The 57,671-nt window shown below is 38.6% G+C and carries 50 protein-coding genes, 2 pseudogenes and 1 other annotated feature; of the genes and pseudogenes, 14 read left to right on the top strand and 38 right to left on the bottom strand.

Annotation, left to right across the window (positions count from 1 at the left end):
• The first annotated feature begins 68 nt into the window (after window positions 1–68).
• The 14 genes from I2F76_RS07915 (at window position 69) to xerS (ending at window position 16,939) form a co-directional block, all read left to right on the top strand.
• Complete coding sequence (locus I2F76_RS07915; RefSeq protein ID WP_009664098.1) at window positions 69–779, top strand: ABC transporter ATP-binding protein; 711 nt, start codon at window positions 69–71, stop codon at window positions 777–779.
• Window positions 772–2,331 (top strand): hypothetical protein, encoded by a 1,560-nt coding sequence (locus I2F76_RS07910; RefSeq protein ID WP_009664211.1) that lies wholly within the window; start codon window positions 772–774, stop codon window positions 2,329–2,331. Before I2F76_RS07915 ends, I2F76_RS07910 begins: the two co-directional genes overlap by 8 nt.
• Window positions 2,332–2,349: 18 nt before the next feature.
• Window positions 2,350–2,571 carry a DUF1648 domain-containing protein gene (locus I2F76_RS07905; protein ID WP_009664127.1) on the top strand — a complete coding sequence of 74 codons (222 nt, stop codon included), beginning with the start codon at window positions 2,350–2,352 and terminating at the stop codon, window positions 2,569–2,571.
• Window positions 2,568–2,897, top strand: a complete 330-nt coding sequence (locus I2F76_RS07900) for a GntR family transcriptional regulator (RefSeq protein ID WP_035620602.1) — start codon at window positions 2,568–2,570, stop codon at window positions 2,895–2,897. The genes I2F76_RS07905 and I2F76_RS07900 overlap by 4 nt, the downstream gene beginning before the upstream one ends.
• A 170-nt stretch (window positions 2,898–3,067) precedes the next feature.
• A complete protein-coding gene (locus I2F76_RS07895) occupies window positions 3,068–3,697 on the top strand; it encodes a TetR/AcrR family transcriptional regulator (protein WP_009664054.1) in 630 nt (209 codons plus the stop codon).
• Window positions 3,698–3,974: 277 nt separating this feature from the next.
• Entirely contained in the window at window positions 3,975–4,715 is a 741-nt protein-coding gene (locus I2F76_RS07890) for an ABC transporter permease (RefSeq protein ID WP_009664163.1), read from the top strand.
• A 135-nt stretch (window positions 4,716–4,850) separates the two neighbouring features.
• Window positions 4,851–5,564, top strand: coding sequence for an ABC transporter ATP-binding protein (locus I2F76_RS07885; RefSeq protein WP_009664206.1), 714 nt, complete (start codon window positions 4,851–4,853; stop codon window positions 5,562–5,564).
• A 26-nt stretch (window positions 5,565–5,590) separates the two neighbouring features.
• Window positions 5,591–7,273, top strand: a complete 1,683-nt coding sequence (locus I2F76_RS07880; protein ID WP_046165602.1) for an ABC transporter ATP-binding protein — start codon at window positions 5,591–5,593, stop codon at window positions 7,271–7,273.
• 488 nt (window positions 7,274–7,761) lie between these two features.
• A complete protein-coding gene (locus I2F76_RS07875; RefSeq protein WP_037600646.1) occupies window positions 7,762–9,021 on the top strand; it encodes a site-specific integrase in 1,260 nt (419 codons plus the stop codon).
• A 12-nt stretch (window positions 9,022–9,033) separates the two neighbouring features.
• A complete protein-coding gene (locus I2F76_RS07870; protein WP_037600649.1) occupies window positions 9,034–10,887 on the top strand; it encodes a hypothetical protein in 1,854 nt (617 codons plus the stop codon).
• Entirely contained in the window at window positions 10,884–12,560 is a 1,677-nt protein-coding gene (locus tag I2F76_RS07865; RefSeq protein WP_046165600.1) for a hypothetical protein, read from the top strand. Before I2F76_RS07870 ends, I2F76_RS07865 begins: the two co-directional genes overlap by 4 nt.
• Window positions 12,538–13,263, top strand: coding sequence for a hypothetical protein (locus tag I2F76_RS07860; RefSeq protein WP_037603289.1), 726 nt, complete (start codon window positions 12,538–12,540; stop codon window positions 13,261–13,263). Before I2F76_RS07865 ends, I2F76_RS07860 begins: the two co-directional genes overlap by 23 nt.
• 9 nt (window positions 13,264–13,272) lie before the next feature.
• Complete coding sequence (locus I2F76_RS07855; protein WP_037603287.1) at window positions 13,273–15,549, top strand: zinc-ribbon domain-containing protein; 2,277 nt, start codon at window positions 13,273–13,275, stop codon at window positions 15,547–15,549.
• 319 nt (window positions 15,550–15,868) lie between these two features.
• A complete protein-coding gene (gene xerS / locus I2F76_RS07850) occupies window positions 15,869–16,939 on the top strand; it encodes a tyrosine recombinase XerS (protein ID WP_195487603.1) in 1,071 nt (356 codons plus the stop codon).
• Window positions 16,940–17,023: 84 nt separating this feature from the next.
• Here the strand turns inward: xerS and I2F76_RS07845 are convergent, their stop codons facing one another.
• The 38 genes and pseudogenes from I2F76_RS07845 to I2F76_RS10585 form a co-directional block, all read right to left on the bottom strand.
• Window positions 17,024–17,614 carry a hypothetical protein gene (locus I2F76_RS07845; RefSeq protein ID WP_227223747.1) on the bottom strand — a complete coding sequence of 197 codons (591 nt, stop codon included), beginning with the start codon at window positions 17,612–17,614 and terminating at the stop codon, window positions 17,024–17,026.
• A 159-nt stretch (window positions 17,615–17,773) separates the two neighbouring features.
• Entirely contained in the window at window positions 17,774–18,763 is a 990-nt protein-coding gene (locus I2F76_RS07840; protein WP_195487602.1) for a lipoate--protein ligase, read from the bottom strand.
• Between the two features lie 58 nt (window positions 18,764–18,821).
• Entirely contained in the window at window positions 18,822–20,528 is a 1,707-nt protein-coding gene (lpdA, locus tag I2F76_RS07835) for a dihydrolipoyl dehydrogenase (protein ID WP_195487601.1), read from the bottom strand.
• A 39-nt stretch (window positions 20,529–20,567) separates the two neighbouring features.
• Window positions 20,568–21,611, bottom strand: a complete 1,044-nt coding sequence (locus I2F76_RS07830; protein ID WP_003007379.1) for a dihydrolipoamide acetyltransferase — start codon at window positions 21,609–21,611, stop codon at window positions 20,568–20,570.
• 270 nt (window positions 21,612–21,881) lie between these two features.
• Window positions 21,882–22,874: an alpha-ketoacid dehydrogenase subunit beta gene (locus I2F76_RS07825; RefSeq protein ID WP_195487600.1), complete on the bottom strand. Its 993-nt coding sequence runs from the start codon at window positions 22,872–22,874 to the stop codon at window positions 21,882–21,884.
• 16 nt (window positions 22,875–22,890) lie between these two features.
• Complete coding sequence (locus I2F76_RS07820) at window positions 22,891–23,859, bottom strand: thiamine pyrophosphate-dependent dehydrogenase E1 component subunit alpha (protein WP_118095608.1); 969 nt, start codon at window positions 23,857–23,859, stop codon at window positions 22,891–22,893.
• A 219-nt stretch (window positions 23,860–24,078) separates the two neighbouring features.
• Window positions 24,079–25,245, bottom strand: a complete 1,167-nt coding sequence (locus I2F76_RS07815) for an ATP-grasp domain-containing protein (RefSeq protein ID WP_195487599.1) — start codon at window positions 25,243–25,245, stop codon at window positions 24,079–24,081.
• A gap of 21 nt (window positions 25,246–25,266) precedes the next feature.
• Window positions 25,267–26,007, bottom strand: coding sequence for an esterase family protein (locus tag I2F76_RS07810; protein WP_003001389.1), 741 nt, complete (start codon window positions 26,005–26,007; stop codon window positions 25,267–25,269).
• A gap of 38 nt (window positions 26,008–26,045) precedes the next feature.
• Window positions 26,046–26,873, bottom strand: coding sequence for an alpha/beta hydrolase (locus I2F76_RS07805; protein WP_003007390.1), 828 nt, complete (start codon window positions 26,871–26,873; stop codon window positions 26,046–26,048).
• A gap of 93 nt (window positions 26,874–26,966) precedes the next feature.
• Complete coding sequence (gene trmFO / locus I2F76_RS07800; RefSeq protein WP_031573201.1) at window positions 26,967–28,301, bottom strand: methylenetetrahydrofolate--tRNA-(uracil(54)-C(5))-methyltransferase (FADH(2)-oxidizing) TrmFO; 1,335 nt, start codon at window positions 28,299–28,301, stop codon at window positions 26,967–26,969.
• 154 nt (window positions 28,302–28,455) lie between these two features.
• A complete protein-coding gene (locus tag I2F76_RS07795; protein WP_195190007.1) occupies window positions 28,456–29,160 on the bottom strand; it encodes a DUF3307 domain-containing protein in 705 nt (234 codons plus the stop codon).
• A complete protein-coding gene (locus I2F76_RS07790; protein WP_195487598.1) occupies window positions 29,144–29,821 on the bottom strand; it encodes a SatD family protein in 678 nt (225 codons plus the stop codon). The genes I2F76_RS07795 and I2F76_RS07790 overlap by 17 nt, the downstream gene beginning before the upstream one ends.
• 106 nt (window positions 29,822–29,927) lie before the next feature.
• Window positions 29,928–32,009, bottom strand: a complete 2,082-nt coding sequence (gene topA, locus I2F76_RS07785) for a type I DNA topoisomerase (RefSeq protein ID WP_031573190.1) — start codon at window positions 32,007–32,009, stop codon at window positions 29,928–29,930.
• Window positions 32,010–32,095: 86 nt separating this feature from the next.
• On the bottom strand, window positions 32,096–32,944 hold the full coding sequence (dprA, locus tag I2F76_RS07780; RefSeq protein WP_023918173.1) for a DNA-processing protein DprA: 849 nt from the start codon (window positions 32,942–32,944) through the stop codon (window positions 32,096–32,098).
• Window positions 32,945–33,005: 61 nt separating this feature from the next.
• Window positions 33,006–33,935 (bottom strand): ROK family protein, encoded by a 930-nt coding sequence (locus I2F76_RS07775; RefSeq protein WP_118095171.1) that lies wholly within the window; start codon window positions 33,933–33,935, stop codon window positions 33,006–33,008.
• A gap of 3 nt (window positions 33,936–33,938) precedes the next feature.
• Window positions 33,939–34,706, bottom strand: a complete 768-nt coding sequence (locus tag I2F76_RS07770; RefSeq protein ID WP_195487597.1) for a ribonuclease HII — start codon at window positions 34,704–34,706, stop codon at window positions 33,939–33,941.
• Window positions 34,693–35,544 (bottom strand): ribosome biogenesis GTPase YlqF, encoded by an 852-nt coding sequence (gene ylqF / locus I2F76_RS07765; RefSeq protein ID WP_023918177.1) that lies wholly within the window; start codon window positions 35,542–35,544, stop codon window positions 34,693–34,695. The genes I2F76_RS07770 and ylqF overlap by 14 nt, the downstream gene beginning before the upstream one ends.
• Window positions 35,545–35,659: 115 nt before the next feature.
• A complete protein-coding gene (locus I2F76_RS07760) occupies window positions 35,660–35,998 on the bottom strand; it encodes an ATP cone domain-containing protein (protein WP_003001449.1) in 339 nt (112 codons plus the stop codon).
• A gap of 143 nt (window positions 35,999–36,141) precedes the next feature.
• Window positions 36,142–36,756: a hypothetical protein gene (locus I2F76_RS07755; protein WP_195487596.1), complete on the bottom strand. Its 615-nt coding sequence runs from the start codon at window positions 36,754–36,756 to the stop codon at window positions 36,142–36,144.
• A 21-nt stretch (window positions 36,757–36,777) separates the two neighbouring features.
• Window positions 36,778–37,713, bottom strand: coding sequence for a 4-hydroxy-tetrahydrodipicolinate synthase (gene dapA / locus I2F76_RS07750; protein ID WP_155199622.1), 936 nt, complete (start codon window positions 37,711–37,713; stop codon window positions 36,778–36,780).
• Window positions 37,714–37,965: 252 nt separating this feature from the next.
• Window positions 37,966–39,042 (bottom strand): aspartate-semialdehyde dehydrogenase, encoded by a 1,077-nt coding sequence (locus I2F76_RS07745; protein WP_036757608.1) that lies wholly within the window; start codon window positions 39,040–39,042, stop codon window positions 37,966–37,968.
• 145 nt (window positions 39,043–39,187) lie between these two features.
• A complete protein-coding gene (locus I2F76_RS07740) occupies window positions 39,188–39,742 on the bottom strand; it encodes a LemA family protein (protein WP_150906131.1) in 555 nt (184 codons plus the stop codon).
• Entirely contained in the window at window positions 39,739–40,740 is a 1,002-nt protein-coding gene (locus tag I2F76_RS07735) for a DUF3137 domain-containing protein (RefSeq protein ID WP_195487595.1), read from the bottom strand. Before I2F76_RS07735 ends, I2F76_RS07740 begins: the two co-directional genes overlap by 4 nt.
• A 285-nt stretch (window positions 40,741–41,025) precedes the next feature.
• Window positions 41,026–41,685: pseudogene (locus tag I2F76_RS07730) on the bottom strand (DNA alkylation repair protein).
• Window positions 41,686–41,700: 15 nt separating this feature from the next.
• A pseudogene (cls, locus tag I2F76_RS07725) lies at window positions 41,701–43,275 on the bottom strand (cardiolipin synthase).
• Between the two features lie 130 nt (window positions 43,276–43,405).
• Window positions 43,406–43,915, bottom strand: coding sequence for a GNAT family N-acetyltransferase (locus tag I2F76_RS07720; protein WP_195487594.1), 510 nt, complete (start codon window positions 43,913–43,915; stop codon window positions 43,406–43,408).
• Window positions 43,916–44,060: 145 nt separating this feature from the next.
• A complete protein-coding gene (locus I2F76_RS07715; protein ID WP_195487593.1) occupies window positions 44,061–45,839 on the bottom strand; it encodes an ABC transporter ATP-binding protein in 1,779 nt (592 codons plus the stop codon).
• A gap of 13 nt (window positions 45,840–45,852) precedes the next feature.
• Entirely contained in the window at window positions 45,853–47,589 is a 1,737-nt protein-coding gene (locus tag I2F76_RS07710) for an ABC transporter ATP-binding protein (protein ID WP_195487592.1), read from the bottom strand.
• Between the two features lie 177 nt (window positions 47,590–47,766).
• Window positions 47,767–48,219 carry a lipoprotein gene (locus tag I2F76_RS07705; protein WP_031573157.1) on the bottom strand — a complete coding sequence of 151 codons (453 nt, stop codon included), beginning with the start codon at window positions 48,217–48,219 and terminating at the stop codon, window positions 47,767–47,769.
• A 196-nt stretch (window positions 48,220–48,415) separates the two neighbouring features.
• Complete coding sequence (locus I2F76_RS07700; protein ID WP_155169738.1) at window positions 48,416–48,859, bottom strand: hypothetical protein; 444 nt, start codon at window positions 48,857–48,859, stop codon at window positions 48,416–48,418.
• Window positions 48,860–49,108: 249 nt separating this feature from the next.
• Window positions 49,109–49,477: a 50S ribosomal protein L7/L12 gene (gene rplL, locus I2F76_RS07695; protein ID WP_003016256.1), complete on the bottom strand. Its 369-nt coding sequence runs from the start codon at window positions 49,475–49,477 to the stop codon at window positions 49,109–49,111.
• 73 nt (window positions 49,478–49,550) lie between these two features.
• Complete coding sequence (gene rplJ / locus I2F76_RS07690) at window positions 49,551–50,051, bottom strand: 50S ribosomal protein L10 (protein WP_003001722.1); 501 nt, start codon at window positions 50,049–50,051, stop codon at window positions 49,551–49,553.
• A gap of 38 nt (window positions 50,052–50,089) precedes the next feature.
• Window positions 50,090–50,224 (bottom strand) — a sequence feature (ribosomal protein L10 leader region).
• A 60-nt stretch (window positions 50,225–50,284) separates the two neighbouring features.
• Complete coding sequence (locus I2F76_RS07685) at window positions 50,285–51,082, bottom strand: formate/nitrite transporter family protein (protein WP_118397761.1); 798 nt, start codon at window positions 51,080–51,082, stop codon at window positions 50,285–50,287.
• Window positions 51,083–51,238: 156 nt separating this feature from the next.
• Window positions 51,239–51,943, bottom strand: coding sequence for a glucosaminidase domain-containing protein (locus I2F76_RS07680; RefSeq protein ID WP_024055610.1), 705 nt, complete (start codon window positions 51,941–51,943; stop codon window positions 51,239–51,241).
• Window positions 51,944–52,092: 149 nt separating this feature from the next.
• Window positions 52,093–52,695, bottom strand: coding sequence for a ribosome biogenesis GTP-binding protein YihA/YsxC (gene yihA, locus I2F76_RS07675; protein ID WP_003016353.1), 603 nt, complete (start codon window positions 52,693–52,695; stop codon window positions 52,093–52,095).
• A gap of 11 nt (window positions 52,696–52,706) precedes the next feature.
• Window positions 52,707–53,939: an ATP-dependent Clp protease ATP-binding subunit ClpX gene (clpX, locus tag I2F76_RS07670; protein ID WP_003001797.1), complete on the bottom strand. Its 1,233-nt coding sequence runs from the start codon at window positions 53,937–53,939 to the stop codon at window positions 52,707–52,709.
• 208 nt (window positions 53,940–54,147) lie between these two features.
• On the bottom strand, window positions 54,148–54,657 hold the full coding sequence (locus I2F76_RS07665) for a dihydrofolate reductase (protein WP_195487591.1): 510 nt from the start codon (window positions 54,655–54,657) through the stop codon (window positions 54,148–54,150).
• A 146-nt stretch (window positions 54,658–54,803) separates the two neighbouring features.
• A partial coding sequence (locus I2F76_RS10585; protein ID WP_229099251.1) for an LPXTG cell wall anchor domain-containing protein occupies window positions 54,804–57,671 on the bottom strand: 2,868 nt, incomplete at its 5' end.

Genomic DNA, 57,671 nt, shown 5'->3' with positions numbered 1-57,671 from the left:
CTGAATCAAAACAAGCTATCGGTATTATTTCAAAATATGACTGACAAATTGTCAATAGAGGTGAAAATATGTTAGAGATAAAGAATTTTAGTAAAAGTTATGGGGATAAGAAGGTTGTGGATAACCTATCTATTTCAGTACAGCCTGGAGATATTTATGGTTTTATTGGAGCAAATGGTGCGGGAAAAACGACAACGATAAAGGCAGTTGTCGGTATCCATGATTTTGAAGACGGAAGTATAATTATCAACGGTCATTCTATTAAAGAAGAACCTGTTATTTGTAAAAAAATGATGGCGTATATCCCAGATAATCCAGATTTGTATGAACATATGACAGGACTTCAATATATTAATTTCATTGCTGACCTGTTTGAAATTCCTACAAAAATACGCAGGGAGAGAATCCAAAATTACGGTGATTTATTTGATATGACTGAGCATCTTTCGGGGATAATTTCTTCATATTCACATGGTATGAAGCAACGAACAGCCATTATTTCTGCACTTGTACATTCTCCCAAACTATTGATTTTAGATGAACCTTTTGTTGGGCTAGATCCCAAAGCAACTTTCCTACTAAAGAAAATTATGCATGAGTGTGTTTCAGATGGAGGTGCTATTTTCTTTTCAACCCATGTATTGGATGTTGCGGAAAAATTATGTAATAAGATTGCCATTATCAAAAATGGAAAGTTAGTTGCAAGTGGTAATACAGGAGATATCAAAGGTAATGAATCATTGGAAGCATTTTTCATGGAGGTGCAGGGCAATGAGTAACATTTGGATACTAATTAGAGCACAATTGATAAATTTTTTTCCCATTAACCAGATTAGAGAGACGGGAAATAAAAAACAAAGTTCAATGGCTATTGCGAGTTTTGGCATAGTAACTCTTGCCTTATTTTGCTTTTTTTATAATATCCTAACAGCTAAAACATTGGTACAAGTTGGACAACAAAACTTGATTCCGGCATATATGGTCTCTGTCTCAAGTTTTTCGATATTATTTTTGACAGTTTTTTATTCGAATGGCATTTTATTTGGCAGTCGAGATATGGAAATTCTCCAATCCTTACCTGTTAAAAGTTCGTATATTATCACCAGCAAGTTCATGTTTATGTACTTATTGAATTTTTTAATAGGCTTGATGTTTATGCTTCCGGGTGGAATTGTATGGGGCTTGAACGGAAGTTTAAACCTCCTACAGATTATATTGTATTTTACTTCTATATTTTTTGCCCCTTTGATCCCCATGTGTATAGCGGCATGCATGGGACTCGTTATTGTTGTCGCTTCATCTTTTTTTAAAAGAAAAAATGTTATCTCTCTTATTTTTTCATTTGCGATGCTAGGTATAATTGGATATTTTGCATTATCAGCTTTGCAATCAGGTGATGAAAGTAGTATTGGGGTTACTCTGGCTAAGCAAATTACTGGACTGTATCCAATTTCTAGACTATTTATGTCATACTACAATTTTCCAATGTACTATGGGATGGGATTTTATATAGTTCTTTCAATAGTCGTCTTTTATCTATTTGTCAAAATTGCTTCGTTGAAGTATGGACTACTTAATACACTTGCCAATACAAAATCAAGTTATGCTAATGACAAAGTATCTTATGAAAGAAAATCGGTATTTTTTGCCTTGTATCAAAAAGAGCTTGGACGATTTTTAAGTTCTTATATGGCAGTCTTGAATGCTGGGCTTGGAGTGATTCTTTTATGTGTCTTTAGTATATGTTTCCTGTTTAATTCTGTAGGTCAAATAGGAAATTCTGCAGGAATTGAAAATATAAATGAGTATCTTTCAAACTTAGCTCCCGTCTTTATTGCATCTATGCTTTCACTCAGTTGTCCAGCAGCTTCATCTATATCTTTAGAAGGTAAAAATATTTGGATTTTGAAAAGTTCTCCGGTTGAGATAAAAATGATTTTAAATGCTAAGATAGCTGTCAACCTTACACTTCATTTGATTGGATATATGATTTCTGTATCAGTATTTATGCTGAAACTTGATATGAATCCTATTCAAGTTATGAATCTAGTTATTGTTCCTATATGTTACTCCCTTTTTATAACGGTAATCGGAATTTCATTAAATAAAAAATATCCTAACTATGATTGGGACAGTGAGATGATAGTCGTCAAACAAAGTCTACCTGTTATTGTGACTGGAATTATTGGTATGATTGTACTTATTACGCCTATTTTTCTTAATTGGGTGTTAAATATTCCGATTACATTTGTTTTGCAGGTAGTATCAGTAGTTTTATTGGTTATTACAATGGGTGTTTATATAACAATGAGCAAGTCGAATTTTATCTAGTTAAAGGAGGAAAATAAGATGAAAAACAGACTGACAAAAGATATTTTGGTGTTGCTAGGGATGACAGTCATAATAGTTGTTATTTGTAGTTTTCTCCCAGAGGAAGTTCCTATCCATTTCAATGCAAAAGGTGTTGCAGATATGTTTGCAAATAAATATTATCTTCTACTGGCTACAGTAATTCCATACTCTGCATATTGGAAGATTGTTAGGGGGAAGGAAAATAAAAAGATTAAATGAAACCCCATCTATATTTACAGATTGCATCAAAATTAAGAACAACTATTTTAAGAGGTGATTATGTGCTTGGACAAAAAATTCCTTCGATAAGGAGTTTAGCAGAAAATGAGAAGTGTAATCCAGCAACAATCCAAAAAGCAATGAAAGTTCTCGAAGAACAGAATTTGGTTATTAGCTGTGGAACATTAGGATATTTTGTCATAGCAAGCGAGCAAGAAATAAAGGAGTTAAGATATCAAGAATCGAACAAGCTAGTGAAAATTTTGTTTGAAAATCTAGGTGAGCTAGGATTTTCGGAAGATGAGATTGTCAATTTATTTTTTTGAAAAGATGCTTAGATGAAGTTGAATGGAAATTTATTAGGATTATTTTTGAAAGTATATAAAAGCCTTGATTATAAGGCTTTTTTTGCATTTTCCAATAAAGAACTTGACATTATTAGTTACTTCCACTACAATAGAATTACATACCATCGGTATGATAGAAAGGAACAAAAATGGCAAGGAATAGAAACTCACATGAAACTAGAAAAAAAATACTAGAGGTCTCTAAAAATCTATTTTTAGAAAAAGGATTTGATAATACATCAATACAAGATATCATAGATGGATTAGGTGGATTAACAAAAGGTGTTATCTATCATCATTTTGAGTCTAAATATGATATACTGCAAACAATCATTAGCGAAAATAATCAAGAAATTTTAAATTATAATTGGAGAGGAAATACTGGATTAGAAAAGATACAAAATTCTTTGATGGACTCTTTCTCTAATTTTGAACACCAAAGGCTCGTTTACTCTGCCTCAATCATGCTAAGAAGTCCACGCTTATTGGGAGAGCAGTATCTAGGTCTATTTTCTGATTTTTTACCCGAAATTAGAGAAAAGGTTTACGAAGGAGTTGAAGATGGGTCTATTAAAACAGAATATCCAGAAGAGCTAGCAGATTTAATTGTTTTATCTCTAAATATTTGGATTGGTTTTCAAATTTCCGTTTTTTCATTAGTAGAATTAAAGCGTAAAATGAATTTCATTAAACTTACTTTTGAAGGTCTAGGGGTACAGTTAATTTCTGATGAAATGATGGAGGTGATTTTCAACTTATTTGATCGCTTAAAAAAATAGTAAATAAGTAGTCGCATGACATTCATGTTAATACTAATTTCTATTTATGTGTTATCAATTCAATAAATTATCTTACATAATTTATAGTTAAAAAATAACATACTTTAAGTGTGTTATTAAAAATCTATTATACATACCGAGGGTATGTTTGTTTTTAGTATATACATACCGATAGTATGTATGGTGCCATTGTCTGTAAAATAAGCTTATTTTTAAATATTTGTCGAGATTAGTCTGAATAGTTTATTCTTTATTTACGCTTTGGAGGAAATAATCTATGTTGTCGCTTATTAAAATTGAATTAAATAAAGTTTCTAAATCTAAATTATTTTTAGCCTGGTTGTGTACTATATTTATAGTGTTAGGTATTACAGCAATCATTATTATGGGTTTAGGTACTGACAATAAACTAGGAGAATTTACTGGACAGGATTCTAATGTTATTAGAATTACTGGTAAATGGGAAGGTTGGGCAATTGTAGCTTCATTGTTTTCATCTTTATTTACAAAAGCAGCATTTTTGATTTTCGAATCTTATTTATTATCTACGATTATTATTGATGAATTTAAACGAAGAACAATTTTTCAGTTGTTTTCTTACCCTATTTCTAAAATAAAGTTACTTTGGGGAAAAATTCTTTCAGTCATTCTAATAGCATTTATTGCCCATTTTTCTGCACATTTAGTGACTCAATTATTCATTAGATTCATGGCTGTTGTAACTGAATCTAGTTATATCCCTCTAGCTAGTCAATTAATTAACTTGGCTGGAATAACGTTTGCAACAGTACTAATAGGGTTACTACCATTTGTTTTAGGTATGATTAAACATTCAACAGCTATAACAATGCTTTCAGGACTTGGTTTAGCAGCATTACTTTCAAATGTAAGTCCAGGAAGTTTATCTAATAATATTGCTGATAACTTATTCTTTTTGATATTTGCAAGTTTCATAAGTTTAATGATTACTTCATTTTCAATTTTTAATATTTCAAGACAAGATATTAGTATCAAGTAGCATACCTAAGTTTAATTGAAGGAAAGTGATAATTCCTTAATGATTTCTATAAAAAAAGAGACTGTATAAATTAGTATTTATGCTCTGGGAGAAAAATTCTTGCATTTAAAACTGGATATAGAAAGAGAGATAGAAATGAGAAATATTGTTGAAATAAAAGAAGTTTTTAAAACAATTGATAAAGAAGAAATTTTAAGTGGTATCAACCTTCAAATTGCTGAAGGAGAAATCTATGGTTTTCTAGGACCGAATGGTGCTGGAAAAACAACGTTAATGAAATGTATGTTATCCTTATCAACAATTACATCAGGTAGTATTGAAATTTTTGGGAAAAATCTACAAGAACACAGAGAAGAAATCCTAAGTCAGATTGGAAGTATTATTGAATCACCAATTTTTTATGATAACTGCACTGCAAAAGAAATTTTGGAAATTCACGCTCAGTATATGGGGAAAACTATTACTGAATCAGATATAATAAGAGCCTTAAGAATGGTCGGATTAAAAAATACGACTAAAAAAGTAAAAGATTTTTCGTTAGGAATGAGGCAAAGGCTTGGTTTAGCTCGTGCCTTTCTAACAAAACCTAAATTGTTAATTTTAGATGAGCCAATCAATGGTTTAGATCCAATAGGAATTCAAGAAATTCGAAATCTTTTGTTGTCGCTTTCTAAGGAGCATGGAATTACAATACTAATATCGAGTCATATATTATCGGAAATTTCACAGATAGCAGATAAAATTGGTTTTATCAAAAATGGAAAAATTGTAGAACAGGTCTCTATGAAAGAGATTAGGAGAGAGAATATTGACTTAGAAGAATATTTTATGTCACATTTTCTAAATTAAATTAAGAATTATGAGGTAGATTAAGGATGAAACAATTGATAAAGAACCATCAGAAGGCTTTTTATGCTTTCATGATATTTAATATACTGGTCCCTTTAACTAATATTGCTTTTGCTTATTCTATTAAAGGTATTATTGATAGTGGCATGTCTCAAAATAAAGAAGCCTTAACTCAAGCGGTACTAGTAGGAGCTATTGTTATTCTCATATATGCAGGGCTCAACTTTATATCTCTTCGATTGAAAAATAAACTTGTTAGGCAAATCATGTCAAGATACAAAAATAAGGTGTTCCAATCTATTTTAGATAGGGATTATAGAGACTTTTCTAAAGAAAAATCAGGGAAATTTATTTCTGTATTAACCGAAAATATGAAGAAAATTGAGCAAGATTATCTACACCAGTATTTTAATATTTCAAAAAACCTTTCCTTAATGATTTTTTCGCTCCTAGCTATGTTTATAGGTAATTGGTATTTGACCTTATTGGTTATCATTGCTAGCATTATTCCAATGATGATTTCTGGATTCATTGGACAAAAATCAGCTTATCTTCAAAAGAGTGCCATGATTGCAGATCAGAAGTATTTAGCTAAGGTTAAAGATATTTTAGCAGGATTTCTTGTTATTAAAAGTTTTAATGTGAAAGATGCTATCTGTGAGGATTATAGTTATGAAAGTGAAAAATTGGATGAGATATATTTTATAAAAGGAAAATTTGATGTTTTAGCAAATGTTATTTCACAGCTTTCAGGGATGATTGTTTTTTTGGTAGCTTTTGGTGGAGGGATGTACCTCGTATTTAATGGTTCTACCACAATTGGGAGTGTGACAGCTATTGTTCAACTAGTCAATTTTGTAGTAATGCCACTAAATGAAATTGGTATGGGAATGAGTAAATTTCGTGAAGGGCAAGCAACACTTAATGCATTTGAGGTAAAAGATGTAATTGGACTTCAGACTGGTGAAACGAAAGAATATTTCGATGATGTCATTTCTTTTTCAAATATAGACTTTTCTTACCCTAATGCTGAAGAAAAAATTTTTAATCATTTATCTTTGAAGATTCAAAAAGGGGAAAAAATTGCAATTGTAGGAATGTCAGGGAGTGGAAAATCAACTTTGCTCAATCTATTGCTGCGTTTTTATGATGTAACAAGTGGACATATTTCAATTGATAATCAAGATATACAAGCTATTTCAGCAGAGAGTCTTTATAACTTGATGACGATTGTTCAGCAAGATATTTATATCTTTGATGATACTTTAAGAGCAAATATTACTCTTAATCAATCCTTCACTGATGAGGAAATAAAGAAAGCTGTACAGCAGTCAGGTTTAGAAAGTTATGTTTTAGAAAATGAATTAGGTCTACAAGCTTTATGTGGAGAGAATGGATCAAATTTATCTGGCGGACAAAAACAAAGAGTTAGTATTGCGCGCGCCTTGATTCGAAAAACACCAATCTTATTATTGGATGAGGCTACTTCATCTTTGGATAATCAAGTAACTACTGAAATTGAAAGTTCAATCTTGGATATTAAAAATTTGACTGCACTTGTAGTAACCCACAAGTTGAATGAGAACATTTTGAAAAAATACGATAGAATTCTCTTTATGAAAGATGGCGTTATTGTTGAAGATGGTTCTTTCAGTGATTTGATGGATAGGAGAGGTGAGTTTTATAAGTTGTTTGAGTTGAGTGTGTAATTCTCTTTCATTTTATAGTATAATTTTATAAAACGCTCTAAAATCATTAAATTGATATAAAAGTGTTTTTTATTGTCAAAATATACAATTGAAAAAATTTCCAGTTTTTTTAAAATCACTTTCTTAGATGACAATTTAATCAAAATATGATATAATACAGAAAAAGTAAAAATAACAAAAGTAACTTACAGAAGTAAAAGAAAAAAAGTAAATAGATAGCCACGGCGGATATTCCTTTCATCGTTTAGAAGGAGTTGCTGTGGTTATCGTTGTTGCTGAGCTAATAAATTGCTCTTATTACTTAGATGAAGTTACTTTTATTATTGAATTAATTTAAATAATAATAACGATCAATGAAAGTACTCATCGATATTCCCTTTATGCAGTTTAGAGCACAAAGGAAAATGGTACTGATTTGATCGTTTTTTTGTGTATTGACATCATAAAACACAGTCAGAACCTTCAGTCATAATAAACAAGGAGATAACATGAGATTTGTTGTATATAAACATTCGCTAATTCTAGGTGATAATAATATCGTTACAAAGCAATTGATTGCACTCAAACATGATGATGGTACATTACAATTCACTGATTTTCATAGATATGTAAAATCTGCCACAAAGATTAAATCTATTTCAGACGATGGAAACAAACGATTTTCATACGTTGTTAAGTTTTTGAATTTTATCTACGGAACAGTTGGGGTTAACAATCTTGATCAACTAACTTTAGAAATGGTCAAGGAGTTTTTTATGCTTTATGGTTTAGGACAACTTCCAGAAGATAGAAAAAATAGAAAGAAAAGTACAGTCGAAAAATGTGTAAATGCAGTTCTTGATTTTTTAACTCTATACTTGAATGAACGAAAAGGAAAGGCTAATTTGAAGCCAGAAGACCTTTATTCTATCAATACATTCACTAATAGACGAGGTAGAGTCATTAAACGGAAAGAACTGAATTTTGAGATATTTGTTGATGATAGCAACGCACAGAAGTCAATTTTTAGAGATATGCCAAACAGCGCCTTTGAAATGCTCTTTGCTCACATTGCTCAATATCACAAGGATTTACTTATGGTTGTTGCTTTGGGAGCATTTGTTGGTTTGAGACCATCAGAAGCATGTAATGTAAGACGTGAAGATAGTCCTTTGGGAGCAGGTATCTTATTTCACCAAAGTGATAATCAAGTATTTAAGATTGAGATTGATCTGCGAAAAGAAATGCCCCTTAGAAGTGATTTAAAGCCAACTGGACGAATTAAAAAGGAAAGACTTCAAGCTGTACCTTATATCTTCTTGGAGGTCTTTTTAGACACTTATAATGACTATATGAGTTATCTAGAGGGTAAAAGGTATGAGAAAGATTTTGGTCCATTAAACCTTAACAAGCAGGGTAAAGCATTATCATACGATGTGTACTATCAACGATTTCGTAAGATTATTCGCGAAGAAATGATCCCAATATTTCTTAAATCTGATGACCCAGAGGTTGTCTTTTTTGGTCAACTCTTGCAAGAAAATAATATTTCACCCCATATCTTTAGGCACTGGTACACCACTCAATTAGTGTTGTCAGGCGTTAATGAAGTTAGTGAGCTGATGTCCGCTAGAGGGGACAATTCACCAGAAAGTGCTTGGGTATATTTACAAAATAAAGGAGAAATTGCAAAACAGTATGGTCAGGTGAACAATGGTGTTTTTGATTATATGAACTGGCAAGCAGAAAAATTATTTGGTGAACACTAGAAGGAGTAGCTGTTGGTAGTAGATTTAAAAAGTTATCTTGAAAGAATATTAGTCGAGTTAGGTGATGCTACAATAAAACACCGTGAGAAAGTCAGTGGATTTTTACTAGACAATGATTGGTTTGGTGTGTCTATAAATCTTGATGATTATACTATTACGGAAAAAGATGCTGAAGTTCTTAAAAATCACATCAAAGACTATCTAACAACACCTCCTGGAATTAAGAGTATGGAAGGAATCTTTTCAAAAAAATTCCCTTCTACAAATGAATTATTCGTTCAATTTGCTGAAGAAGAAAAACTGAGTGAAACAAATCGTTTCTATCTACTTGATTTTTTAGCATACTACTTAACAAAAGATTTGTTTCTATATAGTGATGCTGAAGTGGAGACCTTAGTAGAAGTAGCAACAAAAGTTCTCACAAAATATCTAGGTGATAATCTCATTCAATTTATTAAATGGCTACTCAATAAAGGTGTTACTCGTTATCGAGTGAGTTTTGAAATGACGAAGCGTTACACGATTGAGAGTGCAAATGGAGCGTATGAATTAGATGAATACCTTGAATTAATGTACTACCTATTCAACGAGGACTACATCATAAAAAATGATATGTTTTGTAAAGCAGCAAATTCAAAAAACTATGCAGATACATGGTTGTATCTAGGGTTACATTTTATTTGCGCACTAAGATCAACAGACTTGGAAAGATTAGGACATCCTAAATTAACAAGAGAACCATTAGAAGTTTTAGAAGCAGTAGTAGATGGAACTTGGAGTAGTAGTGAAGCTAGAAGGACTTTACTAAGTATTACAACAAGATTGACTTATTTAAACTTAACACCTAATAAAACAAAAAACGCTTCTAACGTTACTCAGCTAAAGTTTCACGTCCCAGAAAGTTGTCAGGTTCTTATTGGAACGTTATTGGCTATCTGTGAAGCACATTTTCAACTTCAAATACCATACAATGCAGAAAACCCATTAATCAGACGAATTAAAACTTATGAAAAGATTACTAGTTATATGGGGGAGGAAATCGGAAATTTATTTTTAGAGCGTAACTTTAGTAGTCGTTCTGCAAACAAGTCTTACTTACAATCTGTCGCAATGTTAGCAGATGACGTTCTTGAAGAAAAGTCAGAACTGAATATTAAAGGTTATTTTTTAGCAGCATTAGCTCGTAGCCATAAAGGTAATTTTAATGAATTTGCGCAAACTACAACAACGTATCTAAAAGATGCCCAACTTGGACAACTAAAACCTGAAATGGTTGCAAAAGAACTATTTGAGCGAGGCGTATTATCCATGATTCCGTCTATGCTCTTGACCATTGTAACTAGAGGAAAGTATAAAGAATTAAGTCCAAGCCAACAAACTCAAATGATTAAAAGTTTAGATCTAACACCAGTAGAAATTGAGAAAACGTTAGAATTGAGCATTAGGGCTGATTTGCGTTCTCAACAAGCTTTAAAAACTCTAGTTGAAAACAACGTTGAACCTGAACAATTACTGACAATCTGTCATCGAATTGGCAACGGAGAGGCTTTCTCTAAGCAGGGAGAAAGTATGTGTCTCTTATCTGCGTTAGGGAAACTATGCCCCTATGATGACCGTCAACATTGTGTAGGTTGCCAGTATGAATTGCAGACAAAATCTACTTTGCTTTTGTTAATCGGTGAGTTTAATCGGCTTAACAAGCAATACTCTAAACTAACAAATGACCTTGAGAGAGGTAAAGTTAGAGCAATTTTAGAAAAACAGATTAAACCATGCCTTACAGAAATGTTAGGAGCTTTATCAGAACAATATGGTGAAGCTGTATTGTCTGATTATGAGGATATTATTAAGGAGTTAGTCAGTTGAATAATCAATCAAAATTATTTCGTAAAGTAAATGAAATTATCCTGTTTGATGATAATATGATTGAAAGCGCAAAAGAATGTTTTCAAGATTATGTTGAAAAAGGGATTATATTAACCACCAATTTTGAAGAGAATAAATGGGTTACAACTAATGAATATTCTAATGTAAGCTTCGTTTTTAACTTGAATAAATTCCGATATAAAAGATTTTATGAACAAGTATTTCAATTATCTTTTGATGATTTTCTTACCTACTTAAAGAGTTTTTTAGTGCTATCTATGGAGCATCATGTTTTGATTTCACTTCAAACATTTTTAAGAGACATAAAGCGCTTGATCAAAGAAACAAGCTGGGATATAGATTTCAATGTGGAACATATTAAGATTTACAATCCCTCAATATGTATAGACTTTCTTTCTACACTACCATGTTTAGAGGATAATGAATTAACCCAATTGATTGAACAACTAGATGAACTTTTAACTGTTAGTTATCAACTGAACACTAAAAAACAACGAAAGTTAGCTCAATTTCAATCCTATTTTCTATTTAATGATATTTTAAACGACTATTGGGTTAAACCATTATCAGATGAAGAAAGATTGTTTTACTACCCTCTTTACTTATGGTGGCAAATAACAGCAGTAGTACCACTTAGACCAAGGGAATTTTTACTTACTCAAAGAAATTGTCTTACAGAAAAAGACGGAAAGTATTACTTAACTCTCAGACGAAATAACTTAAAAGGAAAAGACAAGGGAGTATCCCATAAAATTTCAGAGGATTATTATTTAACGACTTACGAAGTACCATTTAAGCTTGCGAGTGAGATTATAAATTATCTAGAACTAACCAAAGATTTATCATCTACACAGTTAGATACCCTTTTTGTGACAGACTCACATTATCGTAAATGGAAACGTGTTACAGGTACTAAAAATCGCTTTTTGACTTATAGTAACTTAAATACCATTTTAAAATATTTCTTTAATGAGGTCGTATCTCAACAGTATGGATATTTTGTCCATCATATCAACTTCCCAAATAAATTGGATGAACATGAGATTAATTTTATTCATATTGGAGATACTAGACACATTGCAATGATCAATCTGATAGCAGAAGGGGCTAGTCCTGTAACAGCAATGCTCTTAGCTGGACATGATAGTGTCACAACATCCTCACATTATTTTTCAAATCTGAGCCAGTTTATTGAATGTAGGAGCTATCAGCTTTATCGTAAATTAACAAACTCTCAAACGTCTTACGCTATAAGTAAGACTCAACATAAATACACCGTTAATAAAAACTATGTTTCTCTTGATAATAAGGGCAGATGTTATTCACCTCGATTTGCAGAAGGTGATTATTCAGACTGCCTTAAAGTCATTAGCTCACATGCAGAGCTTGGTGCTTGCACTAGTTGTCCATTTTACAGAAAAGCTGGAAAAGATTATTTTTCTATGGATAAATCCTTTAAGAAATCAATTGATGAGGAGGCTTTAATTGTAGATGAGGCTATAAAAAGAGTTCGACGAGGAAAGGGAAATATAGAAGATATTGGTGAGGCGTTATTAAAACTTAAAACCGTTAGTCATTCTTATCAAGAATATCTAACTGAAAAACAATTATCTTTGCAGGAGTTCTCAAATGGCGAGAAAGAAGTATATTGATAATCAAGAATTGCTATCGTTATTTGAACATTATTTACTGGAACATTGTTCGAATAATCCTAGACTATTCAAAATTCCACAGTTTGGAAATTACCTCAGAAGCAACGGATTTCCTCAAGTTGCAGACACAACGATTAGAAGAAACAAAGAATTTAGACAAGCCCTTAATGATAAATTGGAACTATTTGAGGACGACACCTATCAAACAGTTATAACGTATAAAACTCTAGATGTAGAACGTTTCTTAATGACCAATAGAACCCCTAAAGCAATCAAATCAGCATTGATGGAACTTAACAATTATTATAAAAGAGTTGTTGATGCAGCAATAGAATATAAGGAAGAAGCAAATAAGCTTAAAACAAGAGTTTCAGAGTTAAAAAATGAGGTAGCACAGCTTAATGAAAACAATACTGAGATTAAAGAGCAGACAGCGTTAAATAAAGAATTATTAGAAGAAAACAAAAAGTTAAGGAATCTTCTTAAAACTAGTTTGTATCCTGATATTGCAAATGAATTATTAAAAGAAGAAGGCTTATTAAAATCTGATCAGCAACTTGTAACTAAGAAGTATCTAAGTGAAAATATTATCACCTCAGACTCGAAAATATCTTTTGAAAAGCATACTCATACTGAAAAGCAAACAATCAAAAGTAAGATTTTTGAAATTAAAGACTTACTGGATAACAAGACTAAGTATTAGGAGGAGAAAATGTCAGACTTAATCACTGATTTTCCAGCTTTATTGAACTATTGGGACTTTGACAAGAATATCAAAATAGATGTAGAAAAAATAACAGTTACCAGCAAAAAACACATTAACTGGAAATGTCCTACCTGTTCTTATGAATGGAAGGCAAGTGTAACAAAATCTTATAAAAATATCCAAAATCATTCAAAAATCTGTCCTGTATGTGAGCTTGGAGAAGTGTTCATAAAAGGGGAAAACTCTATATCTGCAAGGATTCCTAACTTTCTAAGGTACATAAACTTTCATTATGAAAATATAGAAACCATTCAGGAAGAGATTGATAATTTATCTTTTTCTTCAAAGAGGTTATTTCACTTCAAATGTCCTACCTGTCATGTTGGTTGGAAAGATGTAGCAAACACTTCTAAATTAATCAATAAACATAATCAAGAGCTTGTTCATGTCGGATGTAATGAAAGTATACATTTTGTACCTTACACTAAAGCATACCCTAATCTTCGGAAAATTTATCTTCCAGGGGAGCAAAACGATGTAGAGTTTAATGATTTGAAGTTAAATGACAATATTACAATCCCTAGAAATTGGAAATGCGACAAATGTGACAATATCTTTAAGTTGTCTATTGATCGGCTAATTTCAAGAATCAAAAGAGATGGTTTCTATTGTAATAACTGTAAAGCAACATTTGATACCGTAATTAAAGTGAAAGCCACCCCCCTATTGCATACAGATAGAAATCTTTTTAAGCAATTTATTCCAACTCTTGTAAAAAGTAATATGATTGATAGTTTATCCGATATCTTAGTAAGATGGCAGTGTTTTAAATGTCATGGTCAATATGAATGTAGTGTTATCAAAAGGCATTTTGAAGGCTGCCCTTATTGTGATAATAAATTGATGTTAAAAGGGTATAATACTTTACAAGAAACTCATCCATATTTAGAGAAATTTTGGGATAAAAGTAATGATAAATCTATTTCTGAATACTGGCATAAGTCTTCTGAATGTATAAATTGGAAATGTCCTTGTTGCAATGTAAATTTTCATTGCAGTCCTAATGAAATGATTTCAAGAACCGACTTAGAGAATAGTAATTTTCAAACTTGTCCTAATCATTGTGATTGGGATACACTTGTTTTTAACAATGATATACTCTATAATTTCCCAAAATTACAGGAAGAATGGAGCGAAAAAAATGGATTGCCTGTTCATTTAGCATTGAGCCACATTGAAACAAAAAAATATTGGTGGAAGTGTTCTGTTTGTCAAGGTGAATACCTTTGTTCAATTCCAATAAGAAAAGAAGTAATAAATAGCTGTCCATATTGTAATGATGAACAAGTATTAAAAGGTTATAATACAATTGCAGATACTTATCCTGAGTTGTGTGACCTTTGGAGTAGCAAGAATTTAGAAAAACCTGATGAGGTGACGAAATCGGCAGAATCCGAGAATAAAATATTTAATTGGATTTGTGATTGTTGTGATTTAGAATTTAAGGAGAGATTAGGGATTGTTCTAGGTGTGTTTACAAACAATAATTCTAATAGTCTCAACTCTATATGTCCTTACTGTAATAAAAAACTTCCTAAACCAAATGAAACACTAAGCTATGTTAAACCGTACTTAAACAATGAATGGGTAAAAGAACTGAATGGTGATATTGATATCTTCTTTTATGATTCAAATGCTTTAACCAATTGGGTTTGTCGAAAATGTCACAGAAGTTTTAAAGCAAAAATTTCTGAACGCCATGAAAATGACCAATGTTGTCCATATTGTTCTTTTAAGAAGACTGCAAAAGGTTATAATGATCTTGAAACAACACATCCTTGGTTAATTAAAGAATGGTCTTCAGTAAATAAACAAGAAATGTCTTCAGTAAGATTTAATTCAACATATACCGTATGGTGGAAATGTCCTGTATGCACTGGAGAATATCAGCAAGTCATAAAAGAAAAATATTACAGAGAAAATTCGTGCCCATATTGTAGGAATCAAAAAGTTTTAAAAGGATTTAATGACTTAGCAACGACACAACAAAGTCTAATGCCTGAGTGGGATTATTTGAATAACCTCCTAATAGCAAGCCCAACTGAAATTACAGAGTTGAGCAATCTGCCTGTATGGTGGATATGTCAAGAAAATCTTAATCACCGTTACAAAATTCAAGTAAAAGAAAGAATGGCATATAAAAAACGAAAAAAAAGAGCATGTTCCATTTGCAAAGGCCACAGAAGAAAGCAAGAACACTTTGTACAGTTAAAAAAAATATAGATAAATAAAAACACTCTAAATTTCATTAAATTGATATTAGAGTGTTTTTTTATTTTCAAAATGTACATTTGAAAAAATTTTAGTTTTCACTTAAATAAAGTACATTTTCACCTGAATTGAGAGTAGTAAAAAATTCCAGTGTTCACTTAAATAAAGTACATAATCGAGTATAATTGGCTTAAAAAATTTTTTTGGTTATGCTAGTGATACAAAACAGTCCTATATAAACCCTATAACATCTTTCCGAAAAACTATAATTTTCTTGAAAAATATATCTAGCTATGCTATACTACTAGTATAGAAAGATTTGGAGAAAAACATGAAACGCGAGATCTTATTAGAACGGATTGATAAACTCAAACAAGTCATGCCTTGGTACGTCTTAGAATATTACCAATCAAAACTGGCAGTTCCGTATAGTTTTACGACCTTATACGAATACTTAAAGGAATACGATCGATTTTTCACCTGGGTCTTGGAATCTGGTATATCAGATGCTGACACCATGGCTAATATCCCTTTAGAGGTTCTGGAGCACATGACCAAGAAAGACATGGAATCCTTTATCCTTTACTTACGTGAACGTCCTCTGCTCAATGCCAATACGACGAAAAACGGGGTTTCTCAAACAACCATTAACCGTACCCTTTCGGCACTTTCTAGTCTGTATAAATATTTGACTGAGGAAGTTGAAAACGAGCAAGGGGAACCTTATTTCTACCGTAATGTCATGAAGAAGGTTGCTACCAAGAAAAAGAAAGAAACCTTGGCGGCCCGAGCTGAAAATATCAAACAAAAGCTCTTTTTAGGTGATGAGACAGAAGGTTTCCTGAACTATATCGACCAGGAGTACCCTCAAACACTCTCCAATCGTGCCTTATCCTCCTTTAATAAGAATAAAGAACGAGATTTAGCCATTATCGCACTCCTTCTTGCCTCTGGTGTCCGTCTCTCTGAAGCAGTCAACTTGGACCTTCGTGACCTCAATCTTAAGATGATGGTCATTGACGTCACTCGAAAAGGTGGAAAAAGAGACTCAGTCAATGTGGCTGCCTTTGCTAAACCCTATTTAGAGCAATATCTTGCTATTCGAGACAAACGTTATAAGACAGAAAAGACTGATACAGCTCTCTTTCTAACTATGTATAGAGGTGTTCCAAATCGTATCGATGCTTCTAGTGTTGAAAAAATGGTCGCCAAGTATTCAGAAGACTTTAAAGTCCGCGTAACTCCCCATAAACTGCGCCATACTCTTGCAACCCGTCTCTATGATGCAACCAAATCCCAAGTTTTGGTCAGCCACCAGCTAGGACATGCTAGCACACAAGTTACCGACTTGTATACGCATATCGTTAATGACGAACAGAAAAATGCCTTGGATAGTTTATAAAATACATAACATAAATTATGTAATATTTAGCGTTAATAAAAGAGCGTAGGATTTTTTATGAAATCTTACGCTCTTTTATTCTTTCTATAAAAATTCAATCCAATAATTACGGTGTGGCTCAATAATGACTGGTTTTCCCCAAAATGATTTTAGATAAGCCAGATTTGCTGGGGTGACCGGTCTTTTTTCACCATTATACTTTTCTGCACTTTCTTCCGTTAAAAAGCATTTAACTGCTTCATATGGTGTTCCGTCACTCGCTGTACGATCAATACCCATATAAGCAATTTCATCACCGGCCTTCGGAAAATCTGTAAATAGTTTACCAATAAAATAAACCGTCTTATCTTTCATTAATTCATAAGCTTTACTATTTTCCAATCTGTTATTCGCTGCAGCGTACATAATACAAAAGCTATCCACGATATCTTTCAAAGGCATTAATTCTTCTTTGCTAACGATTATTTCCTCAGGAGCAAGTCCACCAATGATTAAGTTTTCATAATGAGGTTGCTGGATGACGTTATCTAAAGCCATTCCTAATGGTAGTTGGACAGCTTGATAGCCTAATGGTTCTAGCACTTGCTTTTTCTGGTCAAGGTGTCCTTGTGTAATACTGACATTCAAATCATAAGGACTTAAAGATTGTTGCTTTCTAAAAAAAGCCACTACTATACGATCTAACTATTCAAATAGACCAAGATTTTCCACTGGAATTTTCATCATTGAATATGATCCCCTTTTTGTTCAGATTTCCTCTATATTGTACAATCATGGTTTTCGAATATCAAGTTTAAGATAAAAGATATCCATTTAACATGGATATCTTTTACTTTATTTCACCACTGCTTCAGCAATTTCTTCTGCAGTGATACCTGCAAAGTAACGACCTAGATTAATGGTTTGAAGGGCTTTGAGGACGTCTTCACGTTCGTATTTAACGCCACGAAGAACATCTTCTACTGCTGCAACATCTTCGATACCAAAGAAGTCACCGTAAATCTTGATATCTTGGATCTTTGATTCAATGACATTGGCAAAGATTTCAACCTTACCGCTAGGGAATTTAGTGCCACGACGGACATTGTATTCAGGAGACTTTCCATAGTTCCAATCCCAGGTACCAAACTTGGTTTCCTTGATCCGGTTGATTTCAGCCAATTCTTCATCCGAGAAGACATATTCCGTCATCTCAGGATATTCTTTCTTCATGTAGTCCAAAAGTAGGTCACGGAACTCTTCAACCGTGATTTTTTCTGGCAATTCATCGATGATATTGGTCACGCGAGCACGGACTGATTTAACCCCTTTGGACTCAAACTTGTCTTTAGATACCTTGAGAGCATTGGCAAGGACTGACAAATCAACGTCAAAGAGAAGGCAACCATGGTGCATGATCCGACCATTAATATAAGCTTGGGCATTTCCACAGAATTTCTTGCCATCAATCTCTAAGTCGTTACGACCCGTGAATTCAGCCTTCACTCCAAGCTGAGCCAAGGTGTTGATCACTGGAGTTGAAAAGCTCTTGAAGTCAAAGGCCTTGTTTTCATCTTCTTTTGAAATAATGGTGTAGTTAAGGTTGTTCAAATCATGGTAAACAGCTCCACCACCACTGATCCGACGGACCACTTCAATTCCATGCTCCCGAACGTAGTCACGGTTGATCTCTTCAATGGTATTTTGGTGACGACCTACAATGATAGATGGTTTGTTGATCCAAAGAAGGAAGATTTGATCCTCGTCCAAAAGGTGTTTAAAAGCATATTCCTCTAAAGCAATATTAAAAGCAGTGTCGTTTGAATGATTGATAATGTATTTCATAAGATACCTTCTAATACGATAGAGACTGGAAAATAATTCCAGTCTAGTCTATCTATTTTTATTTTTTCTTAGGTGAATGGATGGCCATTCCAAGTACATCCGCAAAAGCTTCGTACATCACTTCTGAGAAGGTTGGGTGCCCATGGATGGTCTTGAGCATTTCTTCTACAGTGATTTCCATCTCAATGATAGTAGAAGCTTCGTTGATCAATTCAGCTGCTGCTGGACCAATAATGTGAACCCCAAGAACTTCACCATATTTCTTGTCTGCAATTACTTTTACAAATCCTTGAGCCGCATCTGATGCAATGGCACGTCCGTTAGCCGCAAAGTTGAATTTACCGATTTGGACATCATATTTCTCACGAGCTTGTTCTTCTGTCAAACCAACAGCTGCAACTTCTGGAAGGGTGTAGATCGCTGCAGGAGTCAAGTTCAATTTTGCAACAGCATGATTTCCCTTAAGGGCATTTTCGGCCGCAACCTCACCCATACGGAAGGCAGCGTGGGCCAACATCTTAGTACCGTTGATGTCACCTGGCGCATAGATACCTGGAACAGACGTTTCCATGTATTCATTAACCTTGATCCGTCCACGATCTAATTCAAACTCGACTTCACCGATTCCTTCAAGATCTGGAACACGACCGATTGAGAGAAGGGCTTTATTCGCGATGATATCATCTTTGCCTTCAACCTTGATACGGAGTTTACCATCTTCTTCAATGATTTCTTGCAATTTCGTATCCGTCAAGATGGTCATACCTTTACGTTCAAGGATCAAGCGAAGGTTCTTAGATACTTCCGCATCCATAGCTGGAACGATGCGGTCCATCATTTCGATGACCGTAACTTTTGACCCGAAGGTCATGAAGGCTTGACCAAGTTCGATCCCGACAACCCCGCCACCGATGATCACGAGGCTTTCTGGTACTTCATTCATTTCAAGGATATCGTCACTAGTCATAACAAGTGATGATTCCATTCCCGGAACGTTAATCTTGCTTACTTTTGAACCACCAGCAAGGATGATTTTCTTCGTTTCAAGCAATTCAGAACCATTTACCAAGACATTCTTATCTTTAGTAATAGTACCGATACCTTTATGAACATCAACTCCATAGCTACGAAGAAGTCCTGCAACACCACCTACAAGGGTGTTAACAACTTTAGATTTAGTTTCTAAAAGTTTTTCCATATCTACTGAGAAACTTGGGTTTTCAATAATAATACCACGGTTGGCTGCATGTCCGATATTTTCGATAATTTCAGCGTTGTGGAGGTAAGTCTTAGTTGGGATACATCCGCGGTTCAAGCACGTTCCACCAAGTTCAGATTTCTCAACAAGAGCAACCTTACCACCTAATTGAGCTGCCTTTATAGCAGATACGTAACCAGCAGGACCACCACCGATCACTACGATATCATAAGCATCATCGCTCTTATTGTCATCGTTTGAAGCACTTGCTGCAACTGGTGCTGGGCTTGCTTCTGGTGCTACTGCTCCAGCTGTAGGGATATTTTCCCCTTCTTCACCAAGATAACCGATTACTTCTGTGACAGGAACTGTTTCGCCGTCTCCTTTCAGGATAGCGATCAAGTAACCGTCTTCTTCCGCTTCCAACTCCATGCTGACTTTGTCTGTCATGATTTCAAGGAGAACTTCTCCTTCTTTTACAAATTCGCCGACTTTTTTATTCCACTGAACGATTTGTCCTTCGGTCATATCTACGCCGGCTTTTGGCATAATTACTTCTAAGGCCATTTTATTTCCCTCTTTTTCTTGTTTCTATTCTCTCATTGATTAGACCAACATTGAAATCGGGTCTTCAATCAAGGCTTTCAAGTCTTTCATGAATTTGGCACCAGCCATTCCATCGACAACGCGGTGGTCAATGGTCAAGCCCAAGCTCATGATTGGACGAATGACAATTTCACCATTCACAACAACTGGTTTTTCAACCGTTGCACTAACTCCAAGGATGGCAGAGTTTGGTTGGTTGATAATCGGTCCAAATGATTGAACACCAAACATCCCTAAGTTACTGATGGTAAAGGTTGAGTTTTGCAATTCACTTGGAGCAAGCTTACCATCCAAGGTACGTCCGATAACGTCCTTGAAGGCTACCACCAACTCTGACAAGGTCATCTTTTCCGCATTGTAGACAACTGGAGTCATCAAGCCATTGTCCATCCCAACCGCCATCGCTAAGTTGACATAGTTATGAGTGATGATGGTTTTGCCATCTTCTGTCAATGACGCATTGATGTATGGGTGCTTCATCAAGGTCTTAACAACTGCTAGAGAAAGCAAATCTGTTACAGTCACCTTCTTACCAGTTGCTTCCATGATTGGATCCAAAACCTTCTTACGAAGGGCCAACATTTGAGACATATCAATGTCATAGTTCAAAGTAAAGGTTGGTGCTGTCAAGTAAGATTCCACCATCCGTTGAGCGATCACCTTCCGCATTGGTGTCATCGGAATCCGCTCGATCTCACCATAAGGTGTCATATTATCTGGAGCTTCCTCCACCTTCTCGATTTCAGCAGGTGACTTAATGGTCTCATTCTCAATATTTTCAGGAAGGAAAGCAAGGACGTCCTTCTTCATGATCTTACCACGATGACCAGTTCCTTGAATCTCTTGCCAAGCAATATTGTGTTCTAAAGCAATTCGTTTTGCAAGTGGTGAAATGCGAACCACATTTGTGTCTTTATAGGTTTCCACGTCTTCTTTGTGGACACGACCGTTTGCGCCTGAACCAGAAACATCATAGAGGTTGATCCCAAGATCATCCGCTAATTTTCTAGCCGCAGGAGTCGCTCTTAGCTTATCATCAGCCATGACCTCTCCTATTCTATACTAAGATATCAAGGACGTAGAGGACAAAGAAAAATAGGAGATTGACGCTGTGTTCGATGAACACAAGGAAATCTATCTTTTTTTCACAGTCCTCCGTCCGGATTCAGTTATAAGATACTAAGGGCGTCAAAAGTCAAAGTGAAAATAGGAAACTTGACGAAGAAACTTTAGTTTCTAGGAAAGTTTCTCTTTTTCACCCAGACTTTAGCCCGCGCTCTAATTTAAATGACATTACATAATTTATGTTATGTATTATTCTTTGTTATATGTTTTACGAATAGCATCTTTGATGCTTTCAACTGTTGGAATCATTGCATTTTCAAGGTTTTGTGCGTAAGGCATTGGCACATCTTCCCCCGCACAACGGCGGATTGGTGCATCCAAGTAATCAAATGCTTCTGATTCAGAAATAATAGCTGAAATTTCACCAATATAGCCACTTGTTTTGTGGGCATCATTGACAAGGACTACTTTTCCTGTTTTCTTGACAGAATTAATGATGATCTCTTTATCGAGTGGGACCAAGGTCCGTGGGTCTACTACTTCTACTGAGATGCCTTCTTCTGCCAATTCTTCAGCAACTTGCATCACGCGACGAAGCATTTTCCCGTAGGTTACAACAGTGACATCTGTACCTTCGCGTTTGATTTCTCCGACACCAAGCGGAATCGTGTAGTCCGGATCAACAGGCACTTCCCCTTTTTGGTTGAATTCTGATTTGTATTCAAGAATGATTACTGGGTTGTTATCACGGATCGATGACTTGAGAAGTCCCTTCATATCTGCTGGAGTTCCAGGAGCAACAACTTTCAAACCAGGAATATGAGTAAACCATGATTCCAAGGATTGGGAGTGTTGAGCTGCAGATCCAACTCCGTTACCAGCAGCACAGCGAATGGTCATTGGTACTTGACCTTTCCCACCAAACATGTAGCGAGTCTTAGCAGCTTGGTTGACAATAGCATCCATGGCAATAACAGAGAAATCCATGAAAGTCATATCAACGATTGGGCGAAGTCCGGTCATGGCTGCACCTGCTGCTGCACCTGAAATCGCAGCCTCAGAAATCGGACAGTCACGGACACGTTCTGGACCAAATTCCTCAAGCATTCCTACTGAAGTTCCGAAGTCTCCACCGAAAACTCCGACATCTTCCCCCATCAACAATACATTTTCGTCGCGACGCATTTCCTCAGACATAGCAAGGATAATGGTATCGCGGAAAGACATTAATTTAGTTTCCATAATTCTCTACTCCCCCTTAGTCTGCGTAAATATCTTCGAAAGCTGATTCAAGTGGAGGGAATGGGCTTTCTTCCGCAAATTTCACTGAAGCTTCCACTGCTTCTTTTACTTCTTCTTGGATCTGATCCAATTCTTCTGCGCTCGCAATCTCATTTTCAAGGAGATACTTGCGAAGGTTTTCGATTGGATCTTTCTTCTTCCACTCTTCTACTTCTTCACGAGTCCGGTATTTACCAGGGTCAGATGAAGAGTGACCAAGCCAACGATAGGTGACACTCTCGATCAAGACAGGTCCTTTACCAGAGCGGACGTGTTCAACAGCTTTTTGGAATCCTTCATAGACATCGATAACGTTATTTCCATCAGGAATAAACATTCCAGGAATGCCGTAAGCAGCACTACGTTCGTGGATATGCTGGATATTGGTCATTTTCTTGATGTCAGCAGAGATTCCATAACCGTTATTGATACAGTAGAAAATTACCGGAAGATTCCAAATAGAAGCCATATTCACCGCTTCGTGGAAGACACCTTCATTGGTTGCACCATCGCCAAAGAAGCAGACGACAATCTTACCAGTCTTTTTCATTTGTTGAGTAAGGGCAGCACCTACTGCAATTCCCATACCACCACCAACGATCCCGTTCGCACCAAGGTTACCAGCATCCAGGTCAGCGATATGCATGGAGCCACCCTTCCCTTTACAAGTACCCGTATACTTACCAAGGATTTCAGCCATCATGCCATTCAAATCGATTCCTTTAGCAATGGCTTGTCCGTGACCACGGTGGTTAGATGTCAGCAAATCATCATCGTTTAAAGCCAACATCGCCCCAACGTTAGCCGCTTCTTCCCCAACAGAAAAGTGCGTCATTCCTGGCACTTTTCCTTTTTTTACTAACTGTGCAATTTTTAAGTCCATGCGACGGATTTCTTCCATTTTACGGAACATATCCAATAAGAGACTTTTATCTAATGTTGCCATCATTTCGCCTTTCTTAGCATTTATTCATTCTCTTTCATTCTAGCCAAAAATGAAAGCACTGTCAAAAATAATGCTCAAATGATTTCACAAACTTTATTCCTTGGAAGATGGTTTTATAAGCTTTTTAAAATTCAAATACAATATTTCACAAACTTATCACTCATGACTTTGCTATACATATAAAAAAACCGATAGGATCCTATCCTACCGGTCATCATCTTATGATTGGCGTTGGCCAAAGTCATGAATCATTTGTTCCAATTCTTCACGACTAGGTGTAGTAAGCATATAGAGGTAATCTCCCTGAAGTTCCGCAAAGGCCGCTGGCATGTCTTTCTTGACACGGAATTGATCATGGTATTTAGCCAAAACTTCATCCTCTGAAAGGACATAGGCTGCATTGGCACGACGAGAAGTTGCCAAGCAATAAAGGGGCTCAAACTCAGAAGCTGGGAAAGGTTCTCCTGCTACGATGGCAGCATAGCCACGGTACAAATCAATCGAGTGAGCGTAGTTGTAGACATCGATGGTAAAGCCACCTGCAGGGCGATTATTGTACTCGATCGCAATATAGTCATCCCCATCGCGGAAGAACTCAATGTGGAAGAAACGTTCCTTCATGCCAAAGGCCTTGACAATGGCTTCCCCGTATTGACGCAATTTTGGATCTATCTCTTTAAGGACATAATAAGAGTTGTCCATCTTGTAGAGCATCAAATCGAGTGGCGTATAAGCATAGTCAAAAGTCGTTGAAAAGACAATGTTGCCATCGCGATCGACCAGACCATCAAAGGTACAAATCTCGCTAGAAGTGACGAATTTCTCAAAGAAGTACTCGGTGTGGCCATCCCACTCAGCCTTAAAATGATCCACATCTTCTGGCGTTTCGATCTTGAAGGTCGCTGCTGCTCCTACTCCATTGTCAGGCTTAGCAATCAAAGGCAACCCAATCTTCTTCACGGCCTTATCAATGTCTTTTTCTGTTTTAACTACAGCACCAGGTACGACTGGGACTCCTGCCTTCTTGAAGAGTTTCTTCATTTCGGATTTGAACTTGGTTTTCTTCAAATCTTTTGGCTTAGCCCCGAAGACATTGAATTGCTCCCGAAGCGCCGCATCCAATTCCAACCAGTACTCATTATGAGACTCAATGCGATCGATTGGGCCATGTTTATAAAAGAGAAAGGCTACCGCACGCTTCACTTCGTCCAGATTTTCCAAATTTTCAACACGGAAATATTCTGTTAAGCTGTTGCGCAAAGGCTCATCTAACTGTTCATATGGCTCTTGACCAATTCCCAAGACAGTGATCCCTTTATTAGCTAGTTCGATGGTAAATTGTTGGAAGTTTTGTGGGTAATATGGTGAAATAACGATATAATTCATTGAGGTCTCCTCCCTTTTTACTTATAGATACATTTGGCCTAGGAAATAAGGCATTTGTTTGCGCCACCATTCCCAATCGTGGGCTACATCATGTCCCCATTCAGCGAACCATGCAGGAATATTTTTGTGATCAAAGGCTTCTTTCAGTTTGTAGAAAGATGGAAGCCCGTCTTGTTCCCAAGCCCCTAAACCAGTACAAACAACAATTTCAGCCTGACGGTAACGATCGATAAACCAGCCATCATTTTGGTTCCAGATATAATCAGATGGAGAATTTTGGTAAATGGCTTCATCTCCACCAAAATCACCAACAAAGAAACGAGCGTCATAGACTCCACTCAAGGCAATCACTTTGTTAAAGACATCTGGATGTTGCAAGAAGAAATTAAGCGCGTGGTAGGCTCCCATTGAGCAACCAGTTGTCATCATCGGATCAAACCAGCCTGTTTTGTGCTTGATGAAAGGAATAGCTTCTTCAATCACATAGCGCTCGTAAGCACGGTGCATCTCTGCTCGATCATGAGGATTTTTCCAATCACAAAGCCAGCTTTCACTATCAACACTCGAAAGGGTGAAGAATTGAACCCGTCCTTCTTCGATAAACTGAGCACAAGCATCAATCATACCAAAGTCATAGTACTCGTTATGGCTTCCACCTGATGAAGCGAAGACCACAACAGGAATACCAGCATGTCCATAGCGGTTCAGATACATTTCACGGTTGAGTTGGCCACTCCAGTGGCTTAAATGTTCAATATTCATAAGTTTCCTCTTTCCTTTATTTCTTTATTTACAGTCTATTAATCCCAATTTTCAGCCAAAAAGCGAAGGCATTCAGGTAAATGTTCAGCCCAAGCTTCTTCATGGTGAATCGCACCGGATTGAATCCGAATGGCAATATTTTCTAAAGCAACTCCTTGTTGGATAACGTCGTGATAATAACGAAGGGATGAATCAATATAGGCTTGCTTGATATTTCCCGCCATCAGCGTTTTATCTGTATCATCCGCCTCTTCAGTCCCTACATAGATGTAGATCCGTTGATCTGCATATAATTTTTTGCGTTCGATATAATGATTGAAGGCATCTTGGTGTAGCCAGTTAGCAGATGAAAAGACCCCTAAACAACCAATTTGATCTTGGTACTCTAAGCCCAAGAATTGGGTAATATTCCCACCCAAGGAAGATCCAATCATGGCCGTATGTTCTCGATCAGCAAGAGTCCGGTATTCTTGGTCGATAAAAGGTTTCACCACCTCCATGACAAATTCGCCGTACTCAACTCCCTTGCCACCAAATTGCATGCCAGGAATATTGGATTCCTTGTACTTCCAGGCAGAGTATTCATTCATGCGTTGGAAACCATCATTATCGATCGCAACAACAATCATGCGACTAATATCGGGATTCCGCTTAATGGCTGGAATCACCTTCCAGGAATGACCCGCATAAGCTTCCTTGCTGTACAAAACGTTTTGCCCATCGTGGAAATAAACCACAGGGTAACGTCTATCTGTATCCGTTTCATAATTCTTAGGTAATAAGACTCGCACACGACGGAGTTTTCCGGTATAAGGCACTTTCAACTCGTGTGTCTTCATATCTAAATAAAAATAGGATTTGTTCATTGTCAGAAAACTCTCTATATTCTAAATTTTATTCATTATACCATTTTTAGAAGAAAAAGTCTGGATTTTCTCCAAACTTTTTCCTTTCTTTGGTTATTTTTCCATAAACTGAGCCAAATCTTGTAAAGAACGTTCGGCAATTTTCTCATAACGTTCCTTTTTATCCCGAATGCGTGGTCCTTCTAGCTCTTTGATAATCCCGAAGTTGACATTCATGGGTTGGAAATGCTTGCTATCTGCATGGGTGATATAGTGAGCCAGGCTTCCGATAGCTGTCGTTTCAGGGAAAATCGCTGCTTCTTCTCCTTTGAAAAGGCGAGCGGCATTGATTCCAGCTACCAAACCTGAGGCCGCTGACTCAACATAGCCTTCTACACCTGTCATTTGACCTGCAAAGAAGAGATTTGGTTGTTTCTTCGAGCGGTAGGTTTGTTCCAGCAGATTTGGAGAATCCATGTAGGAATTGCGGTGCATGACGCCGTATCTGACAAACTCCGCATGTTCCAAACCTGGAATCATTTGGAAGACCCGTTTTTGTTCGCCCCATTTAAGGTGAGTTTGGAAGCCGACGATATTGTAGAGGCTGGCAGCCGCATTGTCTTGGCGCAACTGAACGACTGCGTAGGGTGTCTTAAACTCCCCATCACGTGGCCCTTTGTAATCATCTGGATACTCGAGTCCAACTGGTTTCATAGGGCCATAGAGCATGGTTTTGATACCACGTTTGGCCATGACTTCAATGGGCATACAGCCTTCGAAATACTTTTCTTTTTCAAAAGAGTTGAGCGGGGCTTCTTCAGCATTGACCAAGGCCTCGTGGAAGTCCATAAACTCTTGCTTGGTCATTGGGCAGTTGAGATAAGCTGCTTCTCCCTTGTCATAGCGTGACTTGAGATAGACCTTGTTCATATCGACAGTATTGACATCGATGATTGGAGCTGCTGCATCATAAAAATAGAAACCATCGCCACCATTAAGGGCGTGAATCTTTTCTGCCAAGGCATCGCTGGTTAGAGGCCCCGTTGCGACCACTGTGATGGCATCTGTCGGCAATTCCGTAATTTCATCACGAATGACTTCGATGAGCGGATGTTGGGACACCTTCTCCGTCACCCGGCTAGCAAAACCTTCTCGGTCCACAGCAAGTGCTCCACCGGCTGGTACACGAGTCGCTTCCGCTGCTTCAAGGATGACAGAACCCAGACGACGCATTTCTTCTTTGAGGAGCCCGACAGCATTGGTGAGAGAATCCCCACGAAGAGAGTTGGAACACACTAACTCAGCAAAGTTGTCTGTTTTGTGTTGCGGAGTGGATTTGACTCCACGCATTTCATAAAGCTTGACCGGAATTCCCTGTTGGGCAATCTGGTAAGCTGCTTCCGAGCCTGCAAGGCCCGCACCGATCACATTGATATAAGATTGAGACATGACACTAATACCTCTTTGGGTATCAAACCACCTCACTGAACTGTTAGACACCCACAAATCTTTCTAATTTTCTACTTGGTCCATTATACCAAAAAGCCAAGTAAAAAGACAGGGAGGCTTTTCCTTCCTGTCTTAGACTTTACTATTTATTTTCTTATAGACACAACCAAGCTGCTAAGAGGGCAGATAGGATACTGAACAAGGACCCGATCAAGTAATACTCCGCAAAGGCTGGATCCTCCGAAATTTTATTGTAGCGAGCGATGGACTTGGCAGTAAAGACTAGGCCGATAGAAGCAAATTGCCCATAGATGAGACAGGCACCAATCACCAAACGCTCTAAAAAGCCAATCATGGAACCAGCCCCAGTGATCGTATCCATTTTCTTCTTGCTGGTGGGTTGATACTTGGCAAACAGAATTTTAAAGGCAATATTGCTTGGTTTCCCAACTAGGAGAACATAAAAAATTAGATTTAAAGTGTCCAGAGGCAGATAGGTCGAACCATTCTTCGCTCCTAAAAGGACTAGACAGCTAATGATGCTGACATGCAAGACTTGATCCAAGGCAAAGGTCCAGGCGGTTGGTAATTTCAAACCATTCTGCACGATCGGTTTTAAGAAATCTATTGCGGCATGGCTCAGTAAAATGACCAAGCAAATCCACCACAAATCTAGATGACAGAAGGAAACGACGATCAGAGGCAGAGCTACATATAGAATGTGAAGCCCTAGCACCTTCTTATCCTGATCCTTGCGATCCGCCATCTTTTGGCTTTGAAAATAATAATCTGATAGTAAATGACAAATCAACAAGAGAATCAAGTATGGATTCACTACGATACTAGACAATCCGCTCATTTTCCTCTCCTTTCACTATGCTTTGTATACTGGCCAGGGCACCTGCTCTCCCCCGTAAATAAACACGGACACTGCTACTCTTCAACCGTTTAGAGAGGGCACTTGGGTTGATAGCTAGTGATTGGGCCAAATCCTGCTGACTAAAGGACTCGCTATATACGGATCTCTTTAGAAGATTGAGCAAGATCTCTTCCTGACTATCCCGCCAACCTGAACGAATGGCTTCTCCAGAAGCGATGAGGGCGTTCACAAAAAAGTCTTGGTTTTCCTTCCCGCTTGAAAAATAAATCTGTGTATTGCCATAGTCATTTTTCTGATGAACAAAATTGATGGCTGCGCGTGCATTCCAATAAGCTGGACCATCTGCTCCAACACTTTGCAAGGGATCAATAGCTGTTACAATCTCCCCAAGGCCAATTCCAAAACGAAGCTGAGTAGGGGTTAGTTCTGAACGTAAGGTATCGATGATTTGAAAAACTGGAGCATCCACTTTTAAAAGCGCCTGAAACTCATCCCCCAAGGTCAAAGTAAAACGGGATGCCAGGTAATCTCCAAATAATTCGTTCATCTTTTGAAGCGTTTTTTCTACCTGTTTTTGCAGGTCAAGACGTTCTTGAACGGTTTTGGAATCAATGACATCTGCAATCAAAGCAAGATACATAAGCCCACCTCCTTATGTCTATTATAACGAAAAAAAGCAAAAATGTCTATTATAACAGACATTTAAGAAAATTGCCGTTATAATAGACATCGAATCATTTAAAAGATTATTTCACTTTTTCTTCTTCGTAGTCACCGTTGCTACAAACGACTTGTTTACCACCGCCACGGACTTTCTTCTCAACTAAGTAATGACCACATTTTGGACAGTCACGGCCGATTGGCTTGTCCCAAGAAGTAAATTCACAGTCTGGGTAGCGATTACAGCCATAGAAAATACGATTTCGTTTGGTTTTACGCTCGATGATTTGTCCCTGATGACAGTTTGGACATTCCACCCCGATTTCTTTGACAATGGCTTGAGTATGACGACAATCTGGGAAATTACTACAAGCATAGAACTTACCAAAACGTCCTAATTTAATCACCATCGGGCTGCCACAGACTTCACAATCAAAACCAGCTGGTTCGTCTTTGATTTGGATTTTTTCCATCTCTTCTTCAGCCTTGGCGACTTCTTTAGAGAATGGTTTGTAGAAGGCATCAATGACTTTTTGCCACTCTTCTTTTCCGAGTTCGACATCATCGAGTTTCCCTTCCATCTCCGCTGTGAAGGTCACATTGACAATATCTGGGAAAAACTCAACAATCAGTTTATTAACGATCTCCCCTAATTCCGTTGGTTCAAAGCGTTTAGCTACCAGCTTCACATAATAGCGTTTTTGAATGGTCTCAATCGTCGGAGCATAGGTTGAAGGTCGTCCAACACCGTTCTCTTCCAAGGTCTTAATCAAGGTTGCTTCAGAATATCGAGCAGGTGGTTGGGTAAAGTGTTGCTCCGGCTTGCTATTGACCTGCTTGACGATATCGCCTTCTACCATGTCCGGCAACATCTTGTTTTTGTCTGAATCATTATAAATCGCCAAATAACCGTCAAACTTTACCTGACTCCCATTCGCTGTATATTGAACCCCATTTTGACCTAAACGGACATTCATAGTATCAAAAACAGCTGCCGTCATCTGGCTAGCGACAAAACGATTCCAAATCAAGGTGTAGAGTTTCAATTGGTCTTTGTCCAAGTATTTAGCAATGCTCTCAGGAGTATTGAAGACGCTAGACGGACGAATCGCTTCGTGGGCATCTTGGGCACCAGAAGCATTCTTCACACGGCTTCCATGCTTAGAATATTTCTCACCGAAGCGATCCACGATAAAGTTAGCTGCCTCATTTTGCGCAACCGGACTGATCCGTGTGGAGTCGGTACGCATATAGGTAATCAAACCTTGAACACCAGAGCCGATATTGATTCCTTCGTACAATTGCTGAGCGACCATCATGGTCTTGCGTGTACGGAAGTTGATCTTATTGGCTGCATCCATCTGCATAGAAGAGGTGGTGTAAGGAAGTGGTGCATTCCGACGACGTTCTTTCTTTTCAACTTTTTCAACAGTAAAATCTTTGCCATCTAAGCGTTCAAGAACAGCTTTCACCTCTTCATTGGTGTTGAGCTTCATCTTCTTGCCATCAATCCCATAGAAGCTAGCTTGGAATTGCTTGGTCCCTTTTTTAAAGACACCATCAATGGTCCAGTATTCTTCCGGCTTGAAATCATTAATTTCGTTTTCACGATCAATGATTAATTTGAGGGCAACTGATTGCACGCGCCCTGCAGAAAGTCCTTTTTTGACCTTTTTCCAAAGAATAGGCGAAATTGAATACCCTACAATCCGGTCCAAGACACGACGGGCTTGTTGGGCATCGACCAAGTCCATATCGATTTGGCGCGGTTCTTTAAAGGCATTTTTTACTGCATCCTTGGTGATTTCGTTAAAGACCACGCGGTTCTTTTCTTTGGCATCCAAGTTCAAAATATGCGCTAAATGCCAAGAAATAGCTTCTCCTTCTCGGTCCGGGTCACTTGCGAGAAAGACTTGTTTGGCTTTTTTAGCTTCTTTTTTCAAATCATTGATCAAGGGACCTTTTCCGCGAATATTGATATACTCCGGTTCATAGTTATTGTCGAAGTCAATAGACATCGTAGATTTTTTCAGATCCCGAATATGGCCAACACTAGCCATGACTTTGTAGTTACGACCAAGGTATTTTTCGATTGTTTTCGCCTTAGCAGGAGACTCCACAATCACCAAATTTTTCTTGGTTGTACTGCTTTTCTTTTTTGTTACCACGTTTTATCCCTCTGTATTGTATAAATCTCATTGAGTTTAATACATTTTAAGAAAGATGTCAACTAGGAACTTCTCCTATAGGAAAATCACAATTCGTATTTCAATTCATCAAGAATGTCCTGGCCTGAGGTGACAAGCTTTGCACCTTCTTGAATCAGATGATGGCAGCCTGCAGATTTTCCATCTAAAATATTTCCTGGAATAGCAAAAACGTCTCGGCCTTCTTCCATAGCACGCTCACAAGTAATCAAACTCCCTGAACGGAGTCGCGCCTCTGCCACAATCACTGCCTGACAGAGACCTGCAATGATGCGATTTCTCTCAGGAAAATGAAACTTAAGTGGGGCCTGCCCTGGACCATACTCGCTCAAGATCAGATGGTTTTCCCCCATATGTGCCTGCAGTCTTTGATTGCTTTTAGGATAAAAGACATCCAGTCCCGTTCCTATCACTCCGATGGTCTTGCCACCATTTCGTATACTGGCATAATGAGCTGTCGCATCAATTCCCTTAGCAAGTCCACTAACGATGACCAGTTCATTTCCAAGTTCTTTAATAATCTTCTCTACAGATCGCACCCCTTCTCGCGTCGTTTCCCGAGCTCCTACGACTGCAATCTTCGGTTTGGTTAACAGCTCCAAATCTCCTTGGTAAAAAAGGAGTACAGGAGGATTGTAGATCTGTAGCAATTCCTCCGGGTATTCAGGATCAAAAATGGATAGAGATGGGAACCGTTCAAACTCCTTGTGTAAATGCTCTTCATCCAGCTGCCGGTATTTGTCTACAAAATGAATAATACTGCGACAGCGAGCGATCCTTGCTATCTCTTCTAAGCTTGGTAAGGCTTGGTCTTTCCTACAGTAGTCCAAAACTCTCAAGACTTGCTCATTTGATAAACCAGCTTCTTTTAATTTAAAGATTTCAAATTTCTCCATGGTCACCTTCTACTTCCTCTCACTTATTTATTCGAAAAAGAATGGAAAAAAAGCTCTATTTCTAGAACTTTTTTTGATATGTAGAAGAATAAAAGTAAGATGCGGCACCAATCAAGTTGCTTTCATTATGGAAGCGAGCCGCTTGGATCGGCAAGGCCTCAAATTGTTTATGCCCTTTTTGAGAGAGCAGCTCATGGTATTGTCGACTGATCTCATCGATCAGTAGCGGTTGGCTACTAATGCCCCCTCCAATTGTCACCTTCTCAAGCAGGAGCAATGATTGAAGATTAAAAATCAGAATAGCAATATCATGACAATACTCCCGAAACAAGGATTTCAGCTCCTCATGGCCTCCTTGATCAAGAGCCTTGAAAACGGCTATACCATCTGCCTTTTCTAGGTTTAAGATGTGACTAGCCTTCTCAACAAATTGAACAGCTGAACCGGTGTTTTCCAAAAGATTGGAAATACCTTGCAAAAAGAGTCCGCGATGAAAGCGGCGATTTTCTGGTGTTCTTTCTGCCTTATCAATAGTCCGAATGTATTCTGTCAGTTGCCATCCTCTCAATAGATCACCGTTAGAAAGAAGAGCAAGGCCAACTCCAGTCCCTAGGACCAAGGTCGCACCGCAAGAACAATCTTTTAGATTGCCAAGCCTTGCTTCCGCTAGACCAGCAGCTTCTCCATCATTAAGAACGGTGACGGGTACTTGAAATGTTTGTTGCAATCTACTAGCTAGAGGAATGCCTCGCAAATATGGAATGAGACCACCTCGAAAGACAAAGCCAAGGCTCTTTTGGATCTCACCAGGGCATGAAATGGCGATTCCCTCGATTTCTTCCCGTACAGGAGCAACGATTCCTTCTAATCCTTGCCAAAAGTCCTCAATCGTAGATGGTGTTGGGATCTTGTCTGTACGGATCAATTGATAGTCTGCATCCATCAGACCGTACTTTATAAAGGTCCCTCCGATATCGATGGTAAATAGCATAGCCTAATCCTCACACATTGATTTGACGGGTTCAAATGAACGCCGATGGATAGGGGTCACTCCCAGCTTGTCGAGGCCAGCCAGATGGTTAGCCGTCCCATAGCCAGCGTTCTGCGTAAAATCATAACCCGGATATTCGCAATCAAACTCTTCCATCATCTGATCCCGAGTCACCTTGGCTACGATGGATGCTGCAGCAATGGATAAGGAGTTAGCATCCCCTTTGATGATACTAGTTTGGGGAATAGGAAGATCCAACTTCATAGCATCAATCAAAAGATGCTGGGGTTGAGGATCTAGCTGACCAATGGCCTCCATCATGGCTAGCTTCGTAGCTTCATAGATATTAACCTGGTCAATCACTTGATTGTCCTTGACGCCGATTCCGATCGCAATGGCGTTTTGGAGCACAGCTTCATAGATTTCCTTGTGTTTGGATTTTGGAATCTTTTTACTATCGTTGAGTCCTGGAATTTTACAATTTTCCGGCAGAATGACGGCCGCTGCGACGACAGGGCCAGCCAAAGGACCTCTCCCTACTTCATCCACACCTGCAATAAGATCAATCCCTTGAGTATAAAGTTCTTTTTCATAGGCCAGCATTTTTTCCAAACGCAAATCTTCGTCCACTTGTTTTTGGAGTTCGCGTTTTCGTTTGCTGATAGCCGCTTGAACCCCCGCTCGACCATCAAGGATCAATTCTTCAAATAAGGGATGATCTAGATCGTCAATCGTTGCCAAACGCTCTTTGATTTCTTTAATCGTTGGCATCTATTTCACCTACACGATCAAGGGAATAGCGTCCCAAACGACCATCACGTACATCCTTGACAAACAAACTGTAAAAACGGTCGTAATCCTCTCGAAATCCTAATTTCTGGGTCATTTCCATAATGATTTCAGGAGCTTCTTGTTCCAGATCCATTTGTTTAAAACGTTCCTGCAAAACAGCTGGATAGTGCTTTTTGAAATAGTTAAGACCAAAGATGGTCACTTCATCCATTGGAAGCAACTGATCCTTTATCGCTCCTGTTAAGGCGAGCTTTAAAGCCACTTCTTCATCTTCAAACTTTGGCCAGAGAATTCCTGGGGTATCCAAGATTTCAAGGTCTTTATTGGTTTTCAACCATTGTTGCCCCTTGGTCACCCCTGGTTTATTTCCAACAACAGCAATCTTTTTCCCCGCTAAGCGGTTCATCAGAGTTGATTTCCCGGCATTAGGAATCCCGATAATCATGGTCCGAAGGGTTTCAATCTGAATCCCTCGTTCCTTCTGACGAGCAATTTTATCGGCCATCAAAGACTTAGCAGCATCTGTGACCTTCTTAACCGTAGATTGCTCTTTGGAGTTGATAGCCAAGGTTTTGATGCCTTGAGACTCAAAATAGTCCTGCCATTCTTTTGTTGCCACAGGATCTGCCAAGTCTACCTTGTTCAAAATCATTAATTTAGGCTTATCACCAACAATTTTGGTTAACATAGGATTTTGGCTTGATAGGGGCAAACGAGCATCTACCAGAACCGTCACAAAATCCACAAATTTTAAATTTTCTTGTACTTGTCTTCTAGCTTTGGACATGTGTCCAGGAAACCATTGTATAGTTGCCATGTTCTCCATTCCTTTCCAGTTCAATCTCTTCTATTATACCATGTTTTCTTGAATTCTCAGCCTTAAACGAGGATACAAAAAAATGAAGCTACCGAAGTAACTTCTATTTCATATTCTAGCGAATTTGCTCAAAATGCAAATGCACGGCGATATGATCACCATAGCCGCTCCGTTCCAAATCACGTTGCAAGCGATAAGAAATGTAGTGTTCTGCAATGGTAATATAACCTGCTCCCAACAAGCGTTGTTCCACTAATGATTGGATCATACTGATGGTTGCGCGTTCTACTTGGGCTTCATCCAAATCCATAGCAACTTTCTTGGTCACTTGAGCTAGGTTTTGTCGCAAATCATCTGTCAAAACATAGACAACTTGCGCAGCTTTCAAAATAGCTTGGTAAATTTTATCTGGGTTGAATTCAACCACTTCTCCACTACGTTTAATGACTTCCATCGGAGTCTCCTTTTTGTTTAAATTTTCATGAATACTTCATTTCCCTTAGAAAGAAATGAAGACCTACTACTTTATTATATAATTTTTTTGCCAAGAATCAAAGCTCTTTTCAGGACTTACTGTGCTTGATTGGATGAAAAAATCTAACGATCACTTTTTTCCATGACCACATCTTCTTTTTTATAGCTGTAGGTCAATCTCCAAAGATGGTCAGAGACATGATCCAAACGGAAGGTCTTCAAAATCTTCTTCAGAGGTAACTTCTCCATCTCTACTTTTCTAAGGAGTTCCATTAATAGTTCACCACCAGCATTGACAGCAATCAGCTGATCTTCGTCACTATCATATTGGAGAAGGATAGTTTTAGTCGGTTTATAGAGAACGTTATAGAGATTATAGGCTCTATCAATTTCAAAATGTTTATCCTTATCGGCTTCTCTTGAGTAGCGGTGTATTGTAAGAGGACCGATTTGAAAAGCCCCTGCTAAACTAAAAATGAATCCTAAAGCTGCTATTGATTCCCAAAGAAGGTTGAGGAGCTTGGAATCGAAGTCAAATATGAAATGAAGGAGCAACAAAATAATTCCTGTACCAAATCCAATTAAAAGTAAGAGTGCACCGATGCATCCAGCTTTTTCGCCTGTTTTAATGGTCGGTTTATCATAGATTATCACACCATCTAACTTATCAAGGCTATGACGTTCTTTAAATTTTTCTAGTTCTGATTTTTCTGAATCCGTTTTTTCTAACTCTGACATACATTCCTCATGACAATTTTATTAATAATCCGGACGAAGAACTCCCGTAATGATCTCTTTGGTTGCATGGTAATCCCCATCTACTACAACCTTGATGATGCGCTTCGCTTCTTCTGCTGGCGCTGGCACCAATGGCAAACGAGTTGGTCCTGCTTCAAAGCCCATATAGTTTAAGACAGCTTTGACAGGAGCTGGACTCGGATATGAGAAGAGAGCATTGACTTTAGGGATAAACTGACGTTGGATAGCCGCAGCCTTTTTAATATCGTTGTGTTCAATAGCTTGGAACATCTCATGCATTTCATCTCCATTTGTATGAGAAGCCACTGAGATCACTCCATCAGCCCCAAGGTTCATCGCATGGAAAGCATCTCCATCTTCTCCTGTATAGACGAGAAATTCTTCTGGCTTGTGTTCAATCAAATAGGCCATATTAGCAAGAGTTGTACACTCTTTTACCCCAATGATATTTGGGTGTTCTGCCAAACGAAGCATGGTTTCTGGTGTCATTTCGACAACCACTCGCCCTGGAATATTGTAGATAATAATCGGAAGATTAGATGCATCCGCAATCGCTTTAAAGTGTTGATACATTCCTTCTTGGGATGGTTTGTTGTAGTAAGGGACGATAGCCAATCCTGCTGCAAAGCCACCAAAAGCATCCACTTCTTTAACGAACTCAATCGAGTCGCGGGTTTCATTGGTTCCGACACCAGCGATCAAAGGAACTCGACCATTGACAATCTTTTGAACAGCCGCAAAGAGTTGCAATTCCTCATCGTGGGTCAGAGTTGGACTTTCCGCAGTCGTTCCAGCTAAGAGAATCCCGTCTGTATGATGAGCCAAGAGGTGCTCGATCAAGTCAGGAAGAGCGTCAAAATTAATGGTTCCATCTTCATGGAAGGGGGTGATAAATGCAGTGATGATTTTACAATCTTTTAAATCATTATAAGACATAGAAAAACCTTTCTCTATATAAGAAAGAGGCTGGGGCTTGCTTGCCTTTGCCTCATGATCTGTTCATAAAACAAGTTGATTCGTTAGAAAGCTGAGGAAGAAATCAAACTCTTCGAGTTGCAGATTTCTGAATCGTGACGCAGTGGTTGATTGGAACTACTCATGTTTGCAACATTCGTACTTCCTAATCAACTGTGCGGGGGAAAAACTACGAAATCAAACTCTTCGAGTTACTGATTTCTGTTTTTCTCCCTATTTCAATTCAAACTTCAATTCAGCTGTTGGACGTACGAGTCCACGTTCGTGAAGGGTTTCTGCGATTTGGACTGAGTTCCAAGCAGCTCCTTTAAGGAGGTTATCTGAAACAACCCACATGTGGATTCCTTTTTCAGCATCCAAGTCTCTACGAATCCGTCCAACGAAGGTATCACGTGAACCTACAGCATTGACTGCTTGAGGATAGATTTGGTGAGCAACATCATCTTCAAGGACTGCACCTGGAAATTCTGCAATAGCAGCTTTCACTTCGTCAATTGGTGCCACTTCTTTTGTTTCAATGTAGACTGACTCTGAGTGAGCTGACAAGACTGGAATCCGCACACAAGTTGCTGAAACAGCAATGCTATCGTCTTCCATAATTTTCTTAGTCTCGTTTGTCATCTTCATTTCTTCGTATGTGTAGTCATTATCTGTGAAGACATCAATTTGTGGAAGAGCGTTGAAGGCGATTGGATAGTGTTTCTTATCTCCACCTGAAGGTAAGATTTCTGCTTTAACATCACGTGGATTAACTCCATCATTTAAGACTTCTTTCAACTCACGTTGGGTTTCAAGAATAGCTCCCATACCAGCACCTGAAACAGCTTGGTAAGTAGACACGATGATACGGTCCAAGCCCCATTTTTGACGAACTGGCTCAAGAGCTACCATCATTTGAATGGTTGAACAGTTTGGACAAGAGATGATTCCGTTGTGAGCATCAAGAGCATGGGCATTCACTTCAGGAACAACCAATGGGACATCCGGATTTTGACGGAAATAAGAAGTGTTATCAACCACTACTGCGCCTGCTTTTACCGCATAAGGTGCATATTTGGCAGATGTTGAACCACCAGCTGAGAAGAGAGCAATATCAACCCCTTCAAAAGCATCTTCAGTCGTTTCCTCGATGGTCACGTCTTGCCCTTTAAATTGCAAGACTTTTCCTGCAGAACGTGCTGACGCAAGGTAGCGAATTTTATCGATTGGAAGAGTAGATTCTTCCAACATTTTGATCATTTGAGCACCAACGGCACCTGTAGCACCGACAACAGCAACTGTGTATCCCATAGTAAATCCTCTTTCAAAATTTTCTAAAAATTGAGTATTTGTACCATTATACAATTTTTTAGCATAAATGAAAAGTACCAACAGTAGGAAAAAATCCCGATTCTAAGACCAGGATTGTTGATGGTTATTTATCATAAATAGCTCGTTAGTTCAGGTCATAGTTCAAGTCACTTAAATCTTTCTTACCTTGTGTTTCTTCAGCAAGAAATGGAACTTGATGGATCCCCTTTACACCTGCTACGATAGACGCCGGAAATGAAACAATTTCTTGATTGATATGGCTGACATTACTGTTGACAATTCGCTTCGCTGCAGCAAGATCTTCATTTTCGTCAGCAATTTCCTTTTGCAAGGCCAAGAATTGGTTAGAAGACAAGAGCTCTGGATAGTTTTCACCGACTGCACGAATTTGTGCCAAGACATCATTTTGATTGGTAATGACTTGGTTGGATTCTTGAATAGTCGCTCCTTGGCGTAAAGCAACTAAATCAGTAAAAATCTCTTGCTCGTGTTTGGCATAGGCTTTGGCTACTTTTAGCATTTCCGAAATGGTATCATAGCGTTTTACGAGAACGATATCAACCGTTCTCTTTGATTCTTCGATGGTTACTAGATAACGATTGAGGCGATTTCCTACACTAATAAACCAAATGGCCAATAGGGCAAGAAATAATAGGATGATTCCAATAATGAGATTCATGATGCTTCTCCTTCAAAAATTGCTGTTATTTCCTTAATTAAAGCTAGTTCTTTGCATAATTTATGATATTCAGATACCAAAGATAGTTGATCAATATCTTCCGGTTTTTGGGGCGTCGGAAAGATATAGCGATCGGTATACAAAGAAATAAATAGTTTCTTGTCTTTCAAAAATACACACATGGCATTTTGAGAAATTTGTCGATCAAACCATTCCAACATCTTAGGGGTGAGAAATTTACGGGCAGACAGTTCATCCGTGCAGTAAATATTGTAATTCTCGTTATTGCGAATATCCTCGGTTTCAATCTGAACTTCATCTCCTCTGGCTCCAGGATAAACCCCATTCACCTCCCTCTTAAAAAGAAAGGATTTCTTGGTTGGCACAACTCGAAGATGACCTGAGAAATTGATCGGTAGATGTAAAGAGAACACTTGTCCAAGGAAATCTGTAACTTCCACATGTTCCGTCCTCGTATGACCATTAGATGTCCGGTAACGAGTCTCCGTATGATGGGCATAGAGATTTGACACTGTCAGCTCTTTGTCATCATGAAATGATAGCTCTTTGAAACATAGAAAATCAGTCGACCGAGGACATAAATGCGAGAGAGCTTCAGAAGGGATGGAACCGTCCTCTTTGATCGAAGCTCGAGGAAAAACTTCCTTTAATACAGGCGAAAGGATATCATCAAGATAGATCTCATCGTTCGAACGAATTCGATCCCCAAACAAGGCTTTTCGTTTTTTATATTGTGGCCAATAATACAAACCAACAACTAAAAGGATCAAAGGAATAGCTGCAAAACGCAATAAAATGAGAGACAGTATGGCGCAAATAATACCAAAGGATCGCAAAACATTCCACTTAAGATTGTTCTTCATCTGTTCTCGGATCAATCCGATGGCATCCTGAAATTGTTTAGAGTTTTCAAGCTCCTCAATTTTATGCGAATAGTCTGTAGATGCTGAATCATTAGAATGATAGAAATCTCCCAATCAACTCCACTCCTTTCTGACCTAGGCACTTTACTATATTATAACACCAACATAACTTTGTAGCAACTGTATTATAATAGTTTTCGGTTCTTTGAGGAAACAAAAAAATCCTGATCCGAAGACCAGGATTCGAGGCACCTTTCGGTGAGAACAGCAGGTTCACACAACTGTTCAAGGTCCGCTCCTGCGTTACAATTGAATGTAGACCTCCTCAGCGCAAAAGGCTCCAAAGGAGCCAATCGACTCATCGCATGAATCTAGTTTACCATGAACATCCACAAACTGTCAAGAAGGTAAGTACTTGCTTCCTTCCCGAATGCTTAATGGTGACAACTGATCTCGATAGCGGTCGATAAAGGCCCCTACCCAATCCGGATTGACCTTGGAATAGTTGCGTAAGCTCCAGCCAATTGCCTTATTTATAAAGAACTCGCTTTGACCTAGATTATTGAGGATCACTTTTTCTAACAAATCCGTATCTGTTTTTTCTTTCCTCATAAGCTGGTGATCAATGGCAATCCGCCTCAACCAAAAGTCCTGATCCCTACTCCAATCCAGCATAACCTGTTTGGTTTCTGGATATGTGAAAGTAATCTCTCCGATGATGCGGTCCAACTGATCAATACTATCCCACCAGGACTTGGTTTGAGCCAATTCCTTTAGCTTTGGAAAATCTTCAGGTCTAAGCTCCTTCTTCTTTTTATCCAGATAATCCATAGCAATATATTGAAACTCACGGTAAGGTTGCTGCCAACACTCTTCCACAAAAGTCCAATCAATTGGATCCTTTATGAAGGGTTTAAAAAACTCTCTTTCAATCTTTTTGAGAATTGGTTTTTAAACGCCAAGAAAGCTGAATTTATTTTTCATATAAGCTTCCATTGCTGAGACTTTCGCTGGATCAGCTTGGTTTTCTAACAATTTCAAAAGAATTTTTGTATCCATATGATTCCTCCTTTTTTACATCAAAGGTCCAATCAAAGAAAAAAGATAGCCACCCAGACGATGAACCATAGGTATTTTTGATAAACTTTCTAAAGTGACTTCCTCTGAGAGAGCCTGGGTTTTCTCAAAATCTTCTTCAATCTTAAGCACTTCCAGATTTTTGTAGAGATAAACCCCATCTTCAAAATTTTGATAGAGGCTTCGGTAGTCTGTATTAATGGTTCCTACCACAGCTTGTTGGCTATCAGAAACATAAACCTTAGCATGGACAAAACCTGGGGTATAACGGAAAATACGGACGCCAGCATCCAAGAGCACTTTAAAATAGGTCGTCGCAATATCAAAGGCATATTGTTTATCTGGAATCCCTGGCATAATGATCCGAACATCTACTCCGCGTTTGGCCGCGAAAGTCATAGCTCTAACCAATTCGTCATCCAAGATCAAATAAGGGGTCATGATGTGAACATAATCGGTCGATGTATTCAGTAAATGAAGATAAACATCCTCAGCCACTTTGTGATAGGTCAATGGTGAATTGCCATAAGGGGGTACAAAGCCCTGACTCTTTCTTTGTTGAGGTTTTTCTTGTAGATAGCGCTCCATATCCCTTTTATCTTCTATTCCAGTCACTGTCCACATGGTCAAAAAGAGAGCTTTTAGCGTTTGAACTGCTGAACCATCTAATCGAAGGGCCGTATCCTTCCAATGACCAAAGCGTTCTCGTTTATTGACATACTCATCAGCGATATTAACGCCACCAGTATAAGCAAATTGACCATCAATCACTGTAATCTTTCGATGGTCTCGGTAATTGTAATAGGTTGATAGAATAGGCTTGACTGGTGAGAAGGCCTGAGCTTTAATGCCAACCTTGTGCAAGCGCTCGATATAATCGTAGGACAAGGTAGTCATCTCATTCATCCCATCAAACATGACACGAACGTCCAGACCTTCCTTGGCCTTTTCCTCCAAAATGGCTAAAATCTCACCCCACATGATACCTTCGTCAATGATGAAATACTCCATAAAGATATAACGCTCTGCCTTTTTCAAATCCTCCAGCAGTGCTGGAAACATGTCGTCTCCAAGTGGAAAATAGGTCACCTCAGTATCTCTGTAGATAGAAAACTGAGCTGGACTATGCTCCAGAAAATAAGCTAAACGCTGTAGTTGACGATCACCATGAGATAAATAATCAGCTACTTCTGGATCGGTGCTTTAATAATTAGAAGCCTGCACTGTAGCATCCTCAAGTCGTTTCTTCAACCGTCTCACACCCAAATCAGCAAGTGAAAAGTAAAGCAAGGCTGTCCCAAAAATTGGGAAAAGAGCAATGATAATCAGCCAGGATAATTTGGAACGAGAGTCCATAGAACGATTCAGCAAATAAAAGAAGGTAAAAACACTCAACAAGTGTTCCCATAAGATTATAGATGGAAAATGCTCTTGTAGACTGAGATATGAGAAAACGAGAAAAGCCAATTCCAGTAAGAAAAACAGGAAAATAGGTACCTTGCGATTAAGGAGACTTTTTGCCCATCTGCAGGGCTTTTGGGGTAACAGTCTAGCACTGGTTACTTGAGTCATATAGGTTCCTTTCATGTATGGGAGACCACCACAAACTTTTCGGTCTCTCCCAGTGATTTTATTAGTATCATTTTAGCATATGCAAAAGGCAGGGATAATTAGCCATTGTGATTTAAGATTGGTGGGGCATCTACTGTATCTTTCTAACAGGCCCATCCAAGATTTTTTGCATCCAGACGATATCGTGCCATTGCTCAAACTTGTAGCCAACTTTTGGAAAATGAGCCACTTGAACATACCCTCTCTTTTTATGCATGGAGATGCTGGCTTCGTTAGGGACTGCAATGCAAGCCAGAAAGCGTAAGTAACCTCGTGCTTCTAACTCTTCTTCTAAGGCAGTATAAAGGGCTGATCCGATTCCTTGTCCACGTGACTCTTTTGCTACATAAATAGATAATTCAGTGGTCCAATCATAGGCAGCGCGTGCATAATAGGTCGAGGCATATGCATAACCCACAACTTTCCCATCAACTTCTGCGACTAAATAAGGAAATTGAGTCAGTGTTTTTGTGATACGTCTTTCAAATTCCTGGACAGTCGGCACATTGACCTCAAAGGTGATGGCTGTATCTGTCACATAAGGTTGGTAAATCGCTCGGATAGTCGCTGCATCACTATGCTGAACGGGTCGAATAATCATGGTGCCCTCCTAAATAAATTACACCTAGTATACCGATAAGGCTTCTTACTGTCAATGAAGGATTGTAATGAACTTATTGTTTCACTTTTTAGCAAAAGAAATTAAATAGAGAAAAGTTGAGAAATCTGTCTCAAGTTTTTTTAGATTAATTAGCTTGTTTACTTGAAAATTGGCTATTGTAGAGCTCATAGTAGAAGCCCTTGTCTGCCAATAAGGATTGGTGGTTTCCTTGCTCAATGATTTGTCCATCTTTGAGGACAAGAATTTTATCTGCTTCTTGAATGGTAGACAAGCGGTGAGCAATGACAAAGCTAGTCCGTCCTTTCATCAAATTCTTCATAGCTTTTTGAATCAAGAGCTCTAAACGCGTGTCGACAGAAGACGTCGCTTCATCCAAAATCAAAATCTTAGGATCAGCAAGGAGCGCACGCGCAATCGTTAGGAGTTGCTTTTGGCCTAGAGAAATATTGCTAGACTCCTGGTTCATTTCCATATTGTAACCACCAGGAAGTGTCCTGATAAAGTGATCGACATTGGCTGCCTTTGCAGCTTCAACAATTTCTTCATCCGTTGCTTCTAGGTTACCAAAGCGAAGATTTTCTTTGATGGTTCCCTCGTACAACCAAGCATCCTGAAGTACCATCCCAAATTGCTTACGGTAATCTTGGCGAGACAAATGGCGAATATCATGACCATCCACCGTAATCGATCCCGCAGTCACATCGTAAAAGCGCATGAGCAGATTAATCAGGGTTGTTTTCCCTGCTCCGGTAGGTCCGACAATAGCCACCATTTCACCTGGTTTCACTTCTAGGTTAAAATCACGAATCAAGGGTTTATCCGCTACATATTGGAAATCAACATGTTTAAAGCTAACTTGCCCTGTCAAATCTCCAGAGAGTGTTTCTGTCACCTCTGCCACTTCATCTGGTTCATCCATGACTTGGAAAATCCGATCTAGTGACGATTTGGCACTTTGGAGTTGGCCGGCTAATTGGGTCAAGTTTTGAATGGGTTGATTGATCTGCCAGACATATTGAACGAAGGCCTGCATATTCCCGACTGTCAAACGACCCGCTAACACTTGCAAGCCCCCCATCAAAGCGATCATCAGATAGGTCAAATCTGAAATCCCATTTAAAATCGGCATCATTAAGCCGGAAATGAAGTTGGCCTTAAATCCTACCTTTTGTAGATGATGGGTAATATCATGAAACTCTTCCTGGGAAGATTTTTCTCGGACATAGAGCTTAAGGACATTAAAACCTGTTAAATTTTCTTGAACGAAGCCGTTCATTGCCCCCAAAACATCTGCCTGCTCTTTAAAGTAAGGCTGAGATTTTTTCATGATAAATCGAGCACTGAAATAAGTGATCGGAATGGACAAGATCACCACCATCCCCAATTGGATATTTAAGTACAAGACCATGCTGATGACAAAGAGCAAGGTAAAGATAGCGTTGACGATTTGTAAAAAGGACTGTTGCAAGGCATTAGAGACGGTTTCAACATCGCTAGTAAAACGTCCGAGCAAATCTCCAAATTGATGCCGGTCAAAATAAGAAACCGGAATGTGATTGATTTTATGAGACAAATCATTTCGCATGTCCTGAACGGTTTTTTGAACAGCATTGGTCATGAAATAGTTGGAATAATAAGATCCCAACTCATAGAGGACCCCACGGAATAGATAGAGCGTCATAATGATAGCGATGTAGGAAGTATTCAGACTAGCTCCTGCAAGGCCTTTTGCCATATCCATGAGATTCTTTGTCAACTCCGTAATGGCAAGTCCCAAAACAAAGGGTTCGACAACACTCATGATGACACTTAGGATTTTTAAGAAAATGGACAAGCAAACTTCCAAGCGATAGGCTCTCAAGTAAGTCCATAGTCTACTAAAACTGTTTTGTTCTTGTTTCATCTGCTTCTCCTTTCTATTCCTCTGTTAATGATGGACCATCGAGCTGCGAATTAGCAATTTCACGATAGATTTCATTATTTTCCATCAATTCATCGTGGGTTCCTCGACCGACAATTTCCCCTTGGTCCAAGACAATTATTTGATCCGCATCCATAATGGTTCCCACACGTTGCGCTACGATCAAAACGGTCGCATCTCCTGTAACTTCTTTGAGACGCTTCCGCAAAGTGGCATCCGTCTTGTAGTCCAAAGCAGAGAAGGAATCATCGAAAATAAAGATATCCGGATCTTTGACAACGGCACGAGCGATAGACAAGCGTTGTTTTTGACCACCTGAAAGGTTGCTACCACCTTCTGCCAAATGGGTATCAAAGCGTTCCTCACGGCTGTCGATAAATTCCTTGGCTTGGGAAATTTCAGCCGCTTGTTCTAGCTCTTGTACAGAGGCATCTTCTTTCCCATAACGAAGGTTCTCAGCAATGGTTCCCGTAAAGAGCAAGGCCTTTTGTGGAATAAAACCAATCTTTTGGCGAAGGGCTTTCAGATTGTAGTCACGGACATCCACACCATCGACCAAAATCTTCCCTAGGGTGACATCATAGAATCGAGGAATCAACTGCACAAGTGAAGATTTCCCAGAACCGGTCGAGCCGATAAAGGCAATGGTTTCGCCAGGTTTGGCTTGAAAGGAAATATTATGGAGAACTGGACTCTCCGTCTCACCTGGATAAGCAAAGGTGACATTGTCAAATTCCAAATAGCCACGAGATGCTGTTTCTGTTATCCCATTCTCATTTGGATCAATCGAAATGGGCATGTCCATGATTTCCTTGAGCCGACGGCTAGAGACCGCAGTACGAGGATACATGGTAAAGAGATTGGCTAAAAAGAGGAAAGATAAGAGCGCGTGAAAGCTATACTCAATAAAGGCAACCAGATCCCCAATTTTCAAACTACCGTCATGAAGAGGATCCAAAGCAAACCAGACAATCGCCACAATCATAGCAATGATGATCTGCACAAATAGAGGTTCTGTCAAACCAGTTAGTTTGAACAATTTATTCGAGTTTTCTGCGTAGACTTCATTTTCAGCCGCAAATTTATCCTCTTGGAATTCTTCGCGGGCAAAGGCACGAATCACTCGGAGACCTGTCAAATTTTCACGCGCAAACTGATTGAGATGGTCAAGGGTCTTTTGTTGCTTCTCAGAAAGTGGATGTGTCTTGACTGCTACATACCAGACAACGACAGCAAGAAATGGTACAGATACTGCTACAATCCATGCTAGAGAAGGACTGGTTGTCAGAATCAAGAGAACGCTGGAAACCATCATCAAGGGTGTGATGACGCCCATCTTCAACATAGAATCCGCAAACTGCATCAAAACAAAGGCATCCGAAGTCAAGCGAGTGACCAATGAGGATACCCCAATTTGCTCATACTCGCGATGCGAATACTCCTGTAACTTGGCATAGAGGTCATTGCGCATATCACGGACCATAGTGGTCGTTAGCTGGCCAACTGCGTAAGACAAGATAATCCGTCCCACAATCCCTAGCAAAATAATCGCAAACATGACCCAGCCCCAGAAATAAAGCCGATCCACATCACGCGGGTTAATCCCCTCATCAATCATGCGAGCCAGAATCGTTGGCAAACCTAAATTGACAATGACAAAAAGGATGGCCGAAAATAGATTCAGGGCTAGCCACTTGGGATACTTTTTCAAGTAAGACCAAATATATTGCATAGATGATTCTCCTTTTCCATAAATAATTTCCTAGATCATACAGAAAAGAGGGAGTGAGACGAAATCATTTTCAAAGAAAATCATTCCTGCCCCAGTCCCATCTGTAGTCTCATTCATTATACCAAACCAGCTATAAAAGTAAAGCAAAAGAGCAGGTTTTCCTGCTCTTCATTTAGTTTATTTTGTACGTTTGAATTTAGCATTTTTAAGAAGCGACGATGCAAATTGATTCGTAGATTCTTGATCTTTTGTAAAGCTAAATGTTAGGGTATCTCCATTAATCTTATATCTAACCTTCTCACCTTTGTCTTCTAGCGCACCAATTGTTTTAGTTTTTTGATTAACTCTAATTTCTGTTGAATCTGTAGTTTTATGGCCTGGTCTTTTAGTTTTAATAGTTAAATATCCTTTTGAATCGTTAATATCAATGGACAACTCCAAGGAATATTTATTGTTTAGAGAATCAATATCTGAACTGGAAGCTCCTTGATCTTTAAGAATTTTCTTCATTTCTGCTGTAGATGGTTTGTAAACATAGGTTCCGTTGTCACCTTTTGCACCACACGCAGTTAAAAGAAAAATAGCAAAGAAAGCTACTAGAGCCAAAAGAAACTGTTTAAAGTTTTTCATAATTTCTCCTCATTTCATAGAATATCCCTATTATAGCAACAATTCCATTGCATCGCAATGAAATTGTTACATTATTTAGTTTGACTGGGTTCAAACTATTGCTATTAGATAAAAATCAAAAATTTAGTTAGAATTCTAATAGATAATCATAATAAATACACATAAAAAGGTAGGATTTAGATCCCACCTCTATTAACTATTTAACTTTTTTAAACTTAGCAATTTTCATGTAGTTATTAAACATGTCTGTGTCACCCATTAAAGAATTCTTCACATCCTTAATCGTTAACACATTTCCTGAAACTTGATAAGTAATTTCCGCTTTCCCATACTCATTTTCTGAGACAAGAGTTTTAGCTTTTTGGTCTACTTCCAACTTAATCACTTGATTAACATTTTGACCACCTGCATTCGTGTCTACTTTCATCTCGCCTTTCTTATCCTTAATTGTAATAGAAATAGTAAATGAGTAATTATCACCTATCAAAGATTGAAATTCACTTGGCATAATTTCTTTGATTTCATCTTTAGTAGGCTCAAACACGTAAGTACCGTTGTCGCTTTTTGCGCCACAAGCTACCAAAAAGACTGCTGCAAAGACAGCTACAACAGCTAACAAAAGACGTTTAAAATTTTTCATCATCTTCCCCTTTATGATATGATTTATAGCCATTATAGCAACAAATTAGCAACATCTCAAGGGAATATAGCAAATGTAAAATCATTGTAACATCATTAAAACTGCACTATTTAGTAGGTTTAGAGAAAATAAAGAGAGCTACACATGTTAGCTTTATAAAAGCCCTCTATTCACATTCTATCATCATTATTTTCAACGACAAAAAAACCGAGGCCTAAACCTCGGTTTTCGTTTTGATTGGAAACTCTATTATTTAAGAGTAACTGAAGCTCCAGCTTCTTCCAATTTAGCTTTGATTTCTTCAGCTTCAGCTGTAGCAACACCTTCTTTGATAACGCCAGGTGCACCATCAACAAGTTCTTTAGCTTCTTTAAGACCAAGACCAGTGATTTCACGTACAACTTTGATAACGCCGACTTTCTTGTCGCCTGCAGATGTCAATTCGATATCGAATGAATCTTTAGCAGCACCAGCGTCAGCAGCACCAGCTGCAGCAACAGCTACAGGAGCAGCTGCAGTTACACCAAATTCTTCTTCGATAGCTTTTACAAGGTCGTTCAATTCAAGGATTGAAGCTTCTTTAATTTCAGCAATAATGTTTTCAATGTTCAATGCCATTGTTATTTCCTCCAAATAAGTTTTAATTTTATGTTTTATTTTTTGTAGCAAGGCTACGCTGCGTAGCTTAAGATTAAGCTGCGTCTTCTTTGTTGTCTGCAACCGCTTTGACTGCAAGAGCAACGTTGCGCACTGGCGCTTGAAGTACAGAAAGGAGCATAGAAAGAAGTCCTTCGCGGTTTGGAAGAGTTGCAAGTGCAAGAATCTCTTCTTTAGATGCGACAGCGCCTTCGATTGCACCACCTTTGATTTCAAGTGCTTCAGCGTCTTTTGCAAAATCGTTCAAGATTTTCGCAGGTGCGATAACATCTTCGTTAGAAAATGCTACTGCAGAAGGTCCAACGAATACAGATGCAAGATCTTCAAGACCAGCTTTTTCAGCTGCACGACGCAAGATTGAGTTTTTGATAACTTTAAACTCAACTTCGCTTCCGCGAAGGTTGCGACGGAGAACTGTATCTTGCTCAACTGTCAAACCGCGAGAATCTACAACGACGATTGATGCAGCAGCTTTCATTTTTTCAGCTACTACGTCAACAAGTTCCGCTTTTTTAGCAATAATTGCTTCACTCATTAGTGTGTTCACCTCCGTAATTATTTTGCTTGGGGAATTTTTCCAAAAGAAAAACGCGCCCAAACCTAGACACGAAAGTACAATACGCTTCTTTTAATTGATACGTTTTGTCCTCGGTAGGATTTTTATGAGTCGAGCTCCCCTACTGTCTTAGGCAGTTTTTTCAAACCGTAGACTAGTTTATCACATATAAAAAAAGAATGCAAGTACTTTTGCAAACTTTTTTATATTTTTTAGTCGTTGTAAAGACTCTTGATATTATTCAACCAAGCATAGGCTAGTCCCATTAGGACTCCTCCTCCTACCCAGTTGGCAAAGAAGGTAACACCATAGTGACGTAAAATATTTAAAAATTCAAAATGTGGCAATTGGCTAGATACTGAATTAAAGCTTAATAATGAGAAAGAAGCAAAATTAGCCGCCAAGTGTTCATTGGTCATAAAGACAAACATATAAATAGCAGATAGGGCTAAGAGCACCTTCGCTGTTTCATCTTTGAAATATAGATAAGAAAGAATAGCAATATTTACAAAGATATTGGCAATGACACCTTCAAAGAAAACCACTTGATTGCTCCGTTGGAGTTTATTTTCTGCCACCGTGGCTAGGAATCCTTTTGGATCGATATGTGCAAAGGCAGTTGTTTGATTGAAAAGAAAAGCTACAATTAAAGCACCAATTAAATTAAAGAAGGTACAATAAAGAAGAATCTCCAAAGCTTTCTTCCAATGAATTTTCTTTAGATAGGTTCCCGCCGTCAAATACATCATATTTGAGGTGGTTAATTCCGCATTTAAGAATAAGAGGTAAACCAAGCCCCAGGCAAAGATGAATGGAAATAGGAAACGACCCGTTCCAGGTACAAAGCTATTTAATAAGTCAGCCGCAACTGCTCCGACCGCCGTACTTAAAGTAAGAAATCCTCCAGCAAAAATAGAGCGAACTGCATAGCGAGTTTTAGATTTCTGATAAAGATCCTCTTTCTTATTACACGCCGCTCCCACTTTTTGAATAAAATTAGATTCAGACATAATATTCTCCTTATAAAATGTTTGTGAATAAAATCATTATATCATAGATAAAATAGTTTGAAAAGGTTTTCAGGAAGAATTATTAAACTCACAATATATACGTTTTAAATCATATTCCATGAAATAATAAAAAACAGGCATCTGCCTGTTTTAGTTTTAATAATTCAAACGGTTCGCCCAAGCGATATCCAAATTCAAAATTTCTTGTGAAGTGAACTGTTGACGATATGGATTGTATACCGAACCTGTAATACCACCTTGAACATTTGGTGAATCATATTGAGTCAAATTATAGGTTTCAATGATATTATTGAGCTTTGCGTAGTAGCTAGTATCTGTCGCATAAACACCTGTCAAAGCAGCTGTTGCGTCTTGATAACTTGATGTGTTACTCTTCCAAGCACCTGCAAAATGTCCTTGTTTCAAAACTGCTACATAGTCTTGCAATGATTCATAGTAAGATGGGTATGAACGGAAAGCATCATTAATCGTATACGCATTTCCAGCACCATCATCTTCCCAAGTTTGCATCACTGCAGATTGCCCAGCATAACTTCCTTTAATTCCAAAAAGGTTGTAATGTGGATAAGAAGCCAAACCGGACTGTCCTGATCCACTTTCCAAGATCGCTTGTGCAATCATAACGGAAGCGTAAAGGTCATTCTCTTGACCGAGCTGACGAGCTGACTCACCAATTTGTGAGATGAAAGCTTCAGTAGGGTCTGAATAAGCTTGGTAAGTTCCATCATTAGCGCCAACTGATGTGACATGCTCGCTCATGGCAGCAGCAAATGTCCCCACTGCTAATACAGAAACGAACAAACCAAATAATTTCGTTTTATTCCGTATTTTCTTTTTCATAATACAATTTATCTCCAATTAATTTTTTATCATCTTTTATCTTTATAGAGATTATACCATATAAATAGAAGAAAACAAAGGCACTTATATTACACTTGTATTACAATTGCGAGATAAATCCAAAACAAAAACGACATTTTCATGTCATTTCAATTTATTTCGTAAAACGCATTTTCTAAAATAGCATCCCATGACTTCTCTAGTCCTTCCCTGGTTACAGAAGAAAAGACAATAAAGGTGTCAGCAGGATCAAAATCTAGTTTTTTCTTGATGATCGATTCGTGTTTATTCCATTTTCCACGCGGAATCTTATCTGCCTTAGTCGCTACCAAGATTACAGGAATTTCGTAGTACTTTAAGAACTCATACATCTGAACATCATCTGCTGAAGGTTCGTGTCGAAAATCAACTAGGCTAACGACTGCTTTTAAGTTCTCCCGGCTAGTGAGATATTCTTCGATCATCCGCCCCCACTTCTCGCGCTCTTTTTTAGAGACACGGGCATAGCCATAACCAGGTACGTCTACCAAACGGAGTTTATCATCGATATTGAAGAAATTGAGCAATTGGGTTTTTCCTGGTTTACCAGATGTTCTGGCCAGGTTTTTTCGATTTAAGAGAGTATTAATAAAAGAAGACTTGCCGACATTGGATCGACCGGCAAGTGCAACTTCTGGAATCTCATCTTGAGGATAATGACTCTTATTTGCAGCGCTCAAGAGGATATCCGCATTATGTGTGTTAATTTCCATATTTTATCTTTCTAGGCTGTTTCGAGAATGGGTTTTTCAGTTCCATCTACAGCTTCTTTTGTAATTCGAACAAGTTTGACATCTTCTTGACTTGGAATTTCAAACATGACATCCATCATCGTTTCTTCGATAATGGAGCGAAGTCCACGAGCTCCTGTTTTTCTTTCGATGGCTTTATTAGCAATCTCTTGAAGGGCTTCATCATCGAATTCCAATTCAACATTATCATAAGAAAGCAAGGTTTGGTATTGTTTTACCAAGGCATTGCGTGGCTCTTTCAGAATACGGACAAGGTCGTCAACTGTCAATTGCTCAAGAGCAGCAAAGACTGGAAGACGTCCGATCAATTCTGGGATAATCCCGAATTTTTGAATATCTTCTGCCACGATTTCTTGCATGTAAGAGCTTGATTCATCAATAGCTTTATTGTTCTTACCAAAACCGATGACTTTTTCACCGAGACGTTGCTTGACAATTTCTTCGATCCCGTCAAAAGCCCCACCTACGATAAAGAGGATATTCTTGGTATCCACTTGGATCATCTCTTGTTGAGGGTGTTTACGTCCCCCTTGAGGTGGGACACTAGCGACAGTTCCTTCGATAATCTTCAAGAGAGCTTGTTGCACCCCTTCACCAGAAACGTCACGCGTGATAGACACATTTTCACTCTTCTTAGCGATCTTATCGATTTCATCGACGTAGATGATGCCTCGTTCTGCACGCTCGATGTTGAAATCAGCTGCTTGAAGAAGTTTCAAGAGAATGTTTTCAACGTCTTCTCCTACATAACCAGCTTCTGTCAAGGCTGTTGCATCTGCAATGGCAAATGGGACATTCAAGCTACGTGCTAAGGTTTGGGCCAAAAAAGTCTTACCTGAACCAGTAGGGCCAATCATGAGGATGTTTGATTTTTGCAATTCAACATCTGTCTCGTCTTCGCGCGTATCGTGGAAATTGATGCGTTTGTAGTGGTTATATACTGCTACAGCAAGAGCACGTTTGGCACGATCTTGACCGATCACATAGTGGTTCAAGATATTGAGCAATTCGATTGGTTTTGGAACTTCGCTAAGGTCTGCAAGAACTTCTTCTGCTAGCTCCTCACGGATAATTTCTTGTGCTAACTCTACACATTCATTACAGATAAACGCATTGTTTCCTGCAATGATTTTTTGGACTTCATCTTGACTCTTTCCGCAAAATGAACAATAAACCATCATATCATTATTTTGATTCGTTGGCATGTATTTCCTCTTTCTGTCATTTTCTGTTTCTATTTAGTTTAAAATAAGGTCGTGTAAAAGGCGTGAATGGAATTCACAAGATTGGTAAAAGCATTTAGTAAGAATAAAATAGCGAGGCCAAACCGTTTTTTACGAAAGGTTTGTAAGGCGCAAATCAAACAGATGACGCATAAGACAGCTGTAAAAAAACCAAAGACACTTCGCTCCATTAGTCTAAATCCTTTCTCTTATAATAGTTGACCGTAAAATCATATGGGTTCTTCTCATCTTTCGGATGACGGACTTGACGGACTCTTTCATAGCGGTTCTCTTCAAATCTCGGTGCCAATGTATCGCCATCAATCGTTGCATGAATCATGGTCTGGATCAACTCTTCTAACTGGTCAGAGAAGAGCCTTAAAATCTGACTGCCTCCAATAACATAAAGATTCTTCTCTTGGTTCTGATACCACTCTAAGACTTCTTCTTTGCTGTGCATGACGAGTACAGCATCATTTTCAGGATCGTAGGCTTGATCTTGCGTTAAGATAATGCTAGTCCGACCTGGTAGAACCCGTTTTTTCATACCATCAAAGGTCACTCTTCCCATGAGAATCGCTTGTCCCATGGTTGTTTCTTTGAAATGCTGAAGCTCAGCTGGCAGATGCCAAGGCATGACTTGGTCCTTTCCAATAATGCCATTTTCAGTTTGAGCCCAGATACCAATTATCTTTTTCATTCTCTCATCCTTTACACTGATACTTCTATTTTATCAAATTTTCTTATAAAAGACTGATTTCAACTATCTAGTTTGGAGGATATTTTTTCAAAAACAAACAGAAAAAACCGCGAGATTTTCGCGGTTTTTCTTAGCCACAAGTTAGCTTAGTCTTCTTTTTTGCGTTTTGCAAATCCGAATAATGAGAGACCTGCTAAAGCGCTAAAGATTGCAAGACCAGCAGTAGAAGATTCTTTTGTTCCTGTGTTTGGAAGTTGTGCAGTAGGATTTTGTGGATCGATATACTTCACTTCTTCTTTCGTTTCTGGAACGACAGGAATAGTTGGTTCTTCTGGTTTTGGTTGTGGAGTAGGTTGTGGTTCTGGTGTTGGTTGCGGTTGTGGAGTAGGCTGTGGCTGTGGCTCTGGTGTCGGAGTTGGATCCGGCATTGGAGTTGGTGTCACAGTCTTCTTGTAGATATGTTGAGTGTTTCCATCTTTATCTACAACAGTCTTCACGAAGTCATAACCTGGGATATCTTTCTTCGGTTGTTCCCCATCTTCTGTTGGGTTACCTGGGATTGGGTCCCCATTTTCGTCTACATATGAAGTCGTCACTTTTTCATAGACGTGTTCAGTATCACCATTAGGCAATTTCTTCGTTTCCACAAAGCGGTAACCTGGAATTTCAGCTTTTGGTTCTTCTCCATCAACTGTAGGATATCCTGGGATTTCCTTACCTTCTTTATCAACAAACTTAGTGATTGGAAGGACAGTTGGTGTGTAAGTTGCAGAAGCTTTTGTTCCGTTCACATCTTCACGAACCACTGTCACTGCTGGTGCAGTTCCTGTGAATTCAGGTTCTGGAGTGAATGTTACTGTTCCGTCTGCTGCTACTGTGTAAGTACCAACACCTGGAATTGTCTTCGTAGTTGAACCATCTTCAAAGGTTGCTGGAACCTTGTCATTCATTGGTACACGGCTATCACCTTCTGTGAAGGTTGGTTTGCCTGTTTGGGTTTGACCCTTCTTACCAATTGAAGTAACTGATTCTGCAGTTGGTGTAACTGGTGTTACTGTTGGTGTGTAAGTAGCGGTAATTGATGTACCGTTCTTATCAACACGTTTCACGGTTACGCCTGTACCTGTTCCTGTGAATGATTTTTCTGGTACAAAGGTTACAGTTCCGTCTGGAGAAACGGTGTAAGTTCCTTCTCCTGGAATAACTTTAGTAGTTGATCCATCTTCAAAGGTTGCTGGTACATCATCATCCATTGGCACACTTGGGTTACCTGGTGTGAAGCTTGGTTTACCAGATTGTGTTTGACCTTGGATGTCTGTAGAAGTTGCAGGTTTAGCTGTTGGAGTCACAGGAGTTACAGTTGGTGTATAGGTCGCAGAAGCTTTTGTTCCGTTCTTATCTTCACGAACCACTGTTACAGCTGGTGCAGTTCCGACGAATGATTTTTCTGGTACGAAGGTTACTGTTCCGTCTGCTGCTACTGTGTAAGTACCAACACCTTCCACTGTCTTCGTAGTTGAACCATCGTCGAATGTTGCTGGAACTTCATCGTTCATTGGTACACGGCTGTCACCTTCAGTGAAGATTGGTTTACCTGTTTGAGTTGCACCTTGCACATCAGTAGATACTGCTGGAGTTGCAGTTGGAGTTACTGGTGTTACAGTTGGTGTGTAAGTTGCAGAAGCTTTTGTTCCGTTCTTATCTTCACGAACAACTGTTACAGCTGGTGCAGTTCCTACAAATGATTTTTCTGGTACGAAGGTAACTGTTCCGTCTGCTGCTACTGTGTACGTACCAACACCGTCGACAGTCTTCGTAGTTGAACCATCATCGAAGGTTGCTGGAACATCATCGTTCATTGGTACACGGCTATCGCCTTCAGTGAAGCTTGGTTTACCTGTTTGAGTGGCACCTTGGATGTCTGTAGATGTTGCAGGATCAGCAGTTGGTGTAACAGGTGTTACAGTTGGTGTGTATGTTGCAGTAACTGGAGTACCGTTCTTATCAACACGTTTCACGGTTACGCCTGTACCTGTTCCTGTGAATGATTTTTCTGGTACGAAGGTTACTGTTCCATCTGGAGCAACTGTGTAAGTTCCTTCTCCTGGAATGGTCTTCGTAGTTGAACCATCTTCAAAGGTTGCTGGCACATCATCATCCATTGGGATTGCAGGGTTACCAGGTGTGAAGCTTGGTGTACCTGTTTGTGTTTTACCTTGGATATCTGTAGATGTTGCAGGTTCAGCAGTTGGGACAACTGGAGTGATCTTCGGTGTGTAAGTTGTTTCAGCAACTGTTCCGTTTGTATCTTTACCTTGAACCTTAACTGGAACCACATCACCTGAGTAAGATTTATCAGTTGGTGTGAAGGTTACAAGGCCTGTTTCTTTATCAACTGTGAAAGTACCAATTTCTTTACCTTCTGGTGATTTAGCAACTACAGATTCTGCTGGTTGACCATTTTCATCAAGAAGAGTAATGGTATCTTTGTCAATTGGTGCAACTGGGTCACCTTCAGTGAAGGTTACTGTTCCAGTTTGAACCACACCTTGAGGTGCTTCTGATGTAGCTGGAGTTGCTGTTGGGTTTACTGGAGTCACAGTTGGTGTGTACTTAGCAGTAACTGGAGTACCGTTCTTATCGACACGTTTAACCGTTACGCCTGTACCTTCTCCAGTGAATGATTTTTCTGGAACAAATGTTACGGTTCCGTCTGGAGCAACTGTGTAAGTTCCTTCACCAGGAACGGTCTTCGTAGTTGAGCCGTCTTCAAATGTTGCAGGTGTATCATCATCCATTGGAACATTTGGATTACCTGGTGTGAAGCTTGGTGTACCTGTTTGCGTTTGACCTTGTTTGTCAATAGATGTTGTATCTTCTGCAGTTGGTGTAACTGGTGTTACGGTTGGTGTATAAGTTGCAGAAGCTTTGGTTCCGTTCTTATCTTCACGAACCACTGTTACAGCTGGTGCAGTTCCGACGAATGATTTTTCTGGTACGAAGGTTACTGTTCC

This window comes from Streptococcus parasanguinis (genome assembly GCF_015557775.1).
Lineage (GTDB): Bacteria > Bacillota > Bacilli > Lactobacillales > Streptococcaceae > Streptococcus > Streptococcus parasanguinis_AA.
This window is presented reverse-complemented; position numbering and strand designations above follow the sequence as displayed.

Coding starts and splice junctions, on each gene's coding strand:
- I2F76_RS07755 (WP_195487596.1), bottom strand. CDS start 36,756: ATGTCAGAGTTAGAAAAAACGGATTCAGAAAAATCAGAACTAGAAAAA.
- I2F76_RS07855 (WP_037603287.1), top strand. CDS start 13,273: ATGTCAGACTTAATCACTGATTTTCCAGCTTTATTGAACTATTGGGAC.
- I2F76_RS07810 (WP_003001389.1), bottom strand. CDS start 26,007: ATGAATATTGAACATTTAAGCCACTGGAGTGGCCAACTCAACCGTGAA.
- I2F76_RS07900 (WP_035620602.1), top strand. CDS start 2,568: ATGAAACCCCATCTATATTTACAGATTGCATCAAAATTAAGAACAACT.
- I2F76_RS07680 (WP_024055610.1), bottom strand. CDS start 51,943: ATGAAAAAGAAAATACGGAATAAAACGAAATTATTTGGTTTGTTCGTT.
- I2F76_RS07890 (WP_009664163.1), top strand. CDS start 3,975: ATGTTGTCGCTTATTAAAATTGAATTAAATAAAGTTTCTAAATCTAAA.
- I2F76_RS07910 (WP_009664211.1), top strand. CDS start 772: ATGAGTAACATTTGGATACTAATTAGAGCACAATTGATAAATTTTTTT.
- dapA (WP_155199622.1), bottom strand. CDS start 37,713: ATGTCTTATAATGATTTAAAAGATTGTAAAATCATCACTGCATTTATC.
- ylqF (WP_023918177.1), bottom strand. CDS start 35,544: ATGGCAACTATACAATGGTTTCCTGGACACATGTCCAAAGCTAGAAGA.
- I2F76_RS07905 (WP_009664127.1), top strand. CDS start 2,350: ATGAAAAACAGACTGACAAAAGATATTTTGGTGTTGCTAGGGATGACA.
- I2F76_RS07840 (WP_195487602.1), bottom strand. CDS start 18,763: ATGAAATACATTATCAATCATTCAAACGACACTGCTTTTAATATTGCT.
- I2F76_RS07885 (WP_009664206.1), top strand. CDS start 4,851: ATGAGAAATATTGTTGAAATAAAAGAAGTTTTTAAAACAATTGATAAA.
- I2F76_RS07895 (WP_009664054.1), top strand. CDS start 3,068: ATGGCAAGGAATAGAAACTCACATGAAACTAGAAAAAAAATACTAGAG.
- I2F76_RS07880 (WP_046165602.1), top strand. CDS start 5,591: ATGAAACAATTGATAAAGAACCATCAGAAGGCTTTTTATGCTTTCATG.
- dprA (WP_023918173.1), bottom strand. CDS start 32,944: ATGGAGAAATTTGAAATCTTTAAATTAAAAGAAGCTGGTTTATCAAAT.
- I2F76_RS07720 (WP_195487594.1), bottom strand. CDS start 43,915: ATGATTATTCGACCCGTTCAGCATAGTGATGCAGCGACTATCCGAGCG.
- clpX (WP_003001797.1), bottom strand. CDS start 53,939: ATGCCAACGAATCAAAATAATGATATGATGGTTTATTGTTCATTTTGC.
- I2F76_RS07685 (WP_118397761.1), bottom strand. CDS start 51,082: ATGTCTGAATCTAATTTTATTCAAAAAGTGGGAGCGGCGTGTAATAAG.
- yihA (WP_003016353.1), bottom strand. CDS start 52,695: ATGGAAATTAACACACATAATGCGGATATCCTCTTGAGCGCTGCAAAT.
- I2F76_RS07705 (WP_031573157.1), bottom strand. CDS start 48,219: ATGAAAAACTTTAAACAGTTTCTTTTGGCTCTAGTAGCTTTCTTTGCT.
- rplJ (WP_003001722.1), bottom strand. CDS start 50,051: ATGAGTGAAGCAATTATTGCTAAAAAAGCGGAACTTGTTGACGTAGTA.
- I2F76_RS07770 (WP_195487597.1), bottom strand. CDS start 34,706: ATGCCAACGATTAAAGAAATCAAAGAGCGTTTGGCAACGATTGACGAT.
- I2F76_RS07710 (WP_195487592.1), bottom strand. CDS start 47,589: ATGCAATATATTTGGTCTTACTTGAAAAAGTATCCCAAGTGGCTAGCC.
- I2F76_RS07775 (WP_118095171.1), bottom strand. CDS start 33,935: ATGCTATTTACCATCGATATCGGAGGGACCTTTATAAAGTACGGTCTG.
- xerS (WP_195487603.1), top strand. CDS start 15,869: ATGAAACGCGAGATCTTATTAGAACGGATTGATAAACTCAAACAAGTC.
- I2F76_RS07815 (WP_195487599.1), bottom strand. CDS start 25,245: ATGAATTATATCGTTATTTCACCATATTACCCACAAAACTTCCAACAA.
- I2F76_RS07665 (WP_195487591.1), bottom strand. CDS start 54,657: ATGAAAAAGATAATTGGTATCTGGGCTCAAACTGAAAATGGCATTATT.
- I2F76_RS07715 (WP_195487593.1), bottom strand. CDS start 45,839: ATGAAACAAGAACAAAACAGTTTTAGTAGACTATGGACTTACTTGAGA.
- trmFO (WP_031573201.1), bottom strand. CDS start 28,301: ATGTCTCAATCTTATATCAATGTGATCGGTGCGGGCCTTGCAGGCTCG.
- I2F76_RS07820 (WP_118095608.1), bottom strand. CDS start 23,859: ATGGCAACATTAGATAAAAGTCTCTTATTGGATATGTTCCGTAAAATG.
- I2F76_RS07830 (WP_003007379.1), bottom strand. CDS start 21,611: ATGGCTGATGATAAGCTAAGAGCGACTCCTGCGGCTAGAAAATTAGCG.
- I2F76_RS07740 (WP_150906131.1), bottom strand. CDS start 39,742: ATGAATCTCATTATTGGAATCATCCTATTATTTCTTGCCCTATTGGCC.
- I2F76_RS07760 (WP_003001449.1), bottom strand. CDS start 35,998: ATGGAAGTCATTAAACGTAGTGGAGAAGTGGTTGAATTCAACCCAGAT.
- I2F76_RS07795 (WP_195190007.1), bottom strand. CDS start 29,160: ATGAGCGGATTGTCTAGTATCGTAGTGAATCCATACTTGATTCTCTTG.
- I2F76_RS07805 (WP_003007390.1), bottom strand. CDS start 26,873: ATGAACAAATCCTATTTTTATTTAGATATGAAGACACACGAGTTGAAA.
- I2F76_RS07790 (WP_195487598.1), bottom strand. CDS start 29,821: ATGTATCTTGCTTTGATTGCAGATGTCATTGATTCCAAAACCGTTCAA.
- rplL (WP_003016256.1), bottom strand. CDS start 49,477: ATGGCATTGAACATTGAAAACATTATTGCTGAAATTAAAGAAGCTTCA.
- I2F76_RS07700 (WP_155169738.1), bottom strand. CDS start 48,859: ATGAAAAATTTTAAACGTCTTTTGTTAGCTGTTGTAGCTGTCTTTGCA.
- I2F76_RS07875 (WP_037600646.1), top strand. CDS start 7,762: ATGAGATTTGTTGTATATAAACATTCGCTAATTCTAGGTGATAATAAT.
- I2F76_RS07860 (WP_037603289.1), top strand. CDS start 12,538: ATGGCGAGAAAGAAGTATATTGATAATCAAGAATTGCTATCGTTATTT.
- lpdA (WP_195487601.1), bottom strand. CDS start 20,528: ATGGCCTTAGAAGTAATTATGCCAAAAGCCGGCGTAGATATGACCGAA.
- I2F76_RS07825 (WP_195487600.1), bottom strand. CDS start 22,874: ATGGAAACTAAATTAATGTCTTTCCGCGATACCATTATCCTTGCTATG.
- I2F76_RS07745 (WP_036757608.1), bottom strand. CDS start 39,042: ATGGGATACACAGTTGCTGTTGTCGGTGCTACAGGTGCCGTTGGTGCT.
- I2F76_RS07915 (WP_009664098.1), top strand. CDS start 69: ATGTTAGAGATAAAGAATTTTAGTAAAAGTTATGGGGATAAGAAGGTT.